Annotated in this window: 58 protein-coding genes and 1 pseudogene (2 of these 59 only partly in view); 10 read left to right on the top strand and 49 right to left on the bottom strand. The window is 64.7% G+C overall.

The window, feature by feature from the left end:
* A protein-coding gene (locus tag QX070_RS14185; RefSeq protein WP_315737627.1) for an alkaline phosphatase D family protein crosses the window boundary here: on the top strand, window positions 1–83 show its 3' end. The gene continues 1,519 nt to the left of window position 1, outside the view; the window shows 83 of its 1,602 coding nt (coding positions 1,520–1,602); the start codon falls outside the window, past its left edge; it ends in the stop codon at window positions 81–83.
* Window positions 84–549: 466 nt separating this feature from the next.
* On the opposite strand, the gene ltrA is transcribed toward QX070_RS14185, so the two are convergent.
* Window positions 550–1,932 carry a group II intron reverse transcriptase/maturase gene (ltrA, locus tag QX070_RS14180; protein WP_315737626.1) on the bottom strand — a complete coding sequence of 461 codons (1,383 nt, stop codon included), beginning with the start codon at window positions 1,930–1,932 and terminating at the stop codon, window positions 550–552.
* Window positions 1,933–2,924: 992 nt separating this feature from the next.
* Between ltrA and QX070_RS14175 the strand changes: the two genes are divergently transcribed.
* The 3 genes from QX070_RS14175 to QX070_RS14165 all read left to right on the top strand — a co-directional run bounded on the left by QX070_RS14175 (window position 2,925) and on the right by QX070_RS14165 (window position 5,584).
* The gene (locus tag QX070_RS14175) at window positions 2,925–3,764 is read left to right on the top strand and encodes a DUF3883 domain-containing protein (RefSeq protein WP_315737625.1); all 840 of its coding nucleotides are present in this window, start codon (window positions 2,925–2,927) and stop codon (window positions 3,762–3,764) included.
* Window positions 3,765–3,975: 211 nt separating this feature from the next.
* Window positions 3,976–4,998: a dienelactone hydrolase family protein gene (locus tag QX070_RS14170; protein WP_409999169.1), complete on the top strand. Its 1,023-nt coding sequence runs from the start codon at window positions 3,976–3,978 to the stop codon at window positions 4,996–4,998.
* Between the two features lie 100 nt (window positions 4,999–5,098).
* The gene (locus QX070_RS14165; protein ID WP_315737623.1) at window positions 5,099–5,584 is read left to right on the top strand and encodes a hypothetical protein; all 486 of its coding nucleotides are present in this window, start codon (window positions 5,099–5,101) and stop codon (window positions 5,582–5,584) included.
* Window positions 5,585–5,742: 158 nt separating this feature from the next.
* On the opposite strand, the gene blaOXA is transcribed toward QX070_RS14165, so the two are convergent.
* The 4 genes from blaOXA to QX070_RS14145 form a co-directional block, all read right to left on the bottom strand.
* Entirely contained in the window at window positions 5,743–6,561 is an 819-nt protein-coding gene (blaOXA, locus tag QX070_RS14160; protein WP_315737622.1) for an OXA-1091 family oxacillin-hydrolyzing class D beta-lactamase, read from the bottom strand.
* Between the two features lie 79 nt (window positions 6,562–6,640).
* Window positions 6,641–6,922: an EscU/YscU/HrcU family type III secretion system export apparatus switch protein gene (locus tag QX070_RS14155; protein WP_315714536.1), complete on the bottom strand. Its 282-nt coding sequence runs from the start codon at window positions 6,920–6,922 to the stop codon at window positions 6,641–6,643.
* Entirely contained in the window at window positions 6,919–8,568 is a 1,650-nt protein-coding gene (locus QX070_RS14150; RefSeq protein ID WP_315737621.1) for a flagellar hook-length control protein FliK, read from the bottom strand. The genes QX070_RS14155 and QX070_RS14150 overlap by 4 nt, the downstream gene beginning before the upstream one ends.
* Before the next feature lie 61 nt (window positions 8,569–8,629).
* On the bottom strand, window positions 8,630–9,412 hold the full coding sequence (locus QX070_RS14145) for an ATP12 family chaperone protein (protein ID WP_315737620.1): 783 nt from the start codon (window positions 9,410–9,412) through the stop codon (window positions 8,630–8,632).
* Window positions 9,413–9,501: 89 nt separating this feature from the next.
* Between QX070_RS14145 and QX070_RS14140 the strand changes: the two genes are divergently transcribed.
* The gene (locus tag QX070_RS14140; protein ID WP_315737619.1) at window positions 9,502–9,942 is read left to right on the top strand and encodes a hypothetical protein; all 441 of its coding nucleotides are present in this window, start codon (window positions 9,502–9,504) and stop codon (window positions 9,940–9,942) included.
* Window positions 9,943–9,961: 19 nt separating this feature from the next.
* Here the strand turns inward: QX070_RS14140 and QX070_RS14135 are convergent, their stop codons facing one another.
* A complete protein-coding gene (locus QX070_RS14135) occupies window positions 9,962–11,350 on the bottom strand; it encodes an RluA family pseudouridine synthase (protein WP_315737618.1) in 1,389 nt (462 codons plus the stop codon).
* Between the two features lie 106 nt (window positions 11,351–11,456).
* Here QX070_RS14135 and QX070_RS14130 point away from each other — a divergent pair, with 106 nt between their 5' ends.
* On the top strand, window positions 11,457–12,404 hold the full coding sequence (locus tag QX070_RS14130; RefSeq protein WP_315737617.1) for an alpha/beta hydrolase: 948 nt from the start codon (window positions 11,457–11,459) through the stop codon (window positions 12,402–12,404).
* 133 nt (window positions 12,405–12,537) lie between these two features.
* Here QX070_RS14130 and QX070_RS14125 read toward each other — a convergent pair whose 3' ends face one another.
* The 4 genes from QX070_RS14125 to QX070_RS14110 all read right to left on the bottom strand — a co-directional run bounded on the left by QX070_RS14125 (window position 12,538) and on the right by QX070_RS14110 (window position 17,262).
* The gene (locus QX070_RS14125; protein ID WP_315737616.1) at window positions 12,538–13,632 is read right to left on the bottom strand and encodes a hypothetical protein; all 1,095 of its coding nucleotides are present in this window, start codon (window positions 13,630–13,632) and stop codon (window positions 12,538–12,540) included.
* Window positions 13,633–14,099: 467 nt separating this feature from the next.
* A complete protein-coding gene (locus tag QX070_RS14120) occupies window positions 14,100–15,434 on the bottom strand; it encodes a replication-associated recombination protein A (RefSeq protein ID WP_315737615.1) in 1,335 nt (444 codons plus the stop codon).
* A complete protein-coding gene (locus QX070_RS14115; protein WP_315737614.1) occupies window positions 15,431–16,825 on the bottom strand; it encodes a DegQ family serine endoprotease in 1,395 nt (464 codons plus the stop codon). Before QX070_RS14115 ends, QX070_RS14120 begins: the two co-directional genes overlap by 4 nt.
* A gap of 59 nt (window positions 16,826–16,884) precedes the next feature.
* The gene (locus tag QX070_RS14110; RefSeq protein ID WP_315737613.1) at window positions 16,885–17,262 is read right to left on the bottom strand and encodes a helix-turn-helix domain-containing protein; all 378 of its coding nucleotides are present in this window, start codon (window positions 17,260–17,262) and stop codon (window positions 16,885–16,887) included.
* Window positions 17,263–17,379: 117 nt separating this feature from the next.
* Here QX070_RS14110 and QX070_RS14105 point away from each other — a divergent pair, with 117 nt between their 5' ends.
* On the top strand, window positions 17,380–18,396 hold the full coding sequence (locus tag QX070_RS14105; protein WP_315737612.1) for a zinc-binding alcohol dehydrogenase family protein: 1,017 nt from the start codon (window positions 17,380–17,382) through the stop codon (window positions 18,394–18,396).
* 217 nt (window positions 18,397–18,613) lie between these two features.
* Entirely contained in the window at window positions 18,614–19,843 is a 1,230-nt protein-coding gene (gene chrA, locus QX070_RS14100; protein WP_315737611.1) for a chromate efflux transporter, read from the top strand.
* A gap of 78 nt (window positions 19,844–19,921) precedes the next feature.
* Here the strand turns inward: chrA and QX070_RS14095 are convergent, their stop codons facing one another.
* Entirely contained in the window at window positions 19,922–20,218 is a 297-nt protein-coding gene (locus QX070_RS14095) for a hypothetical protein (RefSeq protein ID WP_315737610.1), read from the bottom strand.
* Between the two features lie 362 nt (window positions 20,219–20,580).
* Here QX070_RS14095 and QX070_RS14090 point away from each other — a divergent pair, with 362 nt between their 5' ends.
* A complete protein-coding gene (locus QX070_RS14090; protein ID WP_315737609.1) occupies window positions 20,581–22,044 on the top strand; it encodes a hypothetical protein in 1,464 nt (487 codons plus the stop codon).
* 261 nt (window positions 22,045–22,305) lie between these two features.
* On the opposite strand, the pseudogene QX070_RS14085 reads toward QX070_RS14090, so the two are convergent.
* The 34 genes and pseudogenes from QX070_RS14085 to rpsL all read right to left on the bottom strand — a co-directional run.
* Window positions 22,306–22,992, bottom strand: a pseudogene (locus QX070_RS14085) (chloride channel protein); the annotation flags it as partial.
* Window positions 22,993–23,013: 21 nt separating this feature from the next.
* Entirely contained in the window at window positions 23,014–23,310 is a 297-nt protein-coding gene (locus QX070_RS14080; protein ID WP_315737608.1) for a DUF1330 domain-containing protein, read from the bottom strand.
* Between the two features lie 7 nt (window positions 23,311–23,317).
* On the bottom strand, window positions 23,318–24,112 hold the full coding sequence (locus QX070_RS14075; protein ID WP_315737607.1) for an SDR family oxidoreductase: 795 nt from the start codon (window positions 24,110–24,112) through the stop codon (window positions 23,318–23,320).
* A 239-nt stretch (window positions 24,113–24,351) separates the two neighbouring features.
* Window positions 24,352–24,765: a 50S ribosomal protein L17 gene (gene rplQ / locus QX070_RS14070; protein ID WP_006611863.1), complete on the bottom strand. Its 414-nt coding sequence runs from the start codon at window positions 24,763–24,765 to the stop codon at window positions 24,352–24,354.
* Window positions 24,766–24,925: 160 nt separating this feature from the next.
* The gene (locus tag QX070_RS14065; protein ID WP_315737606.1) at window positions 24,926–25,957 is read right to left on the bottom strand and encodes a DNA-directed RNA polymerase subunit alpha; all 1,032 of its coding nucleotides are present in this window, start codon (window positions 25,955–25,957) and stop codon (window positions 24,926–24,928) included.
* Window positions 25,958–26,069: 112 nt separating this feature from the next.
* Window positions 26,070–26,459, bottom strand: a complete 390-nt coding sequence (gene rpsK, locus QX070_RS14060; RefSeq protein WP_012045029.1) for a 30S ribosomal protein S11 — start codon at window positions 26,457–26,459, stop codon at window positions 26,070–26,072.
* A 128-nt stretch (window positions 26,460–26,587) separates the two neighbouring features.
* Entirely contained in the window at window positions 26,588–26,956 is a 369-nt protein-coding gene (gene rpsM / locus QX070_RS14055; protein ID WP_006611860.1) for a 30S ribosomal protein S13, read from the bottom strand.
* Window positions 26,957–27,152: 196 nt separating this feature from the next.
* A complete protein-coding gene (locus QX070_RS14050) occupies window positions 27,153–28,034 on the bottom strand; it encodes an adenylate kinase (protein WP_315737605.1) in 882 nt (293 codons plus the stop codon).
* A gap of 84 nt (window positions 28,035–28,118) precedes the next feature.
* Window positions 28,119–29,453: a preprotein translocase subunit SecY gene (gene secY / locus QX070_RS14045; RefSeq protein ID WP_315714557.1), complete on the bottom strand. Its 1,335-nt coding sequence runs from the start codon at window positions 29,451–29,453 to the stop codon at window positions 28,119–28,121.
* Between the two features lie 156 nt (window positions 29,454–29,609).
* Entirely contained in the window at window positions 29,610–30,095 is a 486-nt protein-coding gene (rplO, locus tag QX070_RS14040; RefSeq protein WP_315737604.1) for a 50S ribosomal protein L15, read from the bottom strand.
* Window positions 30,096–30,106: 11 nt separating this feature from the next.
* Window positions 30,107–30,298, bottom strand: coding sequence for a 50S ribosomal protein L30 (gene rpmD / locus QX070_RS14035; protein ID WP_006611856.1), 192 nt, complete (start codon window positions 30,296–30,298; stop codon window positions 30,107–30,109).
* A gap of 45 nt (window positions 30,299–30,343) precedes the next feature.
* Window positions 30,344–30,916 (bottom strand): 30S ribosomal protein S5, encoded by a 573-nt coding sequence (gene rpsE, locus QX070_RS14030; protein ID WP_006611855.1) that lies wholly within the window; start codon window positions 30,914–30,916, stop codon window positions 30,344–30,346.
* 48 nt (window positions 30,917–30,964) lie between these two features.
* Window positions 30,965–31,327 carry a 50S ribosomal protein L18 gene (gene rplR, locus QX070_RS14025; RefSeq protein WP_006611854.1) on the bottom strand — a complete coding sequence of 121 codons (363 nt, stop codon included), beginning with the start codon at window positions 31,325–31,327 and terminating at the stop codon, window positions 30,965–30,967.
* An 11-nt stretch (window positions 31,328–31,338) separates the two neighbouring features.
* Window positions 31,339–31,872: a 50S ribosomal protein L6 gene (gene rplF / locus QX070_RS14020; RefSeq protein WP_172108074.1), complete on the bottom strand. Its 534-nt coding sequence runs from the start codon at window positions 31,870–31,872 to the stop codon at window positions 31,339–31,341.
* Between the two features lie 13 nt (window positions 31,873–31,885).
* The gene (gene rpsH, locus QX070_RS14015; protein WP_315714559.1) at window positions 31,886–32,284 is read right to left on the bottom strand and encodes a 30S ribosomal protein S8; all 399 of its coding nucleotides are present in this window, start codon (window positions 32,282–32,284) and stop codon (window positions 31,886–31,888) included.
* A 13-nt stretch (window positions 32,285–32,297) separates the two neighbouring features.
* Complete coding sequence (gene rpsN / locus QX070_RS14010) at window positions 32,298–32,603, bottom strand: 30S ribosomal protein S14 (protein WP_315737603.1); 306 nt, start codon at window positions 32,601–32,603, stop codon at window positions 32,298–32,300.
* Between the two features lie 43 nt (window positions 32,604–32,646).
* A complete protein-coding gene (gene rplE / locus QX070_RS14005; RefSeq protein WP_315737602.1) occupies window positions 32,647–33,204 on the bottom strand; it encodes a 50S ribosomal protein L5 in 558 nt (185 codons plus the stop codon).
* On the bottom strand, window positions 33,197–33,511 hold the full coding sequence (gene rplX, locus QX070_RS14000) for a 50S ribosomal protein L24 (protein WP_315737601.1): 315 nt from the start codon (window positions 33,509–33,511) through the stop codon (window positions 33,197–33,199). Before rplX ends, rplE begins: the two co-directional genes overlap by 8 nt.
* Window positions 33,511–33,879 (bottom strand): 50S ribosomal protein L14, encoded by a 369-nt coding sequence (rplN, locus tag QX070_RS13995; RefSeq protein WP_006611848.1) that lies wholly within the window; start codon window positions 33,877–33,879, stop codon window positions 33,511–33,513. The genes rplX and rplN overlap by 1 nt, the downstream gene beginning before the upstream one ends.
* Before the next feature lie 99 nt (window positions 33,880–33,978).
* Window positions 33,979–34,227 carry a 30S ribosomal protein S17 gene (gene rpsQ / locus QX070_RS13990; RefSeq protein ID WP_008963469.1) on the bottom strand — a complete coding sequence of 83 codons (249 nt, stop codon included), beginning with the start codon at window positions 34,225–34,227 and terminating at the stop codon, window positions 33,979–33,981.
* A gap of 10 nt (window positions 34,228–34,237) precedes the next feature.
* Window positions 34,238–34,444 carry a 50S ribosomal protein L29 gene (gene rpmC / locus QX070_RS13985; protein WP_006611846.1) on the bottom strand — a complete coding sequence of 69 codons (207 nt, stop codon included), beginning with the start codon at window positions 34,442–34,444 and terminating at the stop codon, window positions 34,238–34,240.
* 5 nt (window positions 34,445–34,449) lie between these two features.
* Entirely contained in the window at window positions 34,450–34,863 is a 414-nt protein-coding gene (gene rplP, locus QX070_RS13980) for a 50S ribosomal protein L16 (RefSeq protein WP_315737600.1), read from the bottom strand.
* Window positions 34,864–34,903: 40 nt separating this feature from the next.
* On the bottom strand, window positions 34,904–35,614 hold the full coding sequence (gene rpsC / locus QX070_RS13975) for a 30S ribosomal protein S3 (protein ID WP_012045041.1): 711 nt from the start codon (window positions 35,612–35,614) through the stop codon (window positions 34,904–34,906).
* Window positions 35,615–35,635: 21 nt separating this feature from the next.
* A complete protein-coding gene (gene rplV / locus QX070_RS13970; protein ID WP_315714562.1) occupies window positions 35,636–36,016 on the bottom strand; it encodes a 50S ribosomal protein L22 in 381 nt (126 codons plus the stop codon).
* A 10-nt stretch (window positions 36,017–36,026) separates the two neighbouring features.
* A complete protein-coding gene (gene rpsS / locus QX070_RS13965; RefSeq protein ID WP_006611842.1) occupies window positions 36,027–36,305 on the bottom strand; it encodes a 30S ribosomal protein S19 in 279 nt (92 codons plus the stop codon).
* A gap of 12 nt (window positions 36,306–36,317) precedes the next feature.
* On the bottom strand, window positions 36,318–37,151 hold the full coding sequence (gene rplB / locus QX070_RS13960) for a 50S ribosomal protein L2 (protein ID WP_006611841.1): 834 nt from the start codon (window positions 37,149–37,151) through the stop codon (window positions 36,318–36,320).
* Window positions 37,152–37,163: 12 nt separating this feature from the next.
* Window positions 37,164–37,463 carry a 50S ribosomal protein L23 gene (locus QX070_RS13955; protein WP_315737599.1) on the bottom strand — a complete coding sequence of 100 codons (300 nt, stop codon included), beginning with the start codon at window positions 37,461–37,463 and terminating at the stop codon, window positions 37,164–37,166.
* The gene (gene rplD / locus QX070_RS13950; protein WP_315737598.1) at window positions 37,460–38,080 is read right to left on the bottom strand and encodes a 50S ribosomal protein L4; all 621 of its coding nucleotides are present in this window, start codon (window positions 38,078–38,080) and stop codon (window positions 37,460–37,462) included. The genes QX070_RS13955 and rplD overlap by 4 nt, the downstream gene beginning before the upstream one ends.
* Window positions 38,081–38,800 carry a 50S ribosomal protein L3 gene (gene rplC, locus QX070_RS13945; protein ID WP_006611838.1) on the bottom strand — a complete coding sequence of 240 codons (720 nt, stop codon included), beginning with the start codon at window positions 38,798–38,800 and terminating at the stop codon, window positions 38,081–38,083.
* A gap of 58 nt (window positions 38,801–38,858) precedes the next feature.
* On the bottom strand, window positions 38,859–39,167 hold the full coding sequence (rpsJ, locus tag QX070_RS13940) for a 30S ribosomal protein S10 (protein ID WP_002712302.1): 309 nt from the start codon (window positions 39,165–39,167) through the stop codon (window positions 38,859–38,861).
* Between the two features lie 91 nt (window positions 39,168–39,258).
* Window positions 39,259–40,449, bottom strand: coding sequence for an elongation factor Tu (gene tuf / locus QX070_RS13935; protein ID WP_006611837.1), 1,191 nt, complete (start codon window positions 40,447–40,449; stop codon window positions 39,259–39,261).
* Window positions 40,450–40,488: 39 nt separating this feature from the next.
* Window positions 40,489–42,561, bottom strand: a complete 2,073-nt coding sequence (gene fusA, locus QX070_RS13930; RefSeq protein WP_315737597.1) for an elongation factor G — start codon at window positions 42,559–42,561, stop codon at window positions 40,489–40,491.
* 33 nt (window positions 42,562–42,594) lie between these two features.
* Window positions 42,595–43,065, bottom strand: a complete 471-nt coding sequence (gene rpsG, locus QX070_RS13925) for a 30S ribosomal protein S7 (protein WP_006611835.1) — start codon at window positions 43,063–43,065, stop codon at window positions 42,595–42,597.
* A 30-nt stretch (window positions 43,066–43,095) separates the two neighbouring features.
* Window positions 43,096–43,467 carry a 30S ribosomal protein S12 gene (rpsL, locus tag QX070_RS13920; RefSeq protein ID WP_006611834.1) on the bottom strand — a complete coding sequence of 124 codons (372 nt, stop codon included), beginning with the start codon at window positions 43,465–43,467 and terminating at the stop codon, window positions 43,096–43,098.
* 646 nt (window positions 43,468–44,113) lie between these two features.
* Here rpsL and QX070_RS13915 point away from each other — a divergent pair.
* A complete protein-coding gene (locus QX070_RS13915; RefSeq protein WP_315737596.1) occupies window positions 44,114–45,334 on the top strand; it encodes an NAD(P)/FAD-dependent oxidoreductase in 1,221 nt (406 codons plus the stop codon).
* Here the strand turns inward: QX070_RS13915 and QX070_RS13910 are convergent.
* The 4 genes from QX070_RS13910 to rpoB all read right to left on the bottom strand — a co-directional run.
* Window positions 45,274–47,565 carry an ABC transporter ATP-binding protein gene (locus QX070_RS13910; protein WP_315737595.1) on the bottom strand — a complete coding sequence of 764 codons (2,292 nt, stop codon included), beginning with the start codon at window positions 47,563–47,565 and terminating at the stop codon, window positions 45,274–45,276. The two genes, QX070_RS13915 and QX070_RS13910, sit on opposite strands and share 61 nt — an antisense overlap.
* An 87-nt stretch (window positions 47,566–47,652) precedes the next feature.
* Complete coding sequence (locus QX070_RS13905) at window positions 47,653–49,716, bottom strand: FAD-dependent oxidoreductase (protein ID WP_315737594.1); 2,064 nt, start codon at window positions 49,714–49,716, stop codon at window positions 47,653–47,655.
* Window positions 49,717–50,054: 338 nt separating this feature from the next.
* Entirely contained in the window at window positions 50,055–54,254 is a 4,200-nt protein-coding gene (rpoC, locus tag QX070_RS13900) for a DNA-directed RNA polymerase subunit beta' (RefSeq protein ID WP_315737593.1), read from the bottom strand.
* A gap of 131 nt (window positions 54,255–54,385) precedes the next feature.
* A protein-coding gene (gene rpoB, locus QX070_RS13895) for a DNA-directed RNA polymerase subunit beta (RefSeq protein ID WP_315737592.1) crosses the window boundary here: on the bottom strand, window positions 54,386–55,651 show its 3' end. It continues 2,853 nt past the right edge of the window; 1,266 of the gene's 4,119 nt are visible here — the last part of the coding sequence; the start codon falls outside the window, past its right edge; the stop codon is at window positions 54,386–54,388.

The raw sequence follows: 55,651 nt of genomic DNA, 5'->3' as shown, positions 1-55,651 counted from the left end.
GCATCAGCGTAGCTGACGGCACCGTGTCGACCGCGAAATCCTTCGTCACCCTGGCCGGCAGGCCGGGACTGGCCGACGCCTGAGGCGACGCGCGCGCGGCAAGGCCGCCGCCACGTCGTGTGGCGATCTGCTCGCTGACAACAGCCGGTCGTCCTGCCGCGTAGGGTCGAGGTCATGACTGGGACGCACCGTGCTTGGCGTGATCGCACCCGGAGAGATTTCGCTTGAAGTCGCCGCTTCGAGGCATGACGTCGCGATCCCCGCGGCGGAGTGCGCCCGGGCTTTGCTTGAGTTCGTCCCCTTCCGTGGAAGAAGAGGCGCAAGGAAGGCCGGGAGCCTGCCGCCCCCATGGCCCCCGTGCAGAGAAAATGCACGGGGCAGGAACCACAGGTTCGGCTGGGACTTCCCGGCCCTCCCTGCGCGATGGTTTGAACGGGTAGAGTCGAGGAAGGGCGCGGTGGCTTGGGCCATTCGGCAACGCCCCGTTTCCCTTCCCCGCTCATCGAACCGGACGTGCGCGTTTCGCGCATCCGGCTCCCGGGCAAGCTCTCATGCCTTCGCCCACGGCAGGTTACGCGTCGACTTCGGCAGCCGTACCAGCCCCAACGTCTCGTAGAGGTACCGGTCGGGGAAGCGATTGTACCCCTGGCCTTGAACCCGATGCTTTTCGCATAACCACTTGCGCAGCCGATGGATGGCATGGGCGTCGACCGCCCTGTAGGCCGGTGAGACCGGCCCGAGGCGGAAGTAGTTCGCCCATCCGGTGAGTTTGGCGTTGAGCCGCTTCACCACCTTCTCGGCTGATAACGTCGTCCTGTGCCGGCCTGTCTCGTCCCCGACCGCATCGCAGATTCGCTTGATGCTCTTCTTCGATGGCTTCGAGTTGAGGTGGGCCTTCCCGGTCTTGTGGGAGTAGCACCGTCCGAACGTGTAGCCCAGGAAGTCGAACCGCTCTTCCGGCAGGTGGCAGATTCGTGTCTTGTCCTCGTTGACCGCCAGTTGCAGTTTCTTGATGACCTCTCGCATCGTCTGCATGGCGATGTCGGCCGTACCCTTGCAGCAGATCACCAAGTCGTCGGCATAGTTGACCATGACGGCCTTCAGCCGCCGCCGCGCGCCCGATTGTCTCCACCACAACACCAGCCGTCGCATGTACAGGTTCGCCAGCAGCGGGGAGATCGGAGAGCCCTGCGGGATGCCGCGGTGCTCGTCCCGATTCCACGTGGTCCGACGCTTGCGCCCGCGATCGTCCGTCTCCTCGACCGGCGCCTCGATCCACATCTTGATCAGATGCAGCATGTGCCGGTCGGAGATCCGGCGCGCCACTGATTTCATCAGCGGTCCGTGCGGTATCTCGTCGAAGTAGCCACGCAGGTCCGCGTCGACGACGGCCGTGTACCCCAGATTGAGCAGGCGGTTCACGGTCTCCACCGCGTCCAGCGCAGTCTTGCCGGCGCGGTACGCATATTGCTCGGGCTCCAGATCGGCTTCGAAGATGGGCTCGAGCACCAGCATCGCCGCCGTCTGAACCACCCGGTCGCGTATCGTCGCGATCCCCAGAGGTCGCATTTTCTTGCTGTTCGGCTTCGGAATGTAGACCCGTCTGACCGCTTGCGGCCGATACGTCTTGTTCCTGAGCTCTTCCGCCAGTTCTCCGAGCCACGGATTCCAGCCATTGTCGACATCCGGGCTCTTGTGATCCGCGGACGACGCACCTTGGCCTCCATACGCCTCGATGGCCTCGAACGTCTGACCGTCCACACCAGCCGCGCCGCCATTGGCTTTGCATCTGGCATAGGCGAAGCTCAGAACGTCCGCCCGAGACACCTTGTCGTACAGAAGATAGAACCTGAACCCGGGTTCTGCCTTCGCTTTCGCATGTAACGCAGTCTGCAGCTTCCGGACACTTGGTGGAGTTTCGAGGTGACCCAATCTCCCCTCCCGCGCCACTTCCTACATCGGCTTGAACGAGGGCTCCTTTCCTCCACCGGCATTACCCGGCTTCCCCGGTACTACGAGCCCATCCGACTCCCCGCCGCGCCCGGTCCGACCTTCACAGGTCTCCGGTTGGTCTCTCGCTCGACCGCGCAATGGGGTCTCCCGTGTTGCTTCGGTTCTCGCTGTGGACGTGCCGTCGTCACTACCCCGGTGGAGCCGCTGGGTGCGCGTGTCGCTCTCTTCCCCAGCGATGTCAGCTTTCCCTGTAATAAGGCCAGGTCAGCCTCCACATCGAACTTTTCGAGGCCTGCTCGACGTTCACTCGTGTTACAGCCCGCCCACTCGCCAAGTCACCTCGTGACCCTCTCCACCGGAGGCTTCAGCCGGGTCGTTACCTCGCCGACTGCTCCGATTGCTACCGGCTGGAACGACATTTGCCGGAAGGGACTTTCACCCTCTCAAGAACCGCGCCTTTCCACGGCGCACGTTATACGTGATCTCCCCGGGGACCGGCTTGATTGCCCCCGTCGCCAGCGGATCATCCCCACCGACTTGGCCTCAGCACCGGGAGGCCAGGACCACACGATTTCGCCGTCGCATCGCTCCGTTCGTCGGCCCGATCGTGAGACCAGGCTGCAGACCGACACGCCCACCGCATCCCCGGCCCGACGTTCGTGACGATCGCGAAACGTCCCTCTTGGCGGGCCGGGATGCGCGGAAATGTGGAGGTGATTTGCCCGACGGTGCAAGTGATCAGTCCGCGACAAACTGGCACGACGGGCAGTTCGGGCATGGATGATATGCGAGGATTGCCCGTCGGGCAGAGGCCTCCTTTCTGTCCATCGCTTTCTGGACAACTATGACGACGCCTCTCCACGCCATAATCGAATTCGCCAGCAAAGCTGAGCCTGCTGGCCAGCTCGGGCACCTTAAGCTATGGTTGCGTGTGAGGCAGGCGGCTCCTCACATCCTGCCGAAGGGCATCTATGGCTGGCGCCTGGACCGATGAGCAGAACGACGCCATTGTCGCCGATTATTTCGCGATGCTCGCGGATGATGTCGCGGGGAGACCGTACAACAAAGCCGAATGTAACCGTGCCGTGCAGGCATCGACCGGCCGAACACACGGTTCGATCGAGTACAAGAATCGAAATATCAGTGCCGTACTCAAGGGGCTCGGCGAAGAATGGATCGCTGGCTACAGGCCCGCCTTCAATTTTCAGTCCTCACTCGAAGTTGCCGTAGCTCGCTGGCTGGACCGCAACCCGGAATGGCTCGCACGAACGACGCGGGCGGCAGCGATCTCATTAGGATCAGGCTATGGGGAGCCTCCGCCACTGTGGATCGGACCGCCTCCAACACACAGCAACGCGCCTCCCCCTGAAGAGCTCGAACAGATGGTGGTGATTGCCAGAAAATACGATGTGGGGGCACGGGACGCGCGCAATCGCGCGCTCGGCCGCGCCGGTGAAGAACGCGTTCTGGCCCATGAGCGCTCAACTCTGCTGGCCGCAGGCCGGACCGATCTCGCGCGCCAAATTCGATGGGTTTCCGACGTCGATGGCGACGGCGCGGGCTATGACATCAGGAGCTTCGAACCCGACGGTCGAGAACGGCTCATCGAGGTTAAGACGACGAACGGCTGGGAACGCACGCCATTTCACATCACTCGAAATGAGCTCGCGATTGCCGAAGCGTATCGCGACGACTGGCTCCTGGTGCGACTATGGAATTTCGCCCGAGATCCGCGAGCCTTCGAGTTGCGACCTCCCCTCGAAGCGCATGTCTCGTTGATGGCGACGAGCTATCAGGCTAGCTTTCTGTAGCGATCAAATCCCGCAGCGCACCACACGCTGCGTTGTCCACCAGTCTCGCTCTTCGCAGGTCATGACGCCGTTTGACAGCTCCGTGATCCCTCGTTCTACTTGGTTGCCAAGCCGCAACAAGCGGCGAGCCAGGAGGACGGTCATGGAGCGACATAATAGTGCCGCGCCGTCGGCGCTTGATGCGCCCGCTCGTTTCAGACTTACCGACGCATTGCCTCGAGCCGCTCGACGGTCGCTGCGGCTGACGGCAGCGACCGTCGTCACGATCCTGCTGACCGCGGCCGGTCTCAGCCTCTGCAGCCGCGCCCATGCCCAAGGCATCCCCAAGGACACGCCTGCCCGGATCGAGATGTATCCGATCCCCTCGCTCACATTGTCCGACCGGCAGTTCCTGTCCGGCGACGACAATGGCAAGCCGGTCACGGTCGTGGGCGAGCTGCGCGTCGCGCAAGGCAGCGGCCGGCTGCCGGTCGTGGTGCTGATGCATGGATCGGGCGGCGTCGGCGGCAACATCGCGGCGTGGAGCCGCACCTTCAATGCGATGGGGATCTCGACCTTCGCGATCGACGGCTTCACCGGACGCGGCATCACCGCCACCAGCACCAACCAGGCGCAGCTCGGCCGGCTCAATTTGATCATGGACATCTATCGCTCGCTCGACGTGCTGGCGAAGCATCCGCGCGTCGATCCCGAGCGCATCGTGCTGATGGGATTTTCGCGCGGCGGTCAGGCGGCGCTGTATGCGAGCCTGGAGCGTTTCCACAAGCGCTGGAACAATTCCGGGCTGCAATTTGCCGCCTACATCCCGTTCTATCCGGACTGCTCGACGACCTATGTCGGTGAGACCGATGTGGTGGCGCGGCCGATCCGGATCTTTCACGGCGGACCGGACGACTACAATCCGGTGCGGACCTGCAAGGCCTATGTCGAGCGGCTGAAGGCAGCGGGCCGCGACGTTGCGCTGACCGAATATCCGGACTCGCCACACGGCTTCGACCTCGGCCTGCTCGGCGCCAACATGCTCGTCGTCGCGCCGAAGGCGCAGACCGTGCGCAACTGCCGCATCAAGGAGAGCGACAGCGGGATGCTGATCAATGCCGAGACGCAGCAGCCCTTCACCTATCAGGACGCCTGCGTCGAGCTCGATCCGCATGTCGGCGGCAATCCCGCCACCGCCGAGGCCGCGCGCCAGGCGGTAACGGACTTCCTGCGCACGCTGTTCAAACTGTCGTGAGCAAAAATAGAACGATTTGGATCAATTCTTGAGGTGACAGATCGAACGCATCGGGTGTTCCTGCGTTGTCGCTCACTTTTCGACGATGAAACGGAGCCCGATGATGCGCGCCTCTCGCCTTGCGATCCCCACTTTGCTGACTGCCCTTGCTCTGGCTGGCGCCGCCCATGCCGCGCCGGCCTCTCCGTTCCGCGGGCTGGAAGGCTCCTGGAGCGGCGGCGGCGTACTCAGCATGTCCGACGGCAACCAGGAGCGGCTGCGCTGCCGCGCGGCCTATGACGTCGGCGGCGCCGGCGAGCAACTGCGGCTCAACATCCGCTGCGCCAGCGACAGCTACAACATCGATCTCTCCAGCGACGTCGCCTATCGCGGCGGCGAGATCTCGGGGCAATGGAGCGAGGCAAGCCACAATGCCTCCGGCACCATCGAGGGCCGCGCCGCCGGCAACCGCATCGAGGCGCAGGCGCGCGGCCAGACGTTTTCGGCCGGGCTGTCGCTGACGACGCAGGGACGCCGGCAGACGGTGTCGATCCGGCCGGCGGGCACGGAGATCACCGGCGTCAATTTGGAGCTGTCGCGGCGGTGACGAGAATGTAGGGTGGGCAAAGGCGCGCAGGAGCGACGCTTGCGTCGCTCCGAGCACCGTGCCCACCGCGCCGGGCAAGACGGTGGGCACGGCGCGCGACGGCGTCATCTGCGACTAAGAATGTGCCTCGCGCCTTTGCCCACCCTACTGTCAATCACCTACAGCGCGCCGATGTCCTTCAGGCAGGCTTGCGCCAGCGTCATGCGGTCCGCAACATGGCGCTCCTCGGGGCAATCCATGTTGAGCGCGAACACGGTGGGCTGGTCACCCTTGTCGACCCAGCCGACCATCCAGCCGAGCGCGCCCTGCTCCTTCCCCAGCAGCCCCGACTTGAAATGGATCACGGCCTCGCCGACCTTGGTGGTCGGGATGATGTCGCGGGTCAGATCCTGGCTGCGCTTCGACACCGGCAGCGCGCCGCGCCTGAGGCGGTCGATGAAGTCGACCTGCTCGACGGGATCGATGCGAAGCGCGCCTGTCAGCCAGAACTGGTCGATGCCGCCGCCGATATCGTGATTGCCGTAGTCGAGCTCCTCGAGATATTTCTGCATGCGCTCAGGACCGATCCGGCGCGCGATCTCCTGATAGACCGGGACGGCGGAGACCGCGATCGCGCTGCGCAAGGTGTGATCCTTGTTCCAGGCCTCGATCGATCTCGTGACGCCATCCCATTTGAACACGTCCTTGTCGGGATCCTCGACGACGCCGGTCTCCAGCGCGATCAGCGAATTGGCGACCTTGAAGGTCGAGGCCGGCAGCTTCGCCTCGCCGGAGCGATCGGTGTCGCTGGCGATGATGAGATAGTCCTCGACCTTGTAGGCCAGGAACGTGCCCTTGGTGCCCTCGTCGGTGAAGCGCTTGACGAGATCGCCACGGACCTCGTTGCGCGGCGGGGCGACATGCGCGAGCGAGCGCGCGGGCAACAGGCTGGCGCCGGCCATCAGGGCAAGCGCATGGCGGCGGCTCATCATGGACATCGCAAGTCTCCGTCGTCGTTCGCCCTCCCTACCACACGGCGGTGACGACCGACGCATGACGGAGATCACAAATGCGGCGCTAGCGCATCGGACGCGACAGATTGAGCACGAACACCAGCACCTCGGCGACGGCCTTGTAGAGCTCCTCCGGGATCTCGTCGCCGAGCTCAACATTGGAGAGCGCGCCGGCGAGCACCTCGTTCTCCTCGATCGGGATGTCGTGCGCCTTGGCGACCTCGATGATCTTGGCGCCGATCGTGCCCTTGCCCTTGGCGACGACGCGCGGCGCGCCCTGGCCCTTGTCATAGTGCAAGGCGACGGCGAGCTGGGTCTTGTTGGCGGCCTTCACCTCGATGCTCATAGCGCGCGATCCAGGAAATGGCCGGCCTTGGGCGGCATCACGGCCGGCGGCGCGCCGTCCTGCACCACGAGATCGCCCGGCGACAGCTCCGCGCGGCTGAGGGCCTGGCTGAGTTCGGAGAGACCGGCGCGCAACCGCGCGGCGGTGACCGGACGCTCGGCCCACATCCGCACGGAGGTGCGCTCGGCGCTGAAGCTGATCATGGCATGCACCGGGCCGGCCGGCTCGACGTCGAGCGAGAAGCGCGCCCGCCAGACGCGCTTGGCCGCGTCCGGCGACTGCGTGCCGCCGTCACGCGAGATCTCGAACTGTGCCATCGCGGTCCCTTGCGGGGTGGCGAAGGGAATCTCGAAATTCCACCGCGGCAGCGCCGGATCGGTGCGCGCGGTCGAGGCGTCCGGGCGATCCGGCAGCGAGGCGACCTGCAGCAGGGTCTGGCGCGACAGCGCCTGGTCGGCCTCGTCGAGCAGGCGATGCGCGATCGCCGGCAGCGGCGTATCCGGGCCGAGCGTCGCCGTCGCCACGGCCTGCGGCATCGGCGCAGCCCCGCGGAACGGCGGCGGTGGCGTGTTGGTGCGCACGACCATTTCGGCGCGGCCATTGGCGTTGCGTCCGGGAACGAGGCCGGCGGCGCGCGGAATCTGCTGCTGCGCTTCCTGCAGCACGGCCAGCACCGTGCCGGGCGTGAGCGACTGCGCCTTGGCGCCCGTCAGGGTCTCGATCAGCGCCGAGCCGGTGAAGCCGGCAGACACGGTGTCGGGCCGCCCCATTGCCGTTGCCCAGGGCTGGGGCGGCAGCTCGATCTCGACGTCGGGCACCAGCGAGGGTGCAGTGCTCTGTTGTTGCGCGGCGGCGGCGCGGCCGGCCTCGGACAGCACCGAGGCGTAGGAGCCTCCCGGCGACGCCGACGTCGAGGCCGCCATGCCGGGATCGACAGTCTGCAGCACCGTCGCCAGCGTCTGGCGCAGCACGATCAGCGCCGCCTTCAGGTCGGGCGTGCCGGCGCCGGCGGTGCCATTGGCGAGCGAGGATTCCAGAAACAGGCCGGAAAGCCGCACGGCGCTCTGCACATCCTCCGCGGTCAGCGCCGGCGATAGCTGGGTCTGCTGCGCCAGCACCTGGGCCACGGCCGCGCGCAACGCCGGCGGAAGATTGGGCGAGTCGGCGACGGCCTGGAGATCGGCGAACAATTGGCCCTGGCTGCCCTGGCGGGTCGCCGCCTCCTCGCTGGCGATCGACAATGCGAGCCGCTCCAGCCCGGTCAGCGGATCCGGCGTCGGGGGCAAGGTTGGCGCCAGCCGGCCGGTGACGTCGACGACGGTGGCCGCCGGCGTCGGGGTGCCACTGGTTCCAGTGGCAGCGCTGCCGCCCTGGCCGACGATGGCGAGCTGCAGCCCCTGCGCGGTCTGCGACACTGCGACCTGCACGGTCTGGCCGGCCTGCAGCGGCAGCTCGCTGGCGAGCTCCATCGACAGGTTTCCGATCGCGACCTGGACCAGGTTCTCGGCGAGCACCTGCTGCACCCTGGCGCTGAGCAGCGCACCGGCCTGTAGCGTGGTCGCGGCCTGCGGCGCGGTTCCGGCCGGCGAGCTGCCGACGCCGCGGACGGCGCTCACGGAAGGCGACGGGGTGACACTCTGGACCATGCGCGTACTCGGGTTACGCGCAGAGCCTAGCGGGTGCCCCTAAACCCGGCGTTAACCGGCCTCAGAGGGCGGCGTCGACCGCCCGGAGGATGCGGACGGCGGCCTCATAGTCGATCTGCTTGGCGGCGCGGCGGCTCATCGCCTCCTCGTCGGCCCCCCATTGCGCGACGTTCCAGTCCTCGTCGACATGGGCCGCCGCCCAGACCTGGCCGGGGTCGCGCACCCCATGCACCAGCGCCAGCGCCAGCAGCGCCGAGCCGGTCAGTGTGGTGACGACATGCGCCGCCGCCACCGTCCACGGGCCCGTCGGCAGCGCACCGCGCGCCGCCTGCACCGCGGCGCCCGGCTGGGTCACATGCATGATGCCTTCAGACAGGATGAAATGCGCGCCCAGACTGTCGCGCGCCCAGTCCAGCACCGGGTCCCAATGCTCGGCCTCGCGCGCGACCAGCCCCTCGGGGTGGCCGGCGCGGTAGAACAACAGGTCGGACTGGAGATATTTGGCGATGTCCTCGCGCACGTCGTCGGTGCGATCGACCACTGACTGCACGACGCTGTTGGCGAACCGCGTCAGCGGCATCGTGGCGGGATCGATGCTGTCGCCCTGGGCCTGCCACTCGGCGGCCACCGCCTCCGCCAGCTCCCCGGCGGGAACGATGACAACGCGCCCCGACGGCGTGCGGATCGGCCGACCGTCAAGGGTCACGTTGAAGCCGCCCTCGGCGGCGGCGGTCCCGGCCTCCTTGTAGAAGCGCTTGCGCAGCGGCGTCCGCATCGCCTGGCGCGCCGATTCCTGCGGATCGAGCGGCGACCGGCCGACGACGTCGTCAAACAGTTCACGCATCAGAATTCCAGCCCTCTCGCGGGATGATCACAAGGGATCCGTCGTTTTCGCGCTAGATAAGCCCTGTCCGCCCGAAATGCGAGCTGCCGATGCGTGCCCTGCTGTCCGCCCTCGTCCTGATCGGCAGTGCCGCCCCGGCCGCGGCCGGCTTCCGCACCCCGGAATCGCTGGTCCGCAATGTCTATGCCCATTACGGCCAAGGCGTGCCGGAACTCTCCGCCGGGCTGCCGCGGACGGCCGAGGTCGCCCGGCAGTTCTTCGATCCGAGCCTGGCGAAAGCCTGGACCGCCCCGCGGCGCGAGCCCTACGACTTCCTGGTGCAGAGCCCACGCTGGAAGCTCGGCCCGGTCGCGATCTCGATCCTGCGCAAGCAGTTCGACAAGACCTATGTCGCCGCCAGCTTCGACAATCAAGGCCGCCGCATCACCCTGAACTTCATCGTCGTCAAGGGACCGGACGGCTGGGTCATCCTGGACGTCGAGACGCCGCACGATTCACTGCGGCTGTTCCTGGAGCAATTCCGGAACTGAGCGGCTGCGTAGATGCCGCTCACTCCTCCGGCGCGTTCTCGATCGGGTCGAAGCGGTCGTGCTCGAGCCCGAGCAGATTCCACGACTGCAGCATGTGCGGCGGCAGCGGTGCGGTGGCATCGATGACGCCGCCGCGCGGATGCGGGATGACGATGCGGCGCGCCAGCAGATGCAGCCGGTTCTGCAGGCCGCCGGGCAGCGCCCAGTTCTCGATGTTGAAATATTTGGGATCGCCGACGATGGGGTGGCCGATATGGGCCATGTGCGCGCGCAACTGATGGGTGCGCCCCGTGACCGGCTTCAAGGACACCCAGGCGAGCTTGTTGGCCGAGGCCTCGACCACGGCGTAGTAGGTCACCGCGTGGCTGGCGCCCTCGTCGCCATGCGCTGCGACGCGCATGATGGTATCCTCCTCGCTCTCCTCCTTGGCGAGATAGGTCGAGATGCGGCCCTGCTTCGGCTTCGGCACGCCGGCCACTAGGGCCCAGTAGATCTTGCGCGCTGAGCGGCTGCGGAAGGCGCCGGTCAGATGCGTGGCGGCGAAGCGGGTCTTGGCGATCAGGAGGCAGCCGGAGGTCTCGCGATCGATGCGGTGCACGAGCCGCGGCTTCTGACCCTTGGCGTCGCGCATCACCTCCAGCATCTGGTCGATGTGGCGGGTCATGCCGGAGCCGCCCTGCACCGCAAGCCCCGCGGGCTTGTTGAGGACGAGCACGTCGTCATCCTCATACAAGGTCATCGCCTTCAGGCTTTCGAGCGTCTTGCGCTCGCCCTCGGTGAGGCCGGCGCGCTCCCTGGGCGCATCGAGCTTGAGCGGCGGAATGCGCACGCTCTGGCCTTCCTCCAGACGATCCTTGCTATCAGCGCGCTTGCCGTTCACCCGCAGCTCGCCTTTGCGGACGATGCGCTGGATGTGGGAGAACGACAGGCCGGGGAAGCGCGCTTCGAGGAAGCGGTCGACGCGCATGCCGTTCTCGTCGGCGGTGACGACGACGGTCTGCACCTTGGTCGGCAGCACCGGCGTCTCGGGCTCGGGCTTCTTCGGCGGCGGTGCGGCGACCGGCTTGCGCTCGGCCCGCTCGGCGCCAAAGCGCACGGGCTTGCCGGCACTGGCGCGCTTGGCCGGCGGCCGCTCGCGCGACTCGAACGCGTCGCGACGATCCTCGCGCTCGGCGCGCGGGGCGCGGACGCGATCGCCCTTGCCCCGACCAAACTCGCTACGCGGTGCCGCCTCGCGCTCGCCGGCAAAACGGTCGCGCCGCGGCCGCTCGCCATCCGGACGCTTGGATGGCTCGCGCTTGGCTGGTGCGCCTGCGCTGCGCGCAGCCTCGGCCTTCGGCCGCTCGCCCTTGCGGCGGTCGGCGGGACGGTCGGATTTGCTCTGGGTTCGCTTGATGCGGCGGCTCATGGCAGGTTGCGTATCTCAAAAGCCACTGCCAGTCACGGCGAAATCGGGATAAATCGGCCCGGCGAGGCGTTGCCCCGCGAAATCGGACGTGATCGGAGCGAATTGAATGACGCTGACGAAAGTGGCCCTGACCATCGTAGCGACCGCGCTGACGCTGGGTGCCGCGCAAGCTCAACAAAGCCCGATGCCCGACGACATTGCCTGGAAGCTGATCGAGATCGGCCGGGCCATCGACCCGCCGAAGACCGCCGCGATCTACGCGCCGCTGCAGGCCAGGGAACCCTACATCGGCGTCAAGGTTCAGCGCGATGTGAGATACGGCACGGCCGAGCGCAATCTGCTCGACGTCTTCACGCCGGACAGCGCCGCCGCGCCCCGCCCGATCCTGATCTTCGTGCATGGCGGCGCCTTCATCGGCGGCAACAAGCGCACCACGCCGGACGGCCCGTTCTACGACAACATCATGCTATGGGCCACCAAGCACGGCTTCGTCGGCATCAACATCACCTACCGCCTGGCGCCGAAATTCCCCTGGCCCGCCGGCGTCGAGGACGTCGCCAGCGCGGTGCAATGGGTGGCCGCCCACGCCGCCGAGAACGGCGGCGATCCCGCGCGCATCTATCTGATGGGCCATTCGGCCGGCGCGGTGCACGTCGCGACCTATGTGGCGCATCCCGAATTCCACAAGGTCGCCGGTGGCGGCCTTGCGGGCGCGATCATGGCCTCGGGCGTCTACGACCTCACCGCGACGCCGCTCGGCGACCAGGAGATGGCCTATTTCGGCACCGATCCCTCGCGCTTCAAGGAGCGCTCGTCGCTATCAGGCCTGCAGGCCTCGAGCCTGCCGCTTATGATCGCCTCCGTCGAGCTCGACCCGCCGCGCTTCGTCGAGCAGTTCGACCTCTTGAAGCAGGCCGCCTGCAAACGGCCTGCGGGCTGTGCGCGCGCGGTGATGCTGCCGCAGCATAGTCACATGTCGGAGGTCTACTCCATCAACACCGAGGACGACCGGCTGACGCGGGAGATCGTGGAGTTCGTGCAGAGCGGGAAGTAAACTAACGTTCTGCTGTCACCGCAACGACGGCAGCTCTCTCAACCTAGGACGCGCCGGGTCGTCGGGCGCGTCCTCCGGCCCTAGCGCTGCGCGTGCAATTGGAGAGACTGCATTTCCGCTGCAGCGCTTGCGTCTATTTTCCGATCACCGATATGCTGACATTCTTTGGAATGTTGATTGGGTCGTTGGACTGGTTGGCAAAGTCCATGTGCCACCAGGTATTATCTATGAAGACGCTGATTACAGGAAGCGCCCCCGACTGTTTAACGGTGATGTTGTTACCGTTGCTCTGGAAGCTTGTTCCGATGCCGGCATTCACAGTATCGATGGTGCCGCCAGAAGACTTGGCAAGATCGAAGACCTCGGTCTCCTTGTCTCCAATGAATTTGATCTGCGAATGCCAGTTTAAGCGGACCGGTCGTGCCGCACTGGGCACAACGCTCAACGAAACTGCGTAGGTGCCAGCCCTCAACCTGTCGCAAGTCCATGAGAACGAATTGCCTCTAGTCACGGGTCCGGGGTCATCGGTCTGTGTAATAACACACCGGTTGGCGAATTTTTGCTCCGGAGGAATCGGAGGCGGCAAAGGCGTCAGAATCAGCGAATCGGAAAAACCGGCGTTTGCATCGTCGTTGAGCGCCAGCATGGAGGACTTGGCCGGTCTGTCGATGACGATAATTTTTTCACCGGCACTCACCGTTCCCGGCAGGGAGGCGTCCTTCGCCGCGGCACCCATCCATTTCACAGGAAGCGGGTTGGGACTGCCGCCAACCACGCCGTAAACTACACGGAACGACAGGTCGGAATCGGTTGCCTTGTCGGGAACAATGTACAAGCCTCGACTCTTCTGCCTGATACATTCCTTGTAAGCATCCGCCGCCTCGGCCCCGAGGCCTGTCCAAGAGATGTTGTGGAATTGCTCCTGCGAAAAACTCTCCGTCGTGCTTGTCTTGTAGCGGTCGATACTCTCACGGAACTGGTCGTAATTTGCGCCCACCGGCACTCCGTATATGACAGCAGATGCACCGGCCGATTCCTTGATCTTGTTATAAGCCTCCTTGTCTACGAACGTCGCCATTCGCCAATCGGACTTGGAAGCATCTATTTTGTTGTAGGTAGAGACGATCAGTGCTGCGTTGCACTCCGACAAGGACGCAGCCGCTGCACTTCCAGCACCGAAAATCACAAGGCTTACAGTGGATGCGACCGCTCCCAGCTTGAATATCATGGCTCGCTCCTGCGGGTATGAATTGTAAAAAAAGCTTTCCTAATGAGAGGAAGCTGCCCTTAAAGAATCGCTTTGTCCAGCTCCGAAAATGAGTTGCGACCGGACAGGGTCTCACAACAACTAGGGCTGCTGTCGAACTGCAGCCCCGCCTTCACAACACTTACCGACAACGCACTTGTTGGGCCAACGAGAAAGATGAGCTGGACGCGCGACGCAAAAATCGGTCTCGGGATTTCAAAAGTAGTCGCCAGAGTCGATGAAGGTGTCAAGCGAAGTCCGAGATCGATCCCGACTGCTTAACCGAAGGCCGCATCGCGACCGCTGCACCCAACGGCAGGCTTGCTGCACTGCGCAAGTTGGCGGAAGCTAGAAGATGGGCCGCGGTACCAGTCTGATTTTCTTGCTGGACGGTAAAATCAACGTAGTCCGGCGGAGCAACGATCAACGCCTCTGGAACGAGGCGCTATTCAACCGCCCCGCTCCTTCCGCAGCTTCGCCCAGTAATCGAGCCGCTTCCTGATCTCGCGCTCGAAGCCGCGCTCCGGGGGATCGTAGAACTGCTGGCGACCGAGGGCGTCGGGGAAGTAGTCCTGCCCCGAAAACGCGTCGGGCGCGTCGTGGTCGTACTGGTAGCCGGCGCCGTAGCCTTCGCCCTGCATCAGCTTGGTCGGCGCGTTGAGGATGTGCTTCGGCGGCAGCAGCGAGCCGCCCTCCTTCGCCACCCGCTTGGCGGCGCCGAAGGCCTTGTAGGCGGCGTTGGATTTCGGCGCGGTCGCGACATAGATCACGGCCTGCGCGATCGCGAGCTCGCCCTCGGGCGAGCCCAGGAAATCATAGGCGTCCTTGGCGGCGTTGGCGATGACCAGCGCCTGCGGATCGGCCAGACCGATGTCCTCCACCGCCATGCGCACGATGCGGCGCGCCAGGAACAGCGGGTCCTCGCCGGCGTCGAGCATGCGTGCGAAATAGTACAGCGCCGCGTCGGGATCGGAGCCGCGCACCGCCTTATGCAGCGCCGAGATCAGGTTGTAGTGGCCGTCGGCCGACTTGTCGTAGATCGGCGCGCGGCGCTGCAGGATCTCCTGCAGTTGCACCGCGTTGAAGATCTCGTCCTTGCGCGCCGAGCGCCAGACTTCCTCGGCGAGCGTCAGCGCGGCGCGGCCGTCGCCGTCGGCCATGCGGATCAGCACGGCGCGCGCCTCGTCGTCGAGCGGCAGCTTGCGGCCCTCGACCGCTTCGGCGTTGCTGTAGAGCCGCTCGATCGCAGCGGCGTCGAGCGAGTGGAACACCAGCACGCGCGAACGCGACAACAGAGCGGCATTGAGCTCGAAGGACGGGTTCTCCGTGGTGGCGCCGACCAGCACGACGGTGCCGTCCTCCATCACCGGCAGGAAGGAATCCTGCTGGGCGCGATTGAACCTGTGCACCTCGTCGACGAAGAGAAGCGTGCCCTGCCCGGTCTCGCGGCGGGCGCGCGCCGCGTCGAACACCTTCTTCAGGTCGGCGACACCGGAGAACACCGCCGAGATCTGCTCGAAATGCAGCTCGGTGGCGTCAGCCAGGAGCCGCGCCACCGTGGTCTTGCCGGTGCCGGGCGGGCCCCAGAAGATCAGCGAGCCGAGCGTGCGCGTCTCCAGCATGCGCGTCAGCGCGCCGTCCGGTCCCAGGATGTGATCCTGTCCGACGACATCAGACAGCTTGTGGGGCCTGAGGCGCTCCGGCAACGGCCGCGGCGCATCGTGCTCCATCCCCGCCGCGGCGAAGAGGCTCGGGCCTCCCTGCTGGGGGCGCTTCGGACTCATCCGCCGAGCGTGACGTTGATCTGCTGGCCGCCGCGCAGCACGGTGATGCGCCAGATGCGCGCGGCCTCGCGCGACGCCTTGTCGAGATCCGCAGTCTTGGCGATCTTCTGATTGTTGACCGCCATGATGACGTCGCCCTTCTGGAAGCCGACATTGGCCGCGGTGGTGCCGTCACCCGGCTCGAGAATGACGACGCCCTCGGTGTCGGCATCGAGATGCAGCTCGTCGGCGACCGCCGGCGAGATGTTGGCGACCTTGGCCCCCTGGAACGGCGAGCGGCCGTTGATGACCATCTCGTTGCGCCCGGTATCGGGCGCCGTTTCCAGCGCGACCGCCACCTTCACCGGCTTGCCGCCGCGCTGCACCTCGATCTGCGCGGTGCCGCCGAGCGGACGCGTGGCGAAGCGATAGTCGAACGCGTTGGGATCGTCGACGGTCTGGCCGTCGATCGACACGATCAGGTCGGACGACTTGATGCCGGCCTTCGCCGCCGGGCTGTTGGCCACCACCGACGCCACCAGCGCGCCGGTCGGCGAGCGCAGGCCGAGGCTTTCCGCGATCTCCGGCGTCACCGCCTGCAGCCGCGCGCCGAGCCACGGCCGCTTCACCGCCTTGCCGCCGCTCTTGGCGGAGGCCACGACGACGCGCACCATGTTGGCGGGGATCGCGAAGCCGATGCCCTGCGAGCCGCCGGACTTGGAATAGATCGCGGTGTTGATGCCGACCAGACGGCCGTTGATGTCGACCAGCGCACCGCCGGAATTGCCGGGATTGATCGCGGCGTCAGTCTGGATGAAGAACTGATAGTCGGTGATGCCGACCTGGGTGCGCGCCAGCGCCGAGACGATGCCGTGGGTCACGGTCTGACCGACGCCGAACGGATTGCCGATCGCCAGCACGATGTCACCGACCAGGAGATCGTCGGAGTTGGCGAGGTCGAGCGTGACGAACGACTCGCGCGTTCCCTTCAATTTCAGCACGGCGAGATCGGTGCGGCTGTCCTTCAGCACGATCTCGGCCTCGAACTCGCGCTTGTCGGCCAGCGACACCTTCACCTCGTCGGCGCCCTCGATGACGTGCACGTTGGTGACGACGAGACCCGACTGATCGATCATCACGCCCGAGCCGAGCGAGCGCTGCATCTGCTCCTGCGGTCCGCCCTGCAGGCCGAAGAAGCGGCGGAACACCGGATCGTCGAGGAAGGGATTGCGGTTCTGCACCACCTTGGCGGCGTAGACGTTGACGACCGCCGGCTGCACGCGCTGCACGATCGGCGCATAGGACAGCCGCAGCTCGGCCTGGGACTGCGGCACGCGCCGGTCCTGCGCCGCGACGGAAGACGCGGCCAGCAGGGACAGCAGCAGGACCACGGAAGTGCGAATCAACGTCATGCAAAGAATCCCGGACAATGAGGACTTCGATATAGGCGGAACGGCGGGTGCGGCCAAGCTCAGGCGGTCTGATGCGGCGCTTTGATGGTCTCCGCAACGGGTGCGCAGGACAGCCGTTCCTGGTGCCGCTCGCCCCAGCTTCTGAGAACCTCGATCACCGGCCGCAGGCTCTCGCCGACCTCGGACAGGCTGTATTCGACGCGCGGCGGCACCTCGGCATAGACCTTGCGGACGACCAGCCCGTCGTCCTCGAGCGCCCGCAGCTGCTTGGTCAACATGCGCTGAGTGATGCCGGGCATCAGCCGGCGCAGCTCGCCGAAGCGCTGGCTGCCACCCTGCAGGTGGTAGAGGATCACGCCCTTCCACTTGCCGTCGATCAGGTCGAGCGTGGCTTCGACCGCGCAGCCGGGACGGCGGGTGAAATTCTTCCGTTTCATCGCGTTTTGGCCCAATAGTATCCAAATGGGGACTAGTTCCCCATTTTTACAGTACTTGCTGAAGTGATGCCAGCAGGACAAACAGATCCTATTGCCAAGCCAACCAGGAGGCTGTTCATGAAGGCCGTCGGATACCAGCAGTCGCTGCCCATCACCGAGGACCGCGCGCTGTTCGATTTCGAGACCGCCAAACCCGAGCCGAAGGGACGCGACATCCGCGTCGCCGTGAAAGCGGTCTCGGTCAATCCGGTCGACACCAAGGTGCGCAAGCGCGCCGCACCGCCCGCCGGCGAAACCAAGATCCTGGGCTATGACGCCGCTGGCGTGGTCGAGGCTATCGGCCCGGACGTGAGCCTGTTCAAGCCCGGTGACGAGGTGTTCTACGCCGGCTCGATCCTGCGCCAGGGCACCAATGCCGAATTCCATCTGGTCGACGAGCGCATCGTCGGCCGCAAGCCGAAGAGCCTGTCGTTCGCCGAAGCCGCCGCCCTGCCCCTGACCTCGATCACGGCCTGGGAGCTCTTGTTCGACCGGCTCGGCGCAATCCCCGGCAAGAGCCTCGACGACCGCACTTTGCTGATCACGGGCGCCGCCGGCGGCGTCGGCTCGATCCTGATCCAGCTCGCGCGCCGGCTCACCGGGCTGACCGTGCTCGCCACGGCGACGCGACCGGAGTCGCGCGACTGGTGCCTGAAGCTCGGCGCCCATGCCGTGATCGATCATGGCAAGCCGATGAAAGAGCAGATCGACGCGCTGAAGCTGCCGCCGGTCGCGCTCATCGCGAGCCTCACCCACAGCGACCAGCACTACAAGGCAATCGCCGACTTCATGACGCCGCAGGGCAAGTTCGGCCTGATCGACGATCCCGCCGAGTTCTCGCTCGCCGCCTTCAAGGGCAAGGCGATCTCGATCCACTGGGAATCGATGTTCACGCGCTCCTCGTTCACGACCCCGGACATGATCGCCCAGCACAATCTGCTCAACGACGTGTCGGATCTGATCGACAAGGGCGTGATCCGCACCACCCTCGGCGACAATTACGGCACCATCAACGCCGCCAACCTCAAGCGCGCGCATGCGTTGATCGAGAGCAACAAATCACGCGGCAAGATCGTGCTGGAGGGGTGGAGCTAACTAACAGGCCAACAGTAGGCAAAGGCGCACACGCGGTCTCTCCACGCGCGAGATCGCGGTGGCGCCGTGCCCACCATCCCGCCGATCGAAAGCATAAGATGGACGGCAACCGACGCGCGGTCCGATCAGCGGCCGTGAGCGATTGAGACTGGCCGACCGTCCCGTTTCCCCTTAACGAAAGCCGAGAAGAGCCTCCTTGCAACTGGAATAAGCGGCCGTGAGCAGCCTGAAGTCCGCGACCAACCCGCCCGCCGATCACGGCGGGCGCTCCGGATCTCCGCTCGAGGTTCTGCGGATCTTCCTCACGCTCGGCCTGACCTGCTTCGGCGGTCCGATCGCCCATATCGGCTATTTCCGCGACGAGTTCGTCGTCAGGCGGAAGTGGATCGACGAGCATGCCTATGCCGATCTGGTCGGGCTGTGCCAGTTCCTGCCCGGCCCCGCCAGCAGCCAGGTCGGCTTCTCCATCGGGCTGATGCGCGCCGGCTATCTCGGCGCGCTCGCCGCCTGGACCGGCTTCACCCTGCCATCGGCCGCGATTCTCGTGCTGTTCGCCTATGGTGCCGGCCAATTGAGCGGTCCGGTCGGCGACGGCCTGCTGCATGGACTGAAGCTGACCGCGGTCGCCATCGTCGCGCAGGCGGTCTGGGGCATGGCGCGCACGCTCTGTCCCGACCGGACGCGCGCCTCGATCGCGGTCGCCGCAACCCTCATCATCCTATTCAGCACCGCCTCGCTCGCCCAGATCGGAGCGATCGTTCTCGGCGGACTCGCCGGTCTGTGGCTCTGCCGCGGCGAGGCGGCGCCGTCCGGACACGTCGCGATCCCGGTGTCGCGGACCGTGGGGCTGGTTGCGCTCGCCATGTTCGTCGTCCTATTGGCGGGACTTCCGCTGCTGCGCGGCGTGACGGGATCGACCGGCGTCGCCTTGTTCGATGCCTTCTATCGCTCGGGCGCACTCGTGTTCGGCGGTGGGCACGTCGTGCTGCCGCTGCTGCGCGAGGCCTTCGTCGGACCTGGCTGGCTGAGCGACGACGCCTTTCTCGCCGGCTACGGCGCCGCGCAGGCCGTCCCGGGCCCGCTCTTCACCTTCGCGGCCTATCTCGGCACCGTGGTGGCTCCCGAGCCGCACGGGATCATCGGGGCTGCGCTTGGTCTCCTGGGCATCTTCCTGCCGGGCATGCTTGTCCTGCTCGCCGCGCTGCCGTTCTGGGACTCGTTCCGCAAACGCGCCGGCGCCCAGGCCATGATGCGGGGGGTCAACGCTGCGGTGGTCGGTGTGCTGGGAGCGGCCCTGTACGACCCGGTCTGGACAACCACCATCCACAACGCCGCGGATTTTGGCATCGCCCTGATCGGCTTCGTCCTGCTGGTCGCATGGCGCGCGCCGCCGCTCGTCGTGGTCGCGTTCAGCGCCGCTGCCGGCGTCACGGTCGCGCTGGTGTGAGCGGCGCCGCCGTCGCATCACATGGTGGCAAAGCGCCGCCACGGCGGCGCCTTGCCACCAGCGAACCGCCGTGCGCGGCTAATTGTGCTTCTTCCAGAATATGCGCGCGCCCTGCACGGATTGCGCGACGTTGATGCGGGCACGCTCGAACGGCGTCACCACGCCGTCCACCTTGGCCTTGTTTTCCAGCTTCTGGACGTGGATCTGACCGCGGACGAGCTGCTGCGCCTCCGGATAGGTCAGCCGTCCGCTCGCGATGCCGCTGTAGACGCGATGTGACTGGTTGTGCTGACGCGCATCGATCAGCGGCGTGCCCGCAAGGCTTGCGCCCGATGTCAGCACGAGCAGCAGCGCAGCGGCCATGATGGCCTTCATTTCACTCTCCTGTGGTTGTCGTCCACTGGCGTGAAGACCTCATTGTCCGCAATTCTCCAGCGAACGGCCGCCAGGATGCGCACGATCAGCGGTGTCGGCCGTGCCCGCGCTCACACTGCAGCCCGTTCGGCCGATGAAGACGAACGCCGTCGCATCGACGGTCCGGCAGAGCCGCATTTCACGCCGCGAGGCGCCTCCGAAAAAAAACGCGGGTTGCGTGAGCTACCGGTCTTGCAAATCTCACCTTTGGGTGCATGTTCGCCGCGCACTACTTTTGAATGAATCATTTTCAGCAATCATTTGCGACGCATGGCGGCGAGACCATCGGCCCATCCCAGCGCGCACATCAATGGAGACCGGCCATGAAGACGATTCAGTGGCTCATGCTCACTTTCGCGACGACCATTACCGCAAGCGGCCTTGCCGGCGCCTTCAGCCCGGCCAGCGCCGCCCCTCCACCGCCGGCGAAGAACTGCCCGGCCTTCGGCTGGTCGGAGGGACTGGGCAATTATCTCAAGCCGGACGCCGCCTTCCCCACCTCCGACACCAAGACCATCCCGACGCCGGACTGCAATTTCCATCAATGGTCGTGGGAGGCGTTCGTCTGGGCGACGGCGCTGGTGAAGGATTCGGGCTCCGGCGCCGCCGTCCCGCGGTTCATGACCTTGGCGACGCCCGACGAGTTGCTCGGCAACGCCGAGAATGCCGGCGCACCACGGCCGCGCCCGCTGACGCTGGCGGCCCGTGCCCAGGTCTTCCACGGCACGGCCGGCTTCACCGAAGGCGCCGGCGCCATCGTCGAAGCCGACGGCAACATGCTGGTCGCGCAGAACGGCTATCCCGTCTACGCCTCGGTTCACATGAACCAGAGCTATTTCAGCACGGCGCGCAAGAACCTGATCGCGACCGGCGGCTACCAGAGCCAGCCGGCGGATTCCTCCTTCGCCGTTGGCGATGCGGTGTTCAAGGCGACGTGGCTGCGGCTCGACCCCGGGCAGGCACCGCCTGCGGGCGCCTATACGACCCAGGCGCAGGTACCGGTGCTGGAGAACAACATTACCCCCGGCCTGATCACGATCCGCCCGGTGCCCGGCAAATTCGTCACCGTGACCGTGGCGCTGATCGGCCTCCACGTGGTCGGCTACACCGAGAACCACCCCGAATTCCTGTGGGGCACGTTCGAGCTGAAGAACAACTCGCCGCAGACGCCGGACAACACCTTTGCGCCATCGGCAAGCCGCTCGGATCCGAAGAGCTACACGCTCTACAAGGGCCGCACGCCGTTCTCACAGGTCAACATCCCGGCTCTGCCCGGCGCCAACCGGCCGCAACTGCGGCTCGATCCGGCGACCCAGAAGCTCACACCGGTGAGCAACGTCGTGCTCGAGAATCAGACCGGCGGCGAGAACCAGCCCAATGGCGTCGGCAACATCTTCGCGATCACGGCGCAAGCCCAGGGCTTTCTCTCCGGCCTGAAAGGCCCGCAATCGACGTTCGCGAACTACGCCCTCGACGGCACGGTCTGGATGCTCCCCAACTCGTATAATCTGAACAGCAACCAGACCAGCGCGGTCGGCTCGGTCAATCTCGCCAACGCCACCGCCGAGACCTTCGTGCAGAACGCCGACAACACGCCGATCAAGAACGTGCTGAATTGCTTCCTGTGCCACAACCCGACGTCGTATTCGTTCCAGACGCCGCCGCCGGCCAAGCTGCCGAACCGGCTGATCGCGCTGAGCCACGTGCTGTCGATCGGCTCACCCTACGAGGTGCCGAACTCGATCTCCGGCCGGCTCCTGATGCGGCCAGATCCGTTCAGGAAGTAGAGCGACGAACCTTGCGCGGCGGCGCCGGCAACGGGGCCGCCGACGGTCATTTCGAACTGATGGCAGATCCCAGGATCTGCCATCAAGCGATTGAACCGACGCCGGTTATCGGCGCGCTCCGAACACTGTGGATGAGCGCGAGGTCAGGACGGCGCGGCAAACCGCTTCGGTCCTTGCGCTGCCTCAGCCTTTGTCTCAGCTCTGGCGACGAAGCCCTTGGCGAGGGCGTGGTAGAGCCCCTCCTCGCAGATGAGACGCGAGGTCGATACCCTTGCCGAGCGCGAGCGGCGTCGTGCCGAAATAGGCGTAGTTGCCCATCAAGGCCAGCGAGGTCAGGCCCGCGGCGATCACGGTGGCGATGACGAGACTCGAGGTCCGCGTCTCGCAGGCGCGGCTCATCTCCTCGATGCCGAACACGATGCCGGCGAGCGGCATGTTGAAGGCGGCCGCGACCCCAGCGGCGGCGCGCCAGCCAGGATCAGGCCGGGCTGGCGGCGCGGCGACAGCCGGCCCAGCGCGAACATGATGGAGGCGCCGACCTGCACCGTCGGACCCTCGCGGCCGACCGAGCCGCCACAGAGCAGTCCGAGCAAGGTCAAAAGCACCTTGCCGATGGCGATGCGGATCGACACCAGCGGGCTGCGCGCTTGTATCCGTCAGGTGCCGTGCGGCGATCGCCTGCGGAATGCCGCTGCCTTGCGCATTGGGGAAGTAGCGCTGGGTCAGATAGACCGACAGCGCGAAGCCGGCGGGCGTCATCACCAGGGACGCGTAGCGCGATTTCGACAGCAGCCAATTGAAGGCGAGCTGGGCCAGGTCGGCGAGCTCCGCCAGCGCCACCGCCGCGGCGCCCACCACCAGGCCGCCGGCCACGAACAGCACCCGCCGCTGCCACCGCGCCGAGGTCAGCTTGAGCCAACGCTTGCGGCGGGGGGTGATGGTCAGCATGAGCGCAACGGAGTCCGTTCTCTACGCAGGTGCAGCACCCTCGACGAAAATCAGCCGACGGTCCAGCGCCTTCCAGCGCTCGCCCAGGGCTTCGGCGTATTCGGCCGACGCATACCATTCGCGCAGCCGCGCCATCGACGGAAACTCCACGATGATGAGGGTCTTGGCGGGCGGGCCGCCTTCGACCGTCTCGGCGGCCCCGCCCCGGACCAGATAGCGCCCGCCGTATTGCGCGATCGAGCCCGCCGCGCGGGTGCGATTGCGCTCCATCGCCTCGATGTCGCGCACCTCGACCTCGGAGATGACGTAAGCCGCCATGGCTGCCTCAGGCGATGGTGTCGAGGATACCGCCTTCGGCGCGCAGCGCGGCGCCGTTGGTGGCGGAGGCCTGCGGCGAGGCGGCGTAGACGACCATGTTGGCGATCTCATCGACGCCGGCGAAGCGCTGCAGCAGCGAGGCCGGCCGGTGCTGCTTGACGAAAGACGAGGCCGCCTCCTCCTCCGACTGCCCGTTCTGGCGGGCGAGATCCTTGACGAAGGTCTCGACGCCTTCCGACATCGTCGGTCCCGGCAGCACCGCATTGACGGTCACGCCGGTGCCGCGGGTCAGTTTGGCGAGGCCGCGGGAGACCGCGAGCTGCGCGGTCTTGGTCATGCCGTAATGGATCATCTCGGTCGGGATGTTCACCGCCGACTCCGAGGAGATGAAGATGATGCGACCCCAGTTGCGCTTCAGCATGCCCTGCATGTAGGCGCGCGCCAAGCGCACGCCGGACATGACGTTGACCTCGAAGAAGCGGCTCCAGTCCTCGTCGGGAATGTCGAAGAAGTCCTTGGGCTCGAAGATGCCGGCATTGTTGACGAGGATGTCGACCTCGGGAAGCGCCGTGACGATGGCGTTGCAGCCTTGGATCTGAGCGACATCGCCGGCGACGCCGCGCAGCTTGGCTGCTGGGACCAGCTGCTTGAGCTTGGCGACCGCCTCATCGACACGGGCTTGGCTGCGACCATTGATGACGACCTCCGCGCCGGACGCGGCAAGCCCCTTGGCGATGGCAAAGCCGATCCCGGCAGTGGAGCCGGTGACGAGGGCGGTCTTTCCCGAAAGGTCGATGTGCATAAGCAGCTCTCCGTTGTGCCGAAGGAACGGATGTGGGGCGTCGTCGCGCCAACGCAACGCGCTACATGCAGCGCTGATTCCTTCTGATCGATCGTAGCCCGGATGAGCGCAGCGATATCCGGCGCCACACGAGCTGTGCAGACGAACCCCGGATGTCGCTTTGCTCAGCCGGGCTACGGATCCTCAAAATAAAAACGGCGCCCGAAGGCGCCGTTTTGAAACTCGGATCGGAACGACGCTTACGCGGCTTCCGAGGTCTCCTGCACCGGGCCGGAATCTTGACCCTTGGCATCGACGTCGCGGTCGACGAACTCGATCACGGCCATCGCGGCATTGTCGCCGTAGCGGAAGCCGGCCTTGATGATGCGGGTGTAGCCGCCGTTGCGGTCCTTGTAGCGCGGCGCCAGGACGTCGAACAGCTTCTTGACCTGGTCGACATCGCGCATCTCCGCGATCGCCTGGCGGCGCAACGCCAAGCCGCCCTTCTTGCCGAGCGTGACGAGCTTCTCGACGATCGGCCTGAGCTCCTTGGCCTTCGGCAGCGTGGTGACGATCTGCTCGTGCTTGATCAGCGCGGCGCACATGTTGGCGAACATCGCCTTGCGATGCTCGGCGGTGCGGTTGAGCTTCCGATGAACCTTGCCGTGACGCATTGTCTTAGTCCTTCATTTCAATCTGCCGCGACGGTTCGTCGGACATGTTGCTCAGGTGGGCTGCCTGCGTTCGCCCAGAAGTGCGAGTAGCGAATGGCGAGTAGCGAATAGTTCTTCCTATTCGCCACTTCCTACTCGCTATTCGCCACTCCCTATTCGCTCAGTAATGATCTTCGAAGCGCTTGGCCAGCTCGTCGATGTTCTCCGGCGGCCAGCCCGGCACTTCCATGCCGAGATGCAGACCCATCTGGGCCAGCACTTCCTTGATCTCGTTCAGCGACTTGCGGCCGAAGTTCGGGGTGCGCAGCATCTCTGCTTCCGACTTCTGCACGAGGTCGCCGATGTAGACGATGTTGTCGTTCTTCAGGCAGTTCGCCGAACGCACCGACAGCTCGAGCTCGTCCACCTTCTTGAGGAAGGCCGGGTTGAAGGCGAGGTCCGGGATGATCTCCTGGGCGACTTCCTTGCGCGGCTCTTCGAAGTTGACGAAGACGTTGAGCTGGTCCTGCAGGATGCGGGCGGCATAAGCCACCGCGTCCTCCGGCGTGATCGCGCCGTTGGTCTCGATCGTCATGGTCAGCTTGTCGTAGTCGAGGATCTGGCCCTCGCGGGTGTTCTCGACCTTGTAGGAGACCTTGCGGACCGGAGAGAACAGGCTGTCGACCGGGATCAGGCCGATCGGCGCGTCCTCGGGGCGGTTGCGATCGGCGGCGACATAGCCCTTGCCGGTCGCGACCGTGAACTCCATGCGGATCTCGGCACCCTCGTCCAGGGTGCAGAGCTGCAGGTCGGGGTTCAGAACGACGATGTCGCCGACGGTCTGGATGTCACCGGCGGTGACCGCGCCCGGGCCCTGCTTCTTCACGACCATCCGCTTCGGGCCTTCGCCCTGCATCTTGATCGAGATGTCCTTGATGTTCAGCACGATGTCGGTCACGTCCTCGCGGACACCGGCGATCGAGGAGAACTCGTGCAGCACGCCGTCGATGTGCACCGACTGCACAGCGGCGCCCTGCAGCGACGACAGCAGGATGCGGCGAAGCGCATTGCCGAGCGTCTGACCGAAACCGCGCTCCAGCGGCTCGGCAACCACGGTGGCGAAACGGGTCGCGTCGGAGCCCGGCGTGACCTGGAGCTTGTTCGGCCGAATCAATTCTTGCCAATTCTTCTGGATCGTCACTGTTTCACCCATGGGCCAGTCATGGGATCTGACTGACTGGCGTTGGAGAACCGCGCTTCAGATCGCGGCAGTCGAAATGTCTCAAAAGCACGAAGAGGCGGACATGCTGTCCGCCTCTTTCAGATTAGACGCGCCGACGCTTGCGCGGACGGCAACCATTGTGCGGGATCGTCGTCACGTCGCGGATCGAGGTGACGGTGAAGCCCGCAGCCTGCAGCGCGCGCAGCGCCGATTCGCGGCCAGAGCCAGGGCCGGCCACCTCGACCTCGAGGGTGCGCATGCCATGTTCCTGGGCCTTCTTGGACACGTCCTCCGCCGCGACCTGCGCGGCATACGGGGTCGACTTGCGCGATCCCTTGAAACCCATCGTACCGGCGGACGACCAAGCAATGGTGTTGCCCTGTGCGTCGGTGATGGTGATGGTGGTGTTGTTGAACGACGAATTCACATGAGCGACGCCGGAGGCGATGTTCTTGCGCTCGCGACGGCGGACACGTGTGGCTTCCTTGGCCATATAAGTACCTTTCTTGAGATCTCAACGCCGCCGTAATGCCAGCGGCTACACCAAACGAGCGAATGGTAAATAGCGAATAGCGAGAAGGGCTCCCCCTACCCGCTATCCGCGCATTCGCAATTCGCCAATTACTTCTTCTTGCCGGCGATCGCCTTGGCCGGCCCCTTGCGCGTGCGCGCATTGGTGTGGGTGCGCTGACCACGCACCGGCAGGCCGCGGCGATGACGCAGACCGCGATAGCAGCCAAGGTCCATCAGCCGCTTGATGTTGATGCCGGTCTCGCGACGGAGGTCACCCTCGACGACGTAGTCACGGTCGATGATCTCGCGGATCTGCAGGACTTCCTGGTCGCTCAGCTGGTTGACGCGGCGATCTTCCGCGATCTTCACCTTCTCCACGATCTCACCCGCGATCTTCGGGCCGATGCCATGGATGTACTGGAGCGCGATCAGGACGCGCTTGTTGGTCGGGATGTTGACACCGGCAATACGGGCCACGGACTTCTCTCCTGTCGCCGATCCCAGGACGGACCGGCCTTCATTCTCGCTATCTCGGGCAGGTGTCCGCAAACGCGAACAAGACGCCCACCCCTCGATTCGTGGGGCCCGGCATCTCTGGGAAAACCATCCGACTTTGATGCGGGCTTATTAATGGATTCACACGGCGGTCGTCAACCGCCCCTACAAGATTCGATCACCTCGCCGCACGCTTTTTTGCAGCCTTTGCAGAGGTTTTGCGGGTTCCCCTGGTGGCCTTGGCGGCGGGCCTGGCAGCCTTCTTCGAAGCCTTGGAGGCCTTCTTCGGCGTCGTCTTGACTGCCTTTCTTGCGGTCTTGGCGGACTTCTTGACTGCCTTTTTCGTCGGTGCGGCTGCCTTAGGAGCCTTTTTGGCAGCCTTCTTGGCCGATTTTGCCGGCCCCGTCTTGCCCGGTGCCTTGGCGCTGCGCTTGGCCGGGCTCGCCTTCTTGGCCGCCCGGTTACCGCCGGTCTTGCCAACGGCGGCCAGGATCCGACCGATCTCCTCGGTCACCTGCTCGATCGGCATCATGCCGTCGACGGTCGCCAGCATCCGATGGTCGGAATAATAGTGGATCAGGGGTGCGGTCTGGTCGCGGTAGCTGGCCAGGCGCTTGGTGAGGACCTCCGGCGTGTCATCGGCCCGAACAGCTTCGCCGCGCGCGCGGGTCTCGGCGGCCCGGCGCTCGACGCGCTCAAGCAGCACACCTTCATTGACGCGGAGTTCGATCACCGCATCGAGCTTCATCTGCTTCTGCTTCAACAGCGCATCCAGCGCCTCGGCCTGCGGCACCGTGCGCGGGAAGCCATCGAGGATGAAACCATTGGCCGCGTCGGGCTGCTCGATCCGGTCCGCGATGATGCCGACCACGACCTCGTCCGGGACCAGACCGCCCGCCGCCATGATGTCCTTGGCCTTCAGCCCGATCGGCGTCTGCGCCGCCACCGCGGCGCGCAGCATGTCACCGGTCGACAGCTGGACGATGCCATACTGCTGCACGAGGCGCTGCGCCTGCGTTCCCTTGCCCGAGCCGGGCGGTCCCAGAAGAATGAGTCTCATCGAATTTCGCCCCCCGGCACACGGTGAGCGACCCTCCCGCACACCTTGTTCTTGGCTTTGTGGTTCCCGGGCCGCGATCCGCCGCTATCCGCGGCGGCGCCCCCGCAGCTTCGACTTCCTGATCAGCCCCTCATATTGATGGGCGAGCAGATAACCCTGAACCTGCGCCACGGTATCCATCGTAACGCTGACCACGATCAGAAGCGAAGTGCCACCAAAGTAGAACGGGACGGAAGCGTAGGAAATCAGAATTTCCGGGATCAGACACACGATCGCCAGATAGATGGCGCCGAGCACGGTGATCCGCGACAGCACGTAATCGATATATTCCGCGGTGCGCTCGCCCGGCCTGATGCCGGGGATGAATCCGCCGTGCTTCTTGAGGTTGTCCGCGGTCTCGGTCGGGTTGAACACGATCGCGGTGTAGAAGAAGGCAAAGAACAGGATCAGCGCCAGATACAGCACCAGGAACAGCGGCCGGCCATGACCGAGCTGCGTCGTGATCCACTGGAACCACTCGGGTCCCTTGCCGGCGTTGAAATTGGCGACCGTGGTCGGCAGCAGCAGCAGCGACGAGGCGAAGATCGGCGGGATCACGCCCGAGGTGTTCAGCTTGAGCGGCAGATGCGAGGACTGGCCCTCGAACATCTTGTTGCCGACCTGGCGCTTCGGATACTGGATCAGGAGCCGGCGCTGGGCGCGCTCCACGAACACGATGAAGGCGATCACGGCAACTGCCATCACGATGACAATCAGGATCAGGCCGGTCGACAGCGCGCCCTGACGTCCGAGCTCGAGCATGTTGGCGAGCGCCGAGGGCAGCTCGGCCACGATGCCGGACAGGATGATCAGCGAGATGCCGTTGCCGATGCCGCGCGAGGTGATCTGCTCGCCCAGCCACATCAGGAACATGGTGCCGCCGGTCAGCGTGATCGCGGTGGAGAGGCGGAAGAACAGGCCGGGATCGGCAACGACGTTGCCCGCGCCTTCGAGGCCGACGGCGATGCCGTACGACTGCACCGCGGCGAGAATCACCGTCAGATAGCGGGTGTACTGATTCAGCATCTTGCGGCCAGCCTCACCCTCTTTCTTGAGGGCTTCGAGCTGGGGCGAGACGGTGGTGAGCAACTGAATGATGATCGATGCCGAGATGTACGGCATGATGTTCAGCGCAAAGATCGCCATGCGGTGAATGCCGCCGCCGGCGAACATGTTGAACATGCCGAGAATGCCGCCGGCCTGGGTCCGGAACACCGAGTCCCAGATGTTCGGATCGATGCCTGGCAGCGGAATGTAGGTGCCGAGGCGGTAGACCAGCAGCGCACCGAGGGTGAACCAGATGCGCTTCTTCAGCTCATCGGCCTTCGCGAGCGCGCCGAAATTGAGGTTTGCCGCCAGTTGTTCCGCTGCTGAGGCCATGTCTAGCTTTCTCCCGCCGCCCTTCTTCACCGCATTGGGCCCCGCGAGGGCTCGCAGGGCCGGGCAGACGCCGGATATTATCTGGTGCGCGGGCGCGTTCTGTCCATTGCCCTGCCCTATCCGGCATGCGCCGGAGGCAGGGCAATGACGCAGATGTTACGCAGCCTCGCCTTCGTCCTTGGCTGGCGCCAGGAGCTTGACGGTGCCGCCGGCCTTCTCGACCGCCGCGATCGCCGACTTCGAGGCGCCATGCACCTCGATGTTGATCTTCGCAGTGAGCTCGCCACGGCCGAGCAGACGCACGCCGTCCTTCGGCCGCCGCAGCGCGCCCGACTTCACCAGCGCCTCGGCGTTGATCACGCTGCCGGCGTCGAGCTTCTTGGCGTCGATCGCCTGCTGGATCCGGTCGAGATTGATCTCGACGAAATCGAGCGCGAAGATGTTGTTGAAGCCGCGCTTCGGCAGACGGCGATGCATCGGCATCTGACCGCCTTCGAAGCCCTTGATGCGCACGCCGGAGCGCGCGGTCTGGCCCTTGCCGCCACGGCCGGAGGTCTTGCCCTTGCCGGAGCCGATGCCGCGGCCGACGCGCATGCGCTTCTTGCGCGCGCCGGCGTTGTCGGCGATATCGCTGAGCTTCATCGCCCTTCTCCTTACTTCTCGTCGACGATGCGGACGAGATGATGAACCTTGGTGATCATGCCGCGGACCGCCGGCGTATCCGGCAGCTCGGTCACGCGGCCGATCTTGTTGAGCTTCAACCCGATCAGCGTCTCGCGCTGCGAGTGATGCCGGCGGATCGGGCTGCCGATCTGCTCGATCTTGATCGTCTTGGCGCTAGCCATGGTGTTCACTCCGAGTTGCGCCATCCGCAGGACGACGCGCGTGCGTTAGTCGGCTGCTGCCTCGGCATCGCCACCGACGCGGCGGGCCTGCAGAGTCGACACCTTGATGTTGCGGCGCGCGGCGACCGAGCGCGGGCTATCCTGGTGCTTCAGCGCGTTGAAAGTCGCGCGCACCATGTTGTACGGGTTGGACGAGCCGATCGACTTCGCCACCACGTCCTGGATGCCCAACGTCTCGAACACGGCGCGCATCGGGCCGCCGGCGATGATGCCGGTACCGGCCGGAGCCGCACGCAGATAGACGCGGCCCGCACCGTGACGACCGAAGATGTCGTGGTGCAGGGTGCGGCCCTCGCGCAGCGCGACGCGGGTCAGGTTGCGCTTGGCGGAGTCGGTCGCCTTGCGGATCGCCTCCGGAACCTCACGTGCCTTGCCGTGGCCGAACCCGACCCGGCCCTTCTGATCGCCGATCACGACGAGCGCCGCAAAGCCGAAGCGCTTACCGCCCTTCACGACCTTCGCGACTCGGTTGATGTGGACGAGCTTGTCGACGAACTCGCTGTCGCGCTCCTCGCGCTCCTTGCGATCGCGACCGCCTCGTTCCCGTTCACCTGCCATGGTGCTATCCAATCTTCTGAGGGGCTCTGACGCCCATATCCATTGATGTTAGAAGCTCAGCCCGCTCTCGCGCGCCGCGTCGGCCAGCGCCTTGACGCGCCCGTGATAGAGATAGCCGCCGCGATCGAACACGACTTCCTTGATCCCCGCCTTCACCGCGCGCTCGGCGAGCAGCTTGCCCACCGCCTTCGCCGCGTCGATGTCGGCACCGGTGTTGCCGGCCGAGCGCATCTCCTTCTCCATCGACGACGCAGAGGCGAGCGTCTCGCCCTTCTGGTCGTCGATGACCTGAGCGTAGATGTGCTTCGACGAGCGGAACACCGACAGACGCGGACGGCCGCCCGCGGAGCGGCGCAGCGACAGCCTCACACGCTGCTTGCGCCGGGCATTCGTAACCTTGGCTCTCGACATGTCCGGCTCCGTTACTTCTTCTTGCCTTCCTTGCGGAAGATGAATTCACCCGCGTACTTCACGCCCTTGCCCTTGTAGGGCTCCGGCGGCCGATAGGCGCGGATTTCGGCGGCCACCTGGCCGACGCGCTGCGGGTCGATGCCCGTGACCGTGATCTCGGTGGGCTTCGGCACCGCGATCGTGATGCCTTCCGGGATCTGGTAGACGACGTCGTGGCTGTAGCCGAGCGCGAGCTGCAGGTTCTTGCCCTGCATCGCGGCGCGGTAGCCGACACCGGTGATCTCGAGCTTCTTCTCGAAGCCCTTGGTGACGCCTTCGACCAGATTCGCGATCTGGGCGCGAGCGGTGCCGTACAGCGAACGGGCGCGCTTGGTCTCGGCGCGCGGGGCAACCTTGACCTGGCCGTTCTCGAACTTCACGTCCACGTCGTCATGGACGATGAACTGAAGCTGGCCCTTCGGCCCCTTCATCTTGACGGTCTGTCCATCGACGGAGGCCGTCACACCGGACGGCACCGCCACAGGCTTCTTGCCAATACGTGACATGGCTCAATCCTTCTTAGAACACCGTGAAGAGAACTTCACCGCCGACATTCGCGTCACGCGCGCTATGGTCGGCCATGATTCCCTTCGGTGTCGACAAAACAGAAATTCCGAGCCCGTTGTTCACGCGCGGCAGGTTCTTCACCGAGGTGTAAACGCGGCGGCCGGGCTTGGAGACGCGCTCGATCTCGCGGATCACGGGCTCGCCGTCGAAATATTTCAGCTCGATCTCGATCTCGCTGCGGCCCGACGGATGCTCCAGCGTGGCATAGCCACGGATGTAGCCTTCGGACTTCAGCACCTCGAGCACGCTGGCGCGCATCTTGGAGCCGGGAGTCGAGACCTTCGACTTCGAGCGCATCTGCGCGTTGCGGATGCGGGTGATCAGATCGCTGATGGGATCGTGCGTTGACATGGTGCGACCCTCCTTACCAGCTCGACTTCACGAGGCCCGGGACCAGGCCCTTGGACCCGAGCTCGCGCAGCGCGATGCGGCTCAGCTTGTTCTTGCGATAGTTCGACCGCGGACGGCCGGTCAGCTCGCACCGGTTGCGGATGCGGGTCGCCGACGAATTGCGCGGCATCTCGGCCAGCTTCAGGGTCGCGGCAAAGCGCTCCTCCATCGGCTTGGACTTGTCGGCGATGATCGCCTTCAACCGGGCGCGCTTCGGGGCGGCGTTCTTCGTCATCCGCTTGCGCCGGTTGTTCTTCTCGATTGAACTCTTCTTTGCCATGCTTGGCTCCTGGGTATCCGCGTTTGAGAAGCTGTTCAGCGTCTCACTGCCGGAACGGGAAATTGAATGCGGTCAGAAGGGCACGGGCCTCATCATCGGTCGTCGCGGTGGTGCACACCGTGATGTCCATGCCCCAGCTCTCCCCGGCCTTGTCGAAGTCGATCTCGGGGAAAATGATGTGCTCCTTGATGCCGAGCGAGTAGTTGCCGCGGCCGTCGAAGCTCTTCGGGTTCAGACCGCGGAAGTCGCGGACGCGCGGCAGCGCGACGTTGATCAGGCGGTCGATGAACTCGTACATCTTGGTCTTGCGCAACGTGACCTTGCAGCCGATCGGCTGGTTCTCACGCAGCTTGAAGGTCGCGATGGCGACGCGCGAATAGGTCACGACCGCCTTCTGGCCGGCGATCAGCGACAGGTCGGCCGCCGCCGTCTCCGCCTTCTTGCGGTCGTTGACCGCCTCGCCGATGCCCATGTTGAGCACGACCTTGTCGAGCCGCGGCACCTGCATGACGTTGGCGTAGCCGAACTTCTCGGTCAGCTGGCTCTTGATCTGGCGATCATATTCCGTGCGGAGGCGCGGGGTGTAAGCAGTCTCAGCCATCGATCTCAACTCCCGAGCTCTTGGCAACGCGGACCTTCTTGCCGTCCGCCTGAATCTTGAATCCAACGCGCGTCGGCTTGCCGTCCTTACCGACATACGCGACGTTCGACAGGTTGATCGGCGCCTCCTTGGAGATGATGCCGCCCTCCTGGTTCTGCGTCTGCTTCTGGTGACGCTTCACCAGGTTGATACCGCGCACCAGCGCGGTGCCCTCGTCGGGACGCACCTCGAACACCTCGCCGGTGCGACCCTTGTCGCGGCCGGTCAGGACGATCACCTTGTCGCCCTTGCGGATCTTGGCAGCCATCACAGCACCTCCGGCGCAAGCGAAATGATCTTCATGTGGTTCTTGGCGCGCAGCTCGCGCGGCACCGGCCCGAAGATGCGGGTGCCGACCGGCTCCGACTGGTTGTTGATCAGAACGGCCGCGTTGCGGTCGAAGCGGATCACCGAGCCGTCGGCGCGGCGGATGTCCTTGCGGACGCGCACCACGACGGCCTTCATGACGTCGCCCTTCTTCACCTTGCCACGCGGAATGGCTTCCTTGATCGACACCACGATGATGTCGCCGACGGTGGCATAGCGGCGCTTCGAGCCGCCCAGCACCTTGATACACATGACACGGCGTGCGCCGGAATTATCGGCCACGTCGAGGTTGGTCTGCATCTGAATCATTGATGCACCTCGTCCTCTTCATCTGCTGCGCAGGAAAGCTGCGCCTTGTTTGATCCCGAAAGCGAAATGGGCCCTCTTCGACGAGGGCCGCTTCGCGCCTCAGGCGGTTTTCTTGTGCTCGCCCCGGACCACGGTCCAGCGCTTCAGCTTCGAGATCGGCTTGCTCTCCTCGATCCACACCATGTCGCCCGGCTTGAACTCGTTGTTCTCGTCGTGGGCGTGGTAGTTCTTCGAGCGGCGGATGGTCTTCTTGTAGATCGGGTGGGTGAAGCGCCGGTCGACGCGCACGACCACCGTCTTGGCCTGCTTGTCGCTGACGACAACGCCCTGGAGGGTCCGTTTCGGCATGTCGAGCCTCTTACTTCGTCTTGGCGCGCTGCTGCGCGGCGATGGTCTTGATACGGGCGATGTCGCGACGCGCCTCGCGCAGCCGAGCGGTGTTCTCGAGCTGGCCGGTGGCACGCTGGAAGCGCAGGTTGAAACGCTCCTTCTTCAGGTTGACGATCGCATCGTCCATCTGATCGGGGCTCATCGCGCGAATGTCGGCAATCTTCATCTCGGCCATGACCATTACTCCGCAATGCGTTCGACGAAGCGCGTCTTGATCGGCAGCTTGGCGGCCGCCAGCAGCAGCGCCTCGCGCGCGATCTGGGTGCTCACGCCGTCGATCTCGAACATCACCCGGCCCGGCTTGACGCGGGCCACCCACAATTCCGGCGAGCCCTTGCCGGAGCCCATGCGGACCTCGGCCGGCTTCTTCGACACCGGAAGATCCGGGAACACCCGGATCCAGACGCGGCCGGCGCGCTTCATGTGACGGGTCAAGGCACGACGGGCGGCCTCGATCTGGCGCGCGGTGACGCGGTCCGGCTCCATCGCCTTCAGCCCGAACTGGCCGAAGGCCAGCGTCGCGCCCGAGGACGCAACGCCGTGGATACGGCCCTTATGCGCCTTTCGGAACTTGGTCTTCTTTGGTTGCATCATGGCTTTGAGCCCTCAAACCTGTCTTGTCGCGGCTGATCGATCAGGCCGCGTCGCGGCGCGACCGCGGCTGCGAGCTCTCGCCGCCGCCTTCGTTCATCCGCTTGTCCTGTGCCATCGGATCGTGCTCGAGGATCTCGCCCTTGAAGATCCAGACCTTCACGCCGCAGGTGCCGAAAGTGGTGAACGCGGTGGCCACACCGTAGTCGATGTCGGCGCGCAGCGTGTGCAGCGGCACCCGGCCCTCGCGGTACCATTCCATGCGGGCGATTTCCGCACCGCCCAGACGACCCGAGCAGTTGATGCGGATGCCCTCGGCGCCGAGACGCATCGCCGACTGCACGGCGCGCTTCATGGCGCGCCGGAACGCCACGCGGCGCTCGAGCTGCTGCGCGATCGACTCGGCGACCAGGGTCGCATCGAGCTCGGGCTTGCGGATCTCGACGATGTTGATGACGACGTCCGACGAGGTGATGTCGGCGACACGCTTGCGCAGCTTGTCGATGTCGGCGCCCTTCTTGCCGATCACGACGCCCGGACGTGCCGAGTGGATCGTGACGCGGCACTTCTTGTGCGGACGCTCGATCACGATGCGGGCGACGGCCGCCTGCTTGAGCTCCTTGTGCAGGATCTCGCGGATCTTGACGTCTTCATGCAGCAGCTTGCCGTACTCGGCCTTGCCAGCGAACCAGCGCGAATCCCAGGTCCGGTTGATGCCGAGACGCAGACCGATCGGATTGATCTTTTGACCCATCGTATTCTCCCAGCGCCTGCTTTAAGCGCTCGCCTCGACCTGACGGACAATGATCGTCAGCTGCGAAAACGGTTTGAAAACTCGGCCCGAACGGCCACGGCCGCGCGGCGAGAAACGCTTCATCACGATTCCCTTGCCGACGAAAGCCTGCGAAACGACGAGATCGTCGACCTCGAGCTCGTGATTGTTCTCGGCATTGGCGATCGCCGATTCCAGGCACTTCTTGACGTCGACCGCAATCCGCTTGCGCGAGAACTGCAGGTCGGCGAGGGCTGCCGACGCCTTGCGGCCGCGGATCATCTGCGCCACCAGGTTCAGCTTCTGCGGGCTCACCCGAAGCATCCGGGCCACAGCCTTGGCCTCGTTTTCGGGGAGGCTCCGTTCGCGCTTTGGTTTGCTCATCGCTTAATCCTCAAGCCTTCTTGGCTTTCTTATCGCCCGAATGGCCGTGGAAGGTGCGGGTCGGCGAGAACTCGCCGAACTTGTGGCCGACCATCTCTTCGTTGATCGCCACCGGCACGTGCTTCTGGCCGTTGTAGACGCCGAACGTCAGGCCGACAAACTGCGGCAGGATGGTCGAGCGGCGGCTCCAGATCTTGATGACGTCGTGACGGCCGGACGCGCGCGCCGCATCTGCCTTCTTGAGCAGCGACGCCTCGACGAACGGGCCTTTCCAGACTGAACGAACCATGTCCGTCGTTCCTTACTTCTTCCGCTTGTGGCGGCTCAAGAGAATGAATTTGTCGGTCGACTTGTTGGTGCGGGTCTTCTTGCCCTTGGTAGGCTTGCCCCACGGAGTGACCGGGTGACGACCGCCCGAGGTACGGCCTTCGCCGCCGCCGTGCGGATGGTCGATCGGGTTCATCGCGACACCGCGGTTGTGCGGGCGACGACCCATCCAACGCTTGCGGCCGGCCTTGCCGATCGAGGTGTTCATGTGGTCCGGGTTCGACACCGCACCGATGGTGCCGCGGCAACGGCCGTGCACCAGGCGTTGCTCGCCCGAGTTCAGGCGGACGATCACGTAGTCCTGGTCGCGGCCGACGATCTGAGCATACGTGCCGGCCGAACGCGCGAGCTGGCCGCCCTTCCCGATCTTGACCTCGATGTTGTGCACGATCGTGCCGACCGGCATGTTGCCGAGCGGCATGACGTTGCCCGGCTTCACGTCGACATAGTTGCCGGCGACGATGGTGTCGCCGACCGCCAGGCGTTGCGGCGCCAGGATGTAGGCGAGCTCGCCGTCCTGATACTTGACCAGGGCGATGAAGGCGGTGCGGTTCGGATCATACTCCAGCCGCTCGACGGTGGCCGGAACGTCGACCTTGTCGCGCTTGAAGTCGACCGTACGATACGACTGCTTGTGGCCGCCACCGAGGAAGCGAACCGTGATGCGGCCGGTGTTGTTGCGACCGCCGCTCGACTGCTTGCCTTCGGTCAGCGCCTTGACCGGCTTGCCCTTGTACAGGGCCGAACGATCGACCATCACCAGCTGGCGCTGGCCCGGCGTCGTGGGATTGAATGTCTTCAGTGCCATGGCAGCTCAGCCTTACAGTCCGGTGGTCACGTCGATACGGTGGCCCTCTTCGAGGGTCACGATCGCGCGCTTGCTGTCCGATTGCGAACCGAAATTGCCGCGGAACACCTTGGTCTTGCCCTTGCGGACGAGCGTGTTGACGCTCCTGACCTTGACGTCGAACAGCTTCTCGATCGCCTCCTTGATCTGAGGCTTGGTCGCCTTGGCGGCCACCTTGAACAGAACCTTGTTGTGCTCGGAGGCGAACGTCGCCTTCTCGGTCACGACCGGCGCGATGATGATGTCGTAGTGGCGCGGATCAATGGTCTTCATTTGAAGCGCGCCTCCAGCGCATCGATCGCCGCCTTGGTCAGCACGAGCTTCTGACGGCGCAGGATGTCGTAGACGTTGATGCCCTGGATCGGCAGCACGTCCAGGTTCGGGATGTTACGGGCTGCAGCGGCAAAGCCGTTGTGCAGCTCAGCACCGTCGATGATCAGCGCGTTGGTCAGGCCGAGACCGGAGAAGTGACCGATCAGCGCCTTGGTCTTCGCCGCCTCGAGGGTGGCGTTCTCCAGCACGACAAGATCACCGTCCTTGGCCTTGGCCGACAGCGCATGCTTCAGCGCCAGCGCACGGACCTTCTTCGGCAGGTCGGTCGCATGCGAGCGCACGACCGGACCGAAGGCGCGGCCGCCGCCACGGAACTGCGGCACGCGGGCCGAGCCGTGACGAGCACCGCCGGTGCCCTTCTGCTTGTACATCTTCTTGCCGGTGCGCCAGATCTCGGCGCGGCCTTTGGCCTTGTGGGTGCCGGCCTGGCGCTTGTTCAGCTGCCACTGAACGCAGCGCTGAATGATGTCGACGCGCGGCTCCAGACCGAAGATGGCGTCGGAGAGCTGGACGGAGCCGGCTTCCTTGCCCTCGAGGGTGGTGACTTTCAGTTCCATTTATGCGCCCTCCTGCACGGCCGGCGCTTCGGCAGCCTGCTCACCCGCGACCTTGAACTTGCCGGGCTTCGGCGCTTCCTTCGGCAGCGGCTTCTTCACGGCGTCGCGCACCGAGATCCAGCCACCCTTGGAGCCGGGCACCGCGCCTTCCACCAGGATCAGGCCACGCTCGACATCCGTCTGCACCACACGCAGGTTCAGCGTGGTGATGCGATCGACACCCATGTGACCGGGCATCTTCTTGTTCTTCCAGGTCTTGCCGGGGTCCTGACGGCCACCGGTCGAACCGATCGAACGGTGCGAGATCGAGACACCGTGCGTGGCGCGCAGACCGCCGAAGTTCCAGCGCTTCATACCGCCGGCGAAGCCCTTACCGACCGAGGTGCCGGTGACGTCGACGAACTGGCCGACGACGAAGTGATCGGCCTGGATCTCGGCGCCGACCGGAATCAGCGAGTCCTCGCTGACACGGAATTCGGCGAGCTTGCGCTTCGGCTCGACCTTGGCGACCGCGAACTGACCGCGCTCGGCCTTCGGCATGTAGACCGTCTTGCGGCTGCCGCTGCCGAGCTGCAGAGCGACGTAGCCGTTCTTCTCGGTGGTGCGGTGACCGACCACCTGGCAATTGCCGAGCTTCAGCACGGTCACGGGGATATGTTCGCCGGTCTCCGTGAAGACCCGCGTCATCCCGACCTTTTGTGCGATCACTCCGGAGCGCATCGGCGTGCTTCCTGTTCTTCTCTATGTCCGCGTGAGGTGCGAACGTGAATCCAAAAACTTAGAGCTTGATCTCGACGTCGACACCGGCGGCCAGATCGAGCTTCATCAAAGCATCGACGGTCTGCGGGGTCGGATCGACGATGTCGAGCAGGCGCTTGTGGGTGCGCATCTCGAACTGCTCGCGGCTCTTCTTGTCGACGTGCGGCGAACGGTTCACGGTGAACTTCTCGATGCGGGTCGGCAGCGGAATGGGTCCGCGAACCTGCGCGCCGGTCCGTTTCGCCGTGTTGACGATCTCGCGCGTCGACGTATCGAGGATACGATGGTCAAACGCCTTGAGACGGATGCGGATATTTTGGCCGTTCATTGCCGTATCTTTCTGTGAGTAGTGAGTGGCGAGTAGCGAACGGCGAATGGATAATCTCCATTCGCCACCCGCCATTCCCTATTCGCTGTTGTTACTCGATGATCGAGGCGACGACGCCGGCGCCGACGGTACGGCCGCCCTCGCGGATGGCGAAGCGCAGCTTCTCCTCCATCGCGATCGGCACGATCAGGTGCACTTCCATCGCGATGTTGTCGCCCGGCATCACCATCTCGGTGCCTTCCGGCAGATGGACGACGCCGGTCACGTCGGTCGTGCGGAAGTAGAACTGCGGACGATAGTTGGTGAAGAACGGCGTGTGACGGCCGCCCTCTTCCTTGGTGAGGATGTAGGCCTCAGCCTTGAACTTGGTGTGCGGCTTGACCGAGCCCGGCTTGCACAGCACCTGGCCGCGCTCGACGTCCTCGCGCTTGGTGCCGCGGAGCAGCGCGCCGATGTTGTCGCCGGCCTGGCCCTGATCGAGCAGCTTGCGGAACATTTCGACGCCGGTGACGGTGGTCTTCTGGGTCGGGCGGATGCCGACGATCTCGATTTCCTCACCGACCTTGATGATGCCGCGCTCGACACGGCCGGTCACCACGGTGCCGCGGCCCGAGATCGAGAACACGTCTTCGACCGGCATCAGGAAGGGCTGGTCGATCGGACGCTCCGGCTGCGGAATGTACTCGTCGACATTGCGCATCAGCTCGAGGATGGCGTCGTGGCCGAGCTTCTTGTCCGAATCTTCGAGAGCGGCGAGCGCCGAGCCCTTGATGATCGGGATCTTGTCGCCCGGGAATTCGTACTTCGACAGGAGCTCGCGAACCTCGAGCTCGACGAGCTCCAGCAGCTCCGGATCGTCGACCATGTCGCACTTGTTGAGGAACACGACCAGCGCCGGCACGCCCACCTGGCGAGCGAGCAGGATGTGCTCACGGGTCTGCGGCATCGGGCCGTCAGCGGCCGACACGACCAGGATCGCGCCGTCCATCTGCGCGGCGCCGGTGATCATGTTCTTCACGTAGTCGGCGTGGCCGGGGCAATCGACGTGCGCGTAGTGGCGGTTCTTGGTCTCGTACTCGACGTGCGCGGTCGAGATGGTGATGCCGCGCGCCTTCTCTTCCGGGGCCTTGTCGATCTGGTCGTAGGCAGTGAACGTCGCACCGCCCGTCTCGGCCAGGATCTTGGTGATTGCAGCCGTCAGCGAGGTCTTGCCGTGGTCGACGTGACCGATGGTGCCGATGTTGCAGTGGGGCTTGTTACGTTCAAACTTAGCTTTGGCCATTTGACTCTCCGTTCAGTCGCTCACTTGAGCTCGCGACAATCAGGCAAACTTCTTCTGGACTTCGGCCGACACGTTGGCCGGCGCTTCAGCGTAGTGCGAGAACTGCATCGTGAAGGTCGCGCGACCCTGGCTCATGGAGCGCAGGTTGTTCACGTAACCGAACATGTTCATGAGCGGCACCATCGCGTTGATGACGTTGGCGTTGCCGCGCATGTCCTGGCCCTGGATCTGGCCACGACGCGAGTTCAGGTCGCCGATGACCGAGCCGGTGTAGTCTTCCGGGGTCACCACCTCGACCTTCATGATCGGCTCGAGCAGAACCGACTTGCCCTTCTGCAGCGCCTCGCGGAAAGCCGCACGAGAGGCGATTTCGAAGGCCAGCGCCGACGAGTCGACATCGTGATACTTGCCGTCGACCAGCGCCACCTTGACGTCGACCACCGGGAAGCCGGCGACGACGCCCGCGCCGAGCACGCTCTCGATGCCCTTCTCGACGCCCGGGATGTATTCCTTCGGAACCGCACCGCCGACGATCTTGGACTCGAACACATAGCCGCCGCCCGGCTCGTTCGGCTCGACCACGAGGCTCACGGCCGCGAACTGGCCGGTACCGCCGGTCTGCTTCTTGTGGGTGTAGTCCACGTTGGCCGGCTTGGTGATGCGCTCACGGAACGCCACCTGCGGCGCGCCGATGTTCGCATCGACCTTGTAGGTGCGCTTGAGGATGTCGACCTTGATGTCGAGATGGAGCTCGCCCATCCCCTTCAGGATGGTCTGGCCCGACTCGTGATCGGTCGACACGCGGAAGGACGGATCCTCCGCGGCCAGCTTCGCCAGCGCGACGCCCAGCTTCTCCTGGTCGGCCTTCGACTTCGGCTCGATCGCGATCTCGATGACCGGCTCCGGGAACTCCATCTTTTCCAGGATCACCTGGTTGGACGGATCGCACAGCGTGTCACCAGTGCGGGCTTCCTTGAGGCCTGCAAGAGCGACGATGTCGCCGGCATAGGCTTCCTTGATGTCCTCGCGGTTGTTCGCATGCATCAGCAGCATGCGGCCGATGCGTTCCTTCTTCTCGCGGGTCGAGTTCACGACGCCGGTGCCCGAGGTCAGGACGCCCGAATAGATGCGGCAGAAAGTGATGGTGCCGACGAACGGGTCGTCCATGATCTTGAACGCCAGCAGCGCCAGCGGCTCCTTGTCGTCCGCCTTGCGCACGACCTCGTTGCCCTTGTCGTCGGTGCCCTTGATCGCGGGCACGTCGAGCGGCGACGGCAGATAGTCGACGACGGCGTCGAGCAAGGGCTGCACGCCCTTGTTCTTGAAGGCCGAGCCGCACAGCACCGGATAGAAGGCGCCGGTCAGCACCGCCTTGCGGATCAGGCGCTTCAGGGTCGCCTCGTCCGGCTCGTTGCCGTCCAGGAACGCAGCCAGGGCGTCGTCGTCGAGCTCGACGGCGGCTTCCACCAGCTTCTCGCGATATTCCTTGGCCTGATCGGCGAGATCAGCCGGAATCTCGGCGTAGTCGAACTTCGCGCCGAGCGCCTCGTCGTTCCAGACGATCGCCTTCATCGTCACGAGATCGATGCAGCCCTTGAAGTTGTTCTCCGCGCCGATCGGCAGCTGAATAGCCACCGGCTTCGCACCCAGGCGATCGACGATGTCGGACAGGCACTTGAAGAAGTCGGCGCCGGTCTTGTCCATCTTGTTCGCGAAGACGATGCGCGGCACCTTGTACTTGTCGCCCTGACGCCAGACGGTCTCGGTCTGCGGCTCGACGCCCTGGTTGGAGTCGAGCACGCAGACGGCGCCGTCGAGCACGCGCAAGCTGCGCTCGACCTCGATGGTGAAGTCGACGTGACCGGGGGTGTCGATGATGTTCAGGCGCTTGCCGTTCCAGAACGCGGTGGTCGCAGCGGAGGTGATCGTGATGCCACGCTCCTGCTCCTGCTCCATCCAGTCCATCGTCGCAGCACCTTCGTGCACTTCGCCGATCTTGTGGCTCTTGCCGGTGTAATAGAGGATGCGCTCGGTCGTGGTCGTCTTACCGGCGTCGATATGCGCCATGATGCCGAAGTTGCGATAGTCTTCGATGGCGTGTTGGCGGGGCATGGGTGTGTTCCCTGATTTCCGTCGGTTTCGCCGTTACCAGCGATAGTGCGAGAAGGCGCGGTTGGCTTCAGCCATCCGGTGCACGTCTTCACGCTTCTTCACGGCGTTGCCCCGGTTATTGGAGGCATCGAGCAGCTCCGCCGAAAGCCGCTCGGTCATCGTCTTCTCGTTGCGGTCGCGCGCGGCCGAGATCAGCCAGCGGATGCCGAGCGCCTGCCGGCGGGTCGAACGAACTTCGACCGGCACCTGGTAGGTCGCGCCGCCGACGCGGCGGGAGCGGACCTCGATGGTCGGCATGACGTTTTCGAGGGCCTGCTCGAACACCGTCAGCGGGCTCTGCTTGGTCTTGGCCTCGATGATGCCGAACGCGCCGTAGACGATACCTTCGGCGACCGACTTCTTGCCGGCGTACATCACCGAGTTCATGAACTTGGTGACAATGATGTTCCCGAACTTCGGATCCGGAAGCACTTCACGCTTTTCGGCTGAATGGCGACGCGACATGTGATCTTGTTCCCGCTTCTCTCGAACGTCTTACTTCGGACGCTTCGCGCCATACTTCGAACGGCGCTGCTTACGGTTCTTGACGCCCTGGGTATCCAGCACGCCGCGGAGGATGTGGTAGCGCACGCCCGGCAAGTCCTTGACGCGGCCGCCGCGGATCATGACCACCGAGTGCTCCTGCAGGTTATGGCCTTCACCCGGGATGTAGCCGATCACCTCGAAGCCGTTGGTCAGGCGCACCTTGGCGACCTTACGAAGCGCCGAGTTCGGCTTCTTCGGGGTCGTGGTGTAGACGCGCGTGCAAACGCCACGCTTCTGCGGCGACTGCTGCAGCGCCGGCACCTTCTTGCGCGACTTCTGCACTTCGCGCGGATTTGCGATCAGCTGGTTGATCGTCGGCATCTTGGCCTTCACCCTTCTCAACGTTCGCACGGAGACCGCGACCGGCTTCCGCAAATTCTGTTCGAGGTTCCCCGCCTCACCGGGCCGTTCGCGCGATCAAAACCCACGCAAAACGAAATCGCGCCAACCGTTCATCGCTGAACGGAAAGCGCTTGACGCCACAGAGGACCGCGATCACCACCAGTCAGCTTGCGCTGGCGGGCGGCCTACCGAGGTCATGCATCCGAAATTGGTCTCAGGAGAACGAGCTCGAGAGATCTAATATCGTTTTGGCATTGCCTAGCTATGATCGACAGCGTTTGAGCGGCATTCGTCGAGGGTGGTGCCCGTCCCACCCTGTTCTGGGTGGTCTGGGTGATCCGTACCGACGCTGGCGAAGCTCACCGCCTGTCGTTGAGTGCCGGCCTTTTATAAGCGGTAAATATCCAAGTCAAGCAAAACGACGCCGCAGGACGCTCAAAGAAGCGCTTCTGGCCGCTGCAGTTTCCGCTCCGACGGTGCCCCCGCGTCTAAGGTATCTGTAGACCGCAGAGCCCTGCCCGCGCCTGCGCAGTCACCTCTCCAACCCCGGACATATCCAGAGACATTGAAGATAAGGCTTTTTTCGGCTTTGGCCGACAAGGATGGCGCCAAGACGAGGCGCCCGGTGACAGAATATACCGATATTGCGATCATTGGCGGCGGCCTGGCCGGCGCGATCACGGCCGCCATGCTCGGGCGTGCGGGCATCCCGGCGATTCTGGTCGATCCCCATGCGATCTACCCGGCCGACTTTCGAATCGAGAAGATCTCCAGTGCCGGGCAGATCGGCCGGTTCCGTCGCACCGGGATCGCCGACAAGGTGTTAACCCAAGCCACCCTGGCCCCGGAGAACTGGATCGCCCGATTCGGCTACGTGCTCGAACGGGCGCCAGTCCAGCAATATGGCATCCTGTACGATACGCTGGTGACGGCCGTGCGTGACGAGATCCGTGGCCCTGTGACGCGAATCGTCGCCAAGGCCGTGGCGATCACGCCAGGCGAGGATCGCCAGTCGGTCGTGCTGTCCAACGGGCAGACGATCTCCGCCCGCCTCGTCGTGCTCGCCAACGGGCTGAACGTTGGGCTGCGGCACATTCTGGGAATCACCCGCAAGATCACCAGCCCTGCCCATTCCGTCTCGATCGGCTTCGACCTGACGCCGGTCGGCCGCGCCGCCTTCCCGTTCCCGGCCATGACCTACTTCCAGGAGCGGGCCAGTGCGCGGGTGCCCTACATCACCCTGTTCCCGATCGGCGAGCGCATGCGGGCGAACCTGTTCGCCTATCGCGCGGTGGATGATCCCTGGCTGCGGGCGATCCGGCGCGCCCCGGTCGAAACGCTGACGGCCGCCCTGCCCGGCCTGCGGCGGATCACTGGCGAGTACGCCGTGAGCGGCGAGGTGAAGGTCCGGCCAGCCGATCTGATCACCAACAGCGGATATCGCATGCCCGGCGTGGTGCTCGTCGGCGACGCCTTCTGCACCACCTGCCCCGTCACCGGCACCGGCTCCGACAAGGTGTTCACCGATGTCGAGCGCCTCTGCAACGTCCACATTCCGCGCTGGCTGGCGACTGACGGCATGGGCGAGGCCAAGATCGCGGCCTTCTATGCGGACCCGGTCAAGATGGCCTGCGATGCGTGGTCGCTCGAGAAGGCCTGGAATTTCAGATCCGTCTCGATCGGGACCAGACCCTATTGGCAGGCGCAGCGCTGGGCACGCTTTGCAGTCTCGCTCGGCCGCGGCACGCGGCAGCGGCTGACGAAGACGATTGCGCCGCTCAACGCTTATTCCTCGTCGTCGTCATCATCCTCATCGTCGTCTTCATCGCTGTCGTCGTCGGCCTGATCGGCCCGACTCGGCTGGTGGCCCTGGTCGTCCCACAGCTTGCGATAGACACCGTTCTTGGCCAAGAGCTCGGCGTGGCTGCCGCGCTCGATCGCCCGGCCGCCGGAGATAACGATGATCTCGTCCATCTCGACCACCGAGGTCAGGCGGTGGGTCGACCAGATCATGGTGCGGCCCTTGGCGACCTTGAGCAGGGTGCGGTTGATTGCGGCTTCCGTGGTCTGGTCGAGCGCCGAGGTCGCCTCGTCGAGCAGCAGCACGGAGGGATTGCGGATGATGGCGCGGGCGATTGCGATGCGCTGGCGCTGGCCGCCGGACAGCGTGTCGCCGCGCTCGCCGACGAGCGTGTCGTATTTCTGCGGCAGGCTCATGATGTAGCGGTGGATCTCGGCCTTCTTGGCCGCCTCCTCCACCTCGGCGTCGGTGGCGCCCTCCTTGCCGAGCCGGATGTTCTCCCGCAGCGACATGTTGAACAGCATGTTCTCCTGGAACACCACGGCCATGCTGCCGCGCAGCGAATCGCGCGTGACCCTGCGGATGTCGACGCCGTCGATGGTGACGCGGCCTTCGTTGGGCACGTAGAGTCGCAGGATCAGGTTGAGCAGCGTGCTCTTGCCCGAGCCCGACGGACCGACGATCGCGATCCGCTTGCCGACGTCGAGCTTGAGGCTGAGATTGTCGAGCACCGGCGTCTGGCTGCCCTCGTACTGGAAGGTCACGCGCTCGAAGGTGATGTCGTGGCTGATGCGGGGCAGATCCGGCGCGCCCGGCCGGTCGGCGCCGCGGGTCGGCTCGTCCAGCAGCTCCTGCATGTGCCGGATTGCGGCCGCCGAGGAGATCGACACCGGCACGAAGTGCATGACATGGGCGATGTTGTAGGACACCTCCCAGAACGCGCTCTCGAAGGTGACGAAGGTGCCGATGGTGATCTGGCCCTTGGTGGCGAGATAGGCGCCGAGGGCGAGCACGACGAGATGCAGCAGCAGCACGGAGATCGTGACGGTGCGCTCGACCATGGTCGACAGGAACATCGCATCGGCCATCTTGCGCCGCGCCGCGTCGTTGCGGAAGCTGAACCAGCCGAATACCTTGCGGTGCAGGCTGAAGGCCTTGATGACGGCTTGCGCCGCGATGTTCTCCTGGATCACGCCGAGCAGCGACGCCTCGTTCAGCTTCTGCTCGTAATTGGCCTGAACCGCCTTCGGCGTCAGGATGCGCGGGCCGATCAGGGTGATCGGAAACACCAGCAGCGCGATCGCAGCGAGCTGCCAGTTGAGAAACAGCATCAGAATGATGCCCGCAATCAGCTCGAGGAACGGCAGCACAGCGCTGTTGGCGAAACTCTTCACGACGTTCTCGAACGCCGACATGTCGACCGAGAAGCGCGACAGGATCTCGCCGCGCTTGGTGCGCTGGAAATAGGCGGCCGGCAGGTTCTGCACGTGATCGAACAGACGGGTGCGGACATCCGAGATGACGCAAGCCGCCAGACGCGCATCCCAGCGCTCGTAGAGCACGGCAACGATCGAGGTGAAGATGCCCGCAACGGCCAGCACGCCGAGGATGCGATAGAGCGCCTCGAAATCCTCCTCGCCGAGCGCATCGTCGATCAGGAACTTGAGGCTGAGCGGCATGATGACGTTGAACAGCGTCTCGATCAGGACGCCGATCGACACGAAAGCCAGCATCTTCTTGTATCTGGCGAGCAGCGGCGAGACGAAGCCGTAGATGGTCGCAAGCGCACCGGCGGCCTCTCGGGCCGTGTAGACGACGAGATCCTCGTCGTCGTCATCATCGTCGTCGAGATCGTCGCCCTCGTCCTCGCCGTCCTCATCGTCGTCCTCGTCGGAGGGAGGCGGCGCAGGCTTGCTTGCCTGTGGTGGCTTGGTGGCCTGCGGCGGCTTGGATGCCTGCGGCGGTTTGGCGGCCTGCGACGGCTCGGAGGGCTGCGGCGCTTCAGATGTGTGCTGCGCTTCGGCTGCCAGTGGCGCGTTGGCGGCGAGCGGTGTTTCCGGCGCTTGGGGTGCCTGCGGCGCTTGGGGCGCGGCGGTTCCAGAAAGCCGCTTCGCGATCTCGGCTGCGGCGCCCGCGGCAGCCGCAATTCGCTCGCCGGCAATCCGATCGTCCGCGGCCTGACCGGGCGGCGCCGAGGTCGAATTGGATTTCGAACCTCGTTTCGAGCCTGATTTGGAAGCCGGTCTCGACTCTGACTCTGGTTTCTTGGGCGCCATGCAACCAACCGAAGCAGCGCGGCCGACGAGAGCGCCAGCCTTGCGCGTCAGGCCTTTAACATCTGCACAGCGCCGCGGCCAGCGTCCTCAATCTTCGTCCTCGACCTTGTCGAAGAACGAATACCGCAGGCTGTCGGCGTCGGCGTACCACTGACCGGGCCCCTTGTTGGCCGCGAGCGTCGCAGCCCACACCTCGTCGGTGCAATCGCGGCGGTGCATGGCCAGATCAAACCCGTTGCCGAAGAACAGCTCCGACCACTCCCACCAGGTGCCGAGCTTCTTGACCCCACGCAGCAGGTCGTAGCGGTCGACCAGCGCCGGGGCCATGTCCGAGGTGATCGAGCCGAACACGAGGCCGGTCTTGACGACGCGGTTGAGCTCGCGGATCGCGCGCGCAACCTGCTTGTCACCGAGGTGGCAGAGGCTGGTCTCGAACACGAAATCGAACTCACCGGTTTTGAACGACATGTCGGTGATCGAGCCGAGCTTGTTGTACTTCTTCAGCGCCTTCGGCGTCTTGCCGTGGATGTAGCGGTTGTTCTCTATGCCCCGGGCATCGATGCCGCGCTCGCGGAGCGCACCCACCAGCTCGCCGCTCGCGGAGCCGGCGACCAGGAGCTTGTAGCCCTTGCCCTTACCGGCCCGGTTCCAGACGATCTTGATAAGGCTGGTCAGATAGTCCGGATCGGTGAACTGCGACCACGCTTCGCTGTACGGCCCCTGCCCGCGATAATTGTCGAAATAGTCGCGGTCGATCTTGTCCGACAGCGGCATCTCGGCCTGCGAGCGGGCGCGGCGCAGCCGCATCATCTCGGTCAGGATGATGTCGGTGGCCGCATCCGAGGAATCGAGCAGCCCGTTCAAGGTCGAGTCGAACAGGTAGTCTCCGACCACGACGATACCGGGGTGCTCCTTCGGCTCAGGCCGGTGATTGGTCATGACGTCGCGCACCGGCAGACCGCCGGGCAGCGCGTTGACCGACGACAGCCAGCGATGGATCTTGCCTTCCATGAAGTGTGCGCGCGCATCGCCGAGCGCCGCCGGGAGCGACTTCAGGGCGGCATCGATCAGCTCCTGGTCCGACAGGTTGGCGAAGGCGAGCGCATCCGAGCCCGCGATCAGCCAGTTCAGCACGCCGTGCTTGCCGACGTCGTGGCGCGAGCCCTCGTTGTAGATGCAGCAGCCGCCGAACGCCTCCGACATGAACCAGGAGCCCGGAATCTTCTCGCCCCAGAACGGCTCGTCGAACAGGATCGAGACGCGCAGATAATGCGCGGGACGATCGAAATAGGCGATGTGCTTGACCATGGACTGGCGCAGCTTCTCGCCGTCCCAGCCGACCGTCGACAGCCAGGAATGCGGCAGACACACCAGCACGAGATCGAACTCGCGCGTCTCCGGCCCCTTGCCGTTCATCATGTTGAGCCGGTAGCGGCCCTGCTCGGTCTTGCCGATTCGGAGCACGCGATGATTGAGTTTGATGTCGGCATCGACCTCCGAGCGAAGGCACTCGATCAGCTGCTCATTGCCGTTCTGGATCGAGTACAGGCCGATATAGTCGTCGATATCCATCACGAAGTTCTTGAGCGCATTGAGGCCGTTGGTGTTGTGGGCCTCGGTCGCGAGGTCGGAGCGCGACATCACCTTGAAGAAGCGCTTGGCCGTGGGATCCTCGACCTCCTCGTCGAGCAGCTCTTCGCAGGTCTTGTAGGCCCAGGGGTGCTCGTTATCGTGGGCGCCGACGCCTTCGTAATATTCGACCGGCGACATCACCTCCGTACAACGCTTGCGGAACGCCTCGACGGCAGCGGCCGTCTTCGGGCCGTACTTGCGGCGCAGCCCGGGCACGTCGTCGAGCAGCTCTCCGTCGAGCTGGACCTGCAGCGCATCCATCGGAATCGTCTGCAGACCGAAATGCTGGATCAGCTCGCGCAGCGGATCAGGGCCGGTCATCGAGTAGTCGTAGATTTCTGCGACACCAGCCTCATACATCGCCGGTGCGGTATCGAACTTGCGCGTCACGATCTTGCCGCCGAGCCGGTCGGATGCCTCGAAGATCGTCACCTTGCAGAGATCGCCGAGTTTGCGCCTCAGGTACCAGGCGCTCATCAGTCCACCCGGACCGCCACCAACAATCGCAAGGTCAAGCATCTAAGTTCCGCCATCTCCGGCTGTCAGCGACGTTGCCGGTCGTCCATATCAGGGGTCCTGCCACCCTCGGGGCTCGATCGGCCATAGCGTACCCGGCCCGCAAAAGATTTGCGCCGGAGCAAATCGGCGCATCGCCACGGGAGTCGACGGAAATCAGCTCAGCGGATCTGATGCTTCCAAAAGCGCCTCTGTCCCTGAAGGGAAGATGAACAACGGGGCAGCAGCACGGCGACAGGAGAAGAAAATGTTAAAAAAGGCCGGCAACCGCCGGCCTTTTTCTACGCGCGATGAACGCACGGCAGACCCCAACACCGTCAGGGTCTGCCGCAACCGTCCGTTTACTCTGCCGGCGGCAGAGCGAGCGGCTGAGGCTCCGGCTGCGCCGGCACGATCGCCGCCTGCTTCTCGCGCTCGTCGAGAATCAGCTTGTCGCGCTTCAAGGCGACTTCGCGGATGCGGGCCATCGAGGCGCCGGTGCCAGCCGGGATCAGACGGCCGACGATGACGTTCTCCTTGAGACCCTCGAGCGGATCGATCTTGCCGTTGACCGCCGCCTCGGTGAGGACGCGGGTGGTCTCCTGGAACGAGGCCGCCGAGAAGAACGACCGGGTCTGCAGGCTCGCCTTGGTGATGCCGAGCAGAACCGGAGTGCCTGTGGCCGGCTTCTTCGCCTCCTCCACGGCTTTCGCGTTGAGCAGGTCGAACTCGATCTTGTCGACCTGTTCGCCCGAGATCATGTCGGTGTCGCCCTGGTCGGCGATCTCCACCTTCTGCAGCATCTGACGGACAATCACCTCGATGTGCTTGTCGTTGATGAGCACGCCCTGCAGCCGGTAGACCTCCTGGATCTCGTTGACCAGATAGGCCGCGAGCTCCTCGATGCCCTTGATCGCCAGGATGTCGTGCGGCGCGGGGTTGCCTTCAACGATGAAGTCGCCCTTCTCGACGATGTCGCCATCCTGCAGATGGATGTGCTTGCCCTTCGGGATCAGGTACTCGCGCGGCTCCTCGGTCTTGTCGACCGGCTCGATCGAGATGCGACGCTTGTTCTTGTAGTCGCGACCGAACCGGATGGTGCCGGCGATCTCAGCGATGATCGCGGCATCCTTCGGCTTGCGCGCTTCGAACAGCTCCGCCACCCGCGGCAGACCGCCGGTGATGTCGCGCGTCTTGGCGCTTTCGGTCGAGATACGCGCCAGGATGTCGCCTGGCTTCACCGTCGCACCGACGTCGACAGAAAGAATCGCGTCGACCGACAGCATGTAGCGGGCATCGCCGCCGCGGGCGAGCTTGAGCACCTTGCCGTCCTTGCCCTTGATCACGATCGCCGGACGCAGATCCGCGCCACCGCGCGTTCCACGCCAGTCGATGACCACGCGCTTGGCAATACCGGTGGATTCGTCGAGCGTTTCCGAGATCGACAGACCTTCGGTCAGATCCTCGAACCCGATCGTGCCCTCCGCTTCCGTGAGGATCGGGCGGGTATAAGGATCCCACTCGGCGATGCGCTGGCCGCGCTTGATCATGTCGCCGTCGTCGACGTGCATGCGCGAGCCGTACTGGATACGGTGCGTCGCACGCTCGGTGCCGTCGGGGTCGACGATCGTCACGACCATGTTGCGGACCATCGCGATCAGGTGACCCTCGCTGTTGCGAGCGATCGACTTGTTCCTGATGACCACCTTGCCTTCGAAGTTCGATTCCACGAAGGACTGCTCGTTCAGCTGCGCCGCGCCACCGATGTGGAAGGTGCGCATCGTCAGCTGGGTGCCGGGCTCACCGATCGACTGCGCGGCGATGACGCCGACAGCCTCGCCATGATTGACCGGCGTGCCGCGCGCCAGATCGCGGCCGTAGCACATCTTGCAGATGCCGTTGACGAGCTCGCAGGTCAGCGCCGAGCGGATCTTCACCTCCTGCACGCCAGCCTGCTGGATGGCGTCGATGTGGCTCTCCTCCATCAGCGTGCCGGCCTTGACCAGCACGGCGTTGGTCGCGGGATCACGCACGTCATCGCAGGGCACGCGGCCCAGGATGCGCGAGCCGAGCGAAGCCACGACCGTGCCGGCATCGACGATGGCGCGCATCTTGATGCCGAGATGGGTGCCGCAATCGTCCTGCGTGATGATGCAGTCCTGCGCGACGTCGACCAGACGACGGGTCAGGTAGCCCGAGTTCGCGGTCTTCAACGCGGTGTCCGCGAGGCCCTTGCGGGCGCCGTGGGTCGAGTTGAAGTACTCGAGAACCGACAGACCTTCCTTGAAGTTCGAGATGATCGGCGTCTCGATGATCTCACCCGACGGCTTGGCCATCAGGCCGCGCATGCCGGCGAGCTGACGCATCTGGGCCGGCGAACCGCGGGCACCGGAATGCGACATCATGTAGATCGAGTTGATGTCGGCATCCGCCCCCGTCGCCGTCTTCTTGGTGACGGAGATTTCCTTCATCATCTCCTTGGCGATCTCTTCGCTGGCCTTCGACCAGGCGTCGACGACCTTGTTGTACTTCTCGCCATGGGTGATCAGACCGTCATTGTACTGCTGCTCGAAATCCTTCGCCAGCGTACGGGTGGTGTCGACGATCTTCCACTTGCCCGCCGGCACGACCATGTCGTCCTTGCCGAACGAGATGCCCGCCTTGAAGGCGTTGTAGAAGCCGAGCGCCATGATGCGGTCGCAGAAGATCACCGTCTCCTTCTGGCCGCAGTGACGATAGACCTGATCGATCACGCCCGAGATTTCGCGCTTGGTCATCAGCTTGTTGATGACCTCGAACGTGACGCGCGGATGCTTCGGCAGGAGGTTGCCGAGCATGACGCGGCCCGCGGTGGTTTCGATCCAGCGCTTGGCGACCTTGCCGGTCTCGTCCATGCCCTCCCAGCGATACTTGATCTTGCTGTGGAGATGGATGGCCTTGGCGTGCAGCGCATGCTCGAGCTCGGCCATGTTGCCGAACGCCATGCCCTGGCCGGGCATGCCTTCGCGCATGATCGAGACGTAGTAGAGACCGAGCACGATGTCCTGCGACGGCACGATGATCGGCTGACCATTGGCCGGATGCAGGATGTTGTTGGTCGACATCATCAGGACGCGCGCTTCCAGCTGCGCTTCGAGCGACAGCGGAACGTGGACGGCCATCTGGTCGCCGTCGAAGTCGGCGTTGAACGCGGAGCACACCAGCGGATGCAGCTGGATCGCCTTGCCCTCGATCAGCACCGGCTCGAACGCCTGGATGCCGAGGCGATGCAGCGTCGGCGCGCGGTTCAACAGCACCGGATGCTCGCGGATGACCTCGTCCAGGATGTCCCAGACCTCGGGGCGCTCCTTCTCGACCAGCTTCTTGGCCTGCTTGACCGTCGTCGACAGGCCCTTGGCATCGAGCCGCGAATAGATGAACGGCTTGAACAGCTCGAGCGCCATCTTCTTCGGCAGGCCGCACTGGTGCAGGCGCAGCTCCGGACCGACCACGATGACCGAGCGACCGGAATAGTCGACGCGCTTGCCGAGCAGGTTCTGACGGAAGCGGCCTTGCTTGCCCTTGAGCATGTCGGCGAGCGACTTCAACGGACGCTTGTTGGCGCCGGTGATGACGCGGCCGCGGCGGCCGTTGTCGAACAGCGCATCCACCGCTTCCTGAAGCATGCGCTTCTCGTTGCGGATGATGATGTCCGGCGCGCGCAGCTCCATCAGCCGCTTCAAACGGTTGTTGCGGTTGATGACGCGGCGGTAGAGGTCGTTGAGGTCGGAGGTCGCGAAGCGGCCGCCGTCGAGCGGCACCAGCGGCCGCAGGTCCGGCGGGATCACCGGCACCACGGTCATGATCATCCATTCCGGCTTGTTGCCGGAGTGGCGGAAGGCCTCGACGATCTTCAGGCGCTTCGCGAGCTTCTTGTGCTTGATGTCGGAGTCGGTCTCCTGCATCTCCGCACGCAGCGTCTGCTCGAGCTTCTCCAGCTCGAGGCCGCGCAAGAGCTCACGGATGGCCTCGGCGCCGATCATGGCGGTGAAGCTGTCCTGGCCGTATTCGTCCTGCGCCTTGAGGTACTCGTCCTCGGACAAGAGCTGACGGTCCTTGAGCGCGGTCAGACCCGGCTCGAGAACTACGTAGTATTCGAAGTACAGGATCCGCTCGAGATCCTTCAGCGTCATGTCGAGCAGCAGGCCGATGCGCGACGGCAGCGACTTCAGGAACCAGATGTGCGCGACGGGAGCGGCGAGCTCGATATGGCCCATGCGCTCGCGCCGGACGCGCGACAAGGTCACCTCGACCGAGCACTTCTCGCAGATGATGCCCTTGTACTTCATCCGCTTGTACTTGCCGCACAGGCACTCGTAGTCCTTGATCGGCCCGAAGATGCGGGCGCAGAACAGGCCGTCGCGCTCGGGCTTGAAGGTGCGGTAGTTGATCGTTTCCGGCTTCTTGATCTCGCCGTAGGACCAGGACAGAATCTTCTCCGGAGACGCAATCGAGATCCGGATCTGGTCGAAGACCTGAGCCGGCGTCGTCGGATTGAAGAGATTCATAATTTCTTGGTTCATCGTATTCTCCTCGCGGGCCGATCGGGGGTCGGCCGCAAATTCGAAAATCTCTCAACGGGCGCCTTGTCCTGACCCGCGGGGGAAGGCGCCGGCACCCGGCCGTCCGAGACGGCCGGGCCTGACCTCTTGAACTACTCGGCGGCTTCCGACGTCGGCGCCGGTCCGAGCTTGGAGTTGTGCAGGTCGACGTTGAGGCCGAGCGAGCGCATTTCCTTGACCAACACGTTGAACGATTCCGGAATACCGGCCTCGAACGTGTCGTCGCCGCGCACGATCGCCTCGTAGACCTTGGTGCGGCCGGCGACGTCGTCCGACTTCACCGTCAGCATCTCCTGCAGCGTGTAGGCCGCGCCGTAGGCTTCGAGCGCCCACACCTCCATTTCGCCGAAACGCTGGCCGCCGAACTGGGCCTTGCCGCCCAGCGGCTGCTGGGTGACCAGCGAGTACGGGCCGATCGAACGCGCATGGATCTTGTCGTCGACCAGATGGTGCAGCTTCAGCATGTAGATGTAGCCGACCGTCACCTTGCGATCGAACGCATCGCCGGTGCGGCCATCATAGACCGTCGACTGACCGGAGGCGTCGAGGCCGGCGAGCTTCAACATCTCCTCGATGTCGGCCTCCTTGGCGCCGTCGAACACCGGCGTGGCGATCGGCACGCCACGGCTCAGATTGTGACCAAGCTCGATCAACTCGTTGTCGTTGAGCGACTTGATGGTCTCGTCATCGCCGTAGATCCGCTTCAAGGTCTCCTTCAGCGGCTTCACGTCCTGCTTCGACAGGTAGGCATCGACCGTCTGGGCGATGCGCTTGCCGAGGCCGGCGCAGGCCCAGCCAAGATGCGTCTCGAGGATCTGTCCGACGTTCATGCGCGAGGGCACGCCCAGCGGGTTCAGCACGATGTCCGCATGCGTGCCGTCCTCGAGGAACGGCATGTCCTCGATCGGCACGATCTTGGAGACGACGCCCTTGTTGCCGTGACGGCCGGCCATCTTGTCGCCCGGCTGGATCTTGCGCTTCACCGCAACGAAGACCTTGACCATCTTCATCACGCCTGGCGGCAGCTCGTCGCCACGCTGCAGCTTCTCGACCTTGTCGAGGAAGCGCTGTTCCAGCCCCTTCTTCGACTCGTCGTACTGCTTCCGCATGGCCTCGATCTCGGCCATCAGCTTGTCGTTCGGCGAGGCGAACAGCCACCACTGCGACTTCGGATACTCGTCGAGCACCGCGCGCGTGATCTTGGTGTCCTTCTTGAAACCCTTCGGACCGGAGATGCCCTGACGGCCATCCAGCATGTCGGCGAGACGGCTGTAGACGTTGCGGTCCAGGATCGCCTGCTCGTCGTCGCGGTCCTTGGCCAGACGCTCGATCTCTTCCCGCTCGATCGCCAGCGCACG

It is taken from the genome of Bradyrhizobium sp. SZCCHNR1093, assembly GCF_032381175.1.
In the GTDB taxonomy this organism is placed as follows: domain Bacteria; phylum Pseudomonadota; class Alphaproteobacteria; order Rhizobiales; family Xanthobacteraceae; genus Bradyrhizobium.
Note: the sequence above shows the minus strand (reverse complement) of the source record. Positions and strands in the feature narration are given on the sequence as shown.

Bases quoted from the DNA above. Each gene is read 5' to 3' on its own strand.
- QX070_RS14175 (WP_315737625.1), top strand. From the start codon at position 2,925: ATGGCTGGCGCCTGGACCGATGAGCAGAACGACGCCATTGTCGCCGAT.
- QX070_RS14165 (WP_315737623.1), top strand. From the start codon at position 5,099: ATGATGCGCGCCTCTCGCCTTGCGATCCCCACTTTGCTGACTGCCCTT.
- blaOXA (WP_315737622.1), bottom strand. From the start codon at position 6,561: ATGTCCATGATGAGCCGCCGCCATGCGCTTGCCCTGATGGCCGGCGCC.
- QX070_RS14155 (WP_315714536.1), bottom strand. From the start codon at position 6,922: ATGAGCATCGAGGTGAAGGCCGCCAACAAGACCCAGCTCGCCGTCGCC.
- QX070_RS14150 (WP_315737621.1), bottom strand. From the start codon at position 8,568: ATGGTCCAGAGTGTCACCCCGTCGCCTTCCGTGAGCGCCGTCCGCGGC.
- QX070_RS14145 (WP_315737620.1), bottom strand. From the start codon at position 9,412: ATGCGTGAACTGTTTGACGACGTCGTCGGCCGGTCGCCGCTCGATCCG.
- QX070_RS14140 (WP_315737619.1), top strand. From the start codon at position 9,502: ATGCGTGCCCTGCTGTCCGCCCTCGTCCTGATCGGCAGTGCCGCCCCG.
- QX070_RS14135 (WP_315737618.1), bottom strand. From the start codon at position 11,350: ATGAGCCGCCGCATCAAGCGAACCCAGAGCAAATCCGACCGTCCCGCC.
- QX070_RS14130 (WP_315737617.1), top strand. From the start codon at position 11,457: ATGACGCTGACGAAAGTGGCCCTGACCATCGTAGCGACCGCGCTGACG.
- QX070_RS14125 (WP_315737616.1), bottom strand. From the start codon at position 13,632: ATGATATTCAAGCTGGGAGCGGTCGCATCCACTGTAAGCCTTGTGATT.
- QX070_RS14120 (WP_315737615.1), bottom strand. From the start codon at position 15,434: ATGAGTCCGAAGCGCCCCCAGCAGGGAGGCCCGAGCCTCTTCGCCGCG.
- QX070_RS14115 (WP_315737614.1), bottom strand. From the start codon at position 16,825: ATGACGTTGATTCGCACTTCCGTGGTCCTGCTGCTGTCCCTGCTGGCC.
- QX070_RS14110 (WP_315737613.1), bottom strand. From the start codon at position 17,262: ATGAAACGGAAGAATTTCACCCGCCGTCCCGGCTGCGCGGTCGAAGCC.
- QX070_RS14105 (WP_315737612.1), top strand. From the start codon at position 17,380: ATGAAGGCCGTCGGATACCAGCAGTCGCTGCCCATCACCGAGGACCGC.
- QX070_RS14095 (WP_315737610.1), bottom strand. From the start codon at position 20,218: ATGAAGGCCATCATGGCCGCTGCGCTGCTGCTCGTGCTGACATCGGGC.
- QX070_RS14090 (WP_315737609.1), top strand. From the start codon at position 20,581: ATGAAGACGATTCAGTGGCTCATGCTCACTTTCGCGACGACCATTACC.
- QX070_RS14080 (WP_315737608.1), bottom strand. From the start codon at position 23,310: ATGGCGGCTTACGTCATCTCCGAGGTCGAGGTGCGCGACATCGAGGCG.
- QX070_RS14075 (WP_315737607.1), bottom strand. From the start codon at position 24,112: ATGCACATCGACCTTTCGGGAAAGACCGCCCTCGTCACCGGCTCCACT.
- rplQ (WP_006611863.1), bottom strand. From the start codon at position 24,765: ATGCGTCACGGCAAGGTTCATCGGAAGCTCAACCGCACCGCCGAGCAT.
- QX070_RS14065 (WP_315737606.1), bottom strand. From the start codon at position 25,957: ATGGGTGAAACAGTGACGATCCAGAAGAATTGGCAAGAATTGATTCGG.
- rpsK (WP_012045029.1), bottom strand. From the start codon at position 26,459: ATGGCCAAGGAAGCCACACGTGTCCGCCGTCGCGAGCGCAAGAACATC.
- QX070_RS14050 (WP_315737605.1), bottom strand. From the start codon at position 28,034: ATGAGACTCATTCTTCTGGGACCGCCCGGCTCGGGCAAGGGAACGCAG.
- secY (WP_315714557.1), bottom strand. From the start codon at position 29,453: ATGGCCTCAGCAGCGGAACAACTGGCGGCAAACCTCAATTTCGGCGCG.
- rplO (WP_315737604.1), bottom strand. From the start codon at position 30,095: ATGAAGCTCAGCGATATCGCCGACAACGCCGGCGCGCGCAAGAAGCGC.
- rpmD (WP_006611856.1), bottom strand. From the start codon at position 30,298: ATGGCTAGCGCCAAGACGATCAAGATCGAGCAGATCGGCAGCCCGATC.
- rpsE (WP_006611855.1), bottom strand. From the start codon at position 30,916: ATGGCAGGTGAACGGGAACGAGGCGGTCGCGATCGCAAGGAGCGCGAG.
- rplR (WP_006611854.1), bottom strand. From the start codon at position 31,327: ATGTCGAGAGCCAAGGTTACGAATGCCCGGCGCAAGCAGCGTGTGAGG.
- rplF (WP_172108074.1), bottom strand. From the start codon at position 31,872: ATGTCACGTATTGGCAAGAAGCCTGTGGCGGTGCCGTCCGGTGTGACG.
- rpsH (WP_315714559.1), bottom strand. From the start codon at position 32,284: ATGTCAACGCACGATCCCATCAGCGATCTGATCACCCGCATCCGCAAC.
- rpsN (WP_315737603.1), bottom strand. From the start codon at position 32,603: ATGGCAAAGAAGAGTTCAATCGAGAAGAACAACCGGCGCAAGCGGATG.
- rplE (WP_315737602.1), bottom strand. From the start codon at position 33,204: ATGGCTGAGACTGCTTACACCCCGCGCCTCCGCACGGAATATGATCGC.
- rplX (WP_315737601.1), bottom strand. From the start codon at position 33,511: ATGGCTGCCAAGATCCGCAAGGGCGACAAGGTGATCGTCCTGACCGGC.
- rplN (WP_006611848.1), bottom strand. From the start codon at position 33,879: ATGATTCAGATGCAGACCAACCTCGACGTGGCCGATAATTCCGGCGCA.
- rpsQ (WP_008963469.1), bottom strand. From the start codon at position 34,227: ATGCCGAAACGGACCCTCCAGGGCGTTGTCGTCAGCGACAAGCAGGCC.
- rpmC (WP_006611846.1), bottom strand. From the start codon at position 34,444: ATGGCCGAGATGAAGATTGCCGACATTCGCGCGATGAGCCCCGATCAG.
- rplP (WP_315737600.1), bottom strand. From the start codon at position 34,863: ATGATGCAACCAAAGAAGACCAAGTTCCGAAAGGCGCATAAGGGCCGT.
- rpsC (WP_012045041.1), bottom strand. From the start codon at position 35,614: ATGGGTCAAAAGATCAATCCGATCGGTCTGCGTCTCGGCATCAACCGG.
- rplV (WP_315714562.1), bottom strand. From the start codon at position 36,016: ATGAGCAAACCAAAGCGCGAACGGAGCCTCCCCGAAAACGAGGCCAAG.
- rpsS (WP_006611842.1), bottom strand. From the start codon at position 36,305: ATGGTTCGTTCAGTCTGGAAAGGCCCGTTCGTCGAGGCGTCGCTGCTC.
- rplB (WP_006611841.1), bottom strand. From the start codon at position 37,151: ATGGCACTGAAGACATTCAATCCCACGACGCCGGGCCAGCGCCAGCTG.
- QX070_RS13955 (WP_315737599.1), bottom strand. From the start codon at position 37,463: ATGAAGACCATTGATCCGCGCCACTACGACATCATCATCGCGCCGGTC.
- rplD (WP_315737598.1), bottom strand. From the start codon at position 38,080: ATGGAACTGAAAGTCACCACCCTCGAGGGCAAGGAAGCCGGCTCCGTC.
- rplC (WP_006611838.1), bottom strand. From the start codon at position 38,800: ATGCGCTCCGGAGTGATCGCACAAAAGGTCGGGATGACGCGGGTCTTC.
- rpsJ (WP_002712302.1), bottom strand. From the start codon at position 39,167: ATGAACGGCCAAAATATCCGCATCCGTCTCAAGGCGTTTGACCATCGT.
- tuf (WP_006611837.1), bottom strand. From the start codon at position 40,449: ATGGCCAAAGCTAAGTTTGAACGTAACAAGCCCCACTGCAACATCGGC.
- fusA (WP_315737597.1), bottom strand. From the start codon at position 42,561: ATGCCCCGCCAACACGCCATCGAAGACTATCGCAACTTCGGCATCATG.
- rpsG (WP_006611835.1), bottom strand. From the start codon at position 43,065: ATGTCGCGTCGCCATTCAGCCGAAAAGCGTGAAGTGCTTCCGGATCCG.
- rpsL (WP_006611834.1), bottom strand. From the start codon at position 43,467: ATGCCGACGATCAACCAGCTGATCGCAAATCCGCGCGAAGTGCAGAAG.
- QX070_RS13910 (WP_315737595.1), bottom strand. From the start codon at position 47,565: ATGGCGCCCAAGAAACCAGAGTCAGAGTCGAGACCGGCTTCCAAATCA.
- QX070_RS13905 (WP_315737594.1), bottom strand. From the start codon at position 49,716: ATGCTTGACCTTGCGATTGTTGGTGGCGGTCCGGGTGGACTGATGAGC.
- rpoC (WP_315737593.1), bottom strand. From the start codon at position 54,254: ATGAACCAAGAAATTATGAATCTCTTCAATCCGACGACGCCGGCTCAG.